The 57,483-nt window shown below is 71.9% G+C and carries 43 protein-coding genes and 2 pseudogenes (2 of these 45 cut by a window edge); 20 read left to right on the top strand and 25 right to left on the bottom strand.

Annotation, left to right across the window (positions count from 1 at the left end):
• Positions 1-401: the start of an HlyD family efflux transporter periplasmic adaptor subunit gene (locus ASG40_RS21990; protein WP_055880253.1), read on the bottom strand. It extends 1,084 nt beyond the left edge of the window; only the first 401 of its 1,485 coding nucleotides appear in the window; the start codon lies at positions 399-401; its stop codon lies off the left edge, out of view.
• A gap of 350 nt (positions 402-751) precedes the next feature.
• Between ASG40_RS21990 and ASG40_RS03085 the strand changes: the two genes are divergently transcribed.
• The 4 genes from ASG40_RS03085 (at position 752) to ASG40_RS03070 (ending at position 7,811) form a co-directional block, all read left to right on the top strand.
• The gene (locus ASG40_RS03085; RefSeq protein WP_082523858.1) at positions 752-2,527 is read left to right on the top strand and encodes a caspase family protein; all 1,776 of its coding nucleotides are present in this window, start codon (positions 752-754) and stop codon (positions 2,525-2,527) included.
• A 409-nt stretch (positions 2,528-2,936) separates the two neighbouring features.
• Complete coding sequence (locus ASG40_RS03080) at positions 2,937-3,569, top strand: OmpA family protein (protein WP_055880248.1); 633 nt, start codon at positions 2,937-2,939, stop codon at positions 3,567-3,569.
• An 87-nt stretch (positions 3,570-3,656) separates the two neighbouring features.
• Positions 3,657-4,685, top strand: coding sequence for an efflux RND transporter periplasmic adaptor subunit (locus ASG40_RS03075; RefSeq protein WP_055880245.1), 1,029 nt, complete (start codon positions 3,657-3,659; stop codon positions 4,683-4,685).
• Entirely contained in the window at positions 4,686-7,811 is a 3,126-nt protein-coding gene (locus ASG40_RS03070; RefSeq protein WP_055880242.1) for an efflux RND transporter permease subunit, read from the top strand.
• A gap of 123 nt (positions 7,812-7,934) precedes the next feature.
• Here ASG40_RS03070 and ASG40_RS03065 read toward each other — a convergent pair whose 3' ends face one another.
• Both ASG40_RS03065 and ASG40_RS03060 read right to left on the bottom strand, forming a co-directional pair.
• Complete coding sequence (locus ASG40_RS03065) at positions 7,935-8,858, bottom strand: efflux RND transporter periplasmic adaptor subunit (RefSeq protein ID WP_156387522.1); 924 nt, start codon at positions 8,856-8,858, stop codon at positions 7,935-7,937.
• A 34-nt stretch (positions 8,859-8,892) separates the two neighbouring features.
• Positions 8,893-10,659: an AsmA family protein gene (locus ASG40_RS03060; RefSeq protein ID WP_055880237.1), complete on the bottom strand. Its 1,767-nt coding sequence runs from the start codon at positions 10,657-10,659 to the stop codon at positions 8,893-8,895.
• Positions 10,660-10,941: 282 nt separating this feature from the next.
• On the opposite strand from ASG40_RS03060, the gene ASG40_RS21585 reads away from it, so the two are divergent.
• Together ASG40_RS21585 and ASG40_RS22310 are read left to right on the top strand one after the other, a co-directional pair.
• Positions 10,942-13,968, top strand: a complete 3,027-nt coding sequence (locus ASG40_RS21585; RefSeq protein ID WP_055880234.1) for a caspase family protein — start codon at positions 10,942-10,944, stop codon at positions 13,966-13,968.
• Positions 13,969-14,539: 571 nt separating this feature from the next.
• Entirely contained in the window at positions 14,540-17,863 is a 3,324-nt protein-coding gene (locus ASG40_RS22310; protein ID WP_055880232.1) for an autotransporter outer membrane beta-barrel domain-containing protein, read from the top strand.
• Between the two features lie 96 nt (positions 17,864-17,959).
• Here ASG40_RS22310 and ASG40_RS03045 read toward each other — a convergent pair whose 3' ends face one another.
• Entirely contained in the window at positions 17,960-19,069 is a 1,110-nt protein-coding gene (locus ASG40_RS03045) for a DUF3616 domain-containing protein (RefSeq protein ID WP_055880228.1), read from the bottom strand.
• Positions 19,070-19,187: 118 nt separating this feature from the next.
• Positions 19,188-20,300: a GTP cyclohydrolase II RibA gene (gene ribA, locus ASG40_RS03040; RefSeq protein ID WP_055880227.1), complete on the bottom strand. Its 1,113-nt coding sequence runs from the start codon at positions 20,298-20,300 to the stop codon at positions 19,188-19,190.
• A gap of 142 nt (positions 20,301-20,442) precedes the next feature.
• Between ribA and ASG40_RS03035 the strand changes: the two genes are divergently transcribed.
• Both ASG40_RS03035 and ASG40_RS03030 read left to right on the top strand, forming a co-directional pair.
• Entirely contained in the window at positions 20,443-21,144 is a 702-nt protein-coding gene (locus tag ASG40_RS03035) for a RibD family protein (RefSeq protein ID WP_055880225.1), read from the top strand.
• Complete coding sequence (locus tag ASG40_RS03030) at positions 21,141-21,704, top strand: cytochrome b (RefSeq protein WP_055880223.1); 564 nt, start codon at positions 21,141-21,143, stop codon at positions 21,702-21,704. Before ASG40_RS03035 ends, ASG40_RS03030 begins: the two co-directional genes overlap by 4 nt.
• 30 nt (positions 21,705-21,734) lie before the next feature.
• Here the strand turns inward: ASG40_RS03030 and ASG40_RS03025 are convergent, their stop codons facing one another.
• Genes ASG40_RS03025 through ASG40_RS03010 form a run of 4 tightly spaced genes read right to left on the bottom strand, consistent with a single transcriptional unit; the run spans position 21,735 to position 25,208 of the window.
• The gene (locus ASG40_RS03025) at positions 21,735-22,652 is read right to left on the bottom strand and encodes a hypothetical protein (protein WP_055880220.1); all 918 of its coding nucleotides are present in this window, start codon (positions 22,650-22,652) and stop codon (positions 21,735-21,737) included.
• Between the two features lie 58 nt (positions 22,653-22,710).
• Positions 22,711-23,763 carry a glycosyltransferase family 4 protein gene (locus tag ASG40_RS03020; protein WP_055880217.1) on the bottom strand — a complete coding sequence of 351 codons (1,053 nt, stop codon included), beginning with the start codon at positions 23,761-23,763 and terminating at the stop codon, positions 22,711-22,713.
• On the bottom strand, positions 23,760-24,164 hold the full coding sequence (locus ASG40_RS03015) for a 6-pyruvoyl trahydropterin synthase family protein (RefSeq protein WP_055880214.1): 405 nt from the start codon (positions 24,162-24,164) through the stop codon (positions 23,760-23,762). Before ASG40_RS03015 ends, ASG40_RS03020 begins: the two co-directional genes overlap by 4 nt.
• A 30-nt stretch (positions 24,165-24,194) precedes the next feature.
• Positions 24,195-25,208 carry a zinc-dependent alcohol dehydrogenase gene (locus ASG40_RS03010; protein ID WP_443136573.1) on the bottom strand — a complete coding sequence of 338 codons (1,014 nt, stop codon included), beginning with the start codon at positions 25,206-25,208 and terminating at the stop codon, positions 24,195-24,197.
• Between ASG40_RS03010 and mdoH the strand changes: the two genes are divergently transcribed.
• Positions 25,200-26,990, top strand: coding sequence for a glucans biosynthesis glucosyltransferase MdoH (gene mdoH, locus ASG40_RS03005; RefSeq protein ID WP_055880211.1), 1,791 nt, complete (start codon positions 25,200-25,202; stop codon positions 26,988-26,990). The genes ASG40_RS03010 and mdoH overlap by 9 nt on opposite strands.
• Here the strand turns inward: mdoH and ASG40_RS03000 are convergent.
• The 7 genes from ASG40_RS03000 to ASG40_RS02970 all read right to left on the bottom strand — a co-directional run bounded on the left by ASG40_RS03000 (position 26,969) and on the right by ASG40_RS02970 (position 35,663).
• Positions 26,969-27,694, bottom strand: coding sequence for a Crp/Fnr family transcriptional regulator (locus tag ASG40_RS03000; RefSeq protein ID WP_055881213.1), 726 nt, complete (start codon positions 27,692-27,694; stop codon positions 26,969-26,971). The genes mdoH and ASG40_RS03000 overlap by 22 nt on opposite strands.
• Before the next feature lie 285 nt (positions 27,695-27,979).
• Complete coding sequence (locus ASG40_RS02995; protein ID WP_055880207.1) at positions 27,980-29,158, bottom strand: SMP-30/gluconolactonase/LRE family protein; 1,179 nt, start codon at positions 29,156-29,158, stop codon at positions 27,980-27,982.
• A 26-nt stretch (positions 29,159-29,184) separates the two neighbouring features.
• The gene (locus tag ASG40_RS02990) at positions 29,185-30,153 is read right to left on the bottom strand and encodes an SMP-30/gluconolactonase/LRE family protein (protein WP_244480504.1); all 969 of its coding nucleotides are present in this window, start codon (positions 30,151-30,153) and stop codon (positions 29,185-29,187) included.
• Between the two features lie 24 nt (positions 30,154-30,177).
• Complete coding sequence (locus tag ASG40_RS02985; RefSeq protein WP_244472274.1) at positions 30,178-31,389, bottom strand: SMP-30/gluconolactonase/LRE family protein; 1,212 nt, start codon at positions 31,387-31,389, stop codon at positions 30,178-30,180.
• A 138-nt stretch (positions 31,390-31,527) separates the two neighbouring features.
• Positions 31,528-32,622: a catalase family protein gene (locus ASG40_RS02980; RefSeq protein ID WP_055880199.1), complete on the bottom strand. Its 1,095-nt coding sequence runs from the start codon at positions 32,620-32,622 to the stop codon at positions 31,528-31,530.
• Positions 32,623-32,718: 96 nt separating this feature from the next.
• A complete protein-coding gene (locus tag ASG40_RS02975) occupies positions 32,719-34,263 on the bottom strand; it encodes a GMC family oxidoreductase (RefSeq protein ID WP_055880195.1) in 1,545 nt (514 codons plus the stop codon).
• Complete coding sequence (locus tag ASG40_RS02970; protein WP_055881200.1) at positions 34,260-35,663, bottom strand: alpha/beta hydrolase; 1,404 nt, start codon at positions 35,661-35,663, stop codon at positions 34,260-34,262. The genes ASG40_RS02975 and ASG40_RS02970 overlap by 4 nt, the downstream gene beginning before the upstream one ends.
• A 177-nt stretch (positions 35,664-35,840) precedes the next feature.
• Between ASG40_RS02970 and ASG40_RS02965 the strand changes: the two genes are divergently transcribed.
• The 3 genes from ASG40_RS02965 to ASG40_RS02955 all read left to right on the top strand — a co-directional run bounded on the left by ASG40_RS02965 (position 35,841) and on the right by ASG40_RS02955 (position 38,468).
• Positions 35,841-37,010, top strand: coding sequence for a dimethylmenaquinone methyltransferase (locus ASG40_RS02965; RefSeq protein ID WP_055880192.1), 1,170 nt, complete (start codon positions 35,841-35,843; stop codon positions 37,008-37,010).
• A 165-nt stretch (positions 37,011-37,175) separates the two neighbouring features.
• Positions 37,176-37,364 (top strand): DUF2934 domain-containing protein, encoded by a 189-nt coding sequence (locus tag ASG40_RS02960; protein ID WP_055880189.1) that lies wholly within the window; start codon positions 37,176-37,178, stop codon positions 37,362-37,364.
• A 228-nt stretch (positions 37,365-37,592) separates the two neighbouring features.
• A complete protein-coding gene (locus tag ASG40_RS02955) occupies positions 37,593-38,468 on the top strand; it encodes a cobalamin B12-binding domain-containing protein (RefSeq protein WP_055880187.1) in 876 nt (291 codons plus the stop codon).
• A gap of 171 nt (positions 38,469-38,639) precedes the next feature.
• Here the strand turns inward: ASG40_RS02955 and ASG40_RS02950 are convergent, their stop codons facing one another.
• The gene (locus tag ASG40_RS02950; RefSeq protein ID WP_055880185.1) at positions 38,640-39,167 is read right to left on the bottom strand and encodes a MucR family transcriptional regulator; all 528 of its coding nucleotides are present in this window, start codon (positions 39,165-39,167) and stop codon (positions 38,640-38,642) included.
• A gap of 1,050 nt (positions 39,168-40,217) precedes the next feature.
• Between ASG40_RS02950 and ASG40_RS02945 the strand changes: the two genes are divergently transcribed.
• On the top strand, positions 40,218-43,226 hold the full coding sequence (locus tag ASG40_RS02945; protein ID WP_055880182.1) for a bifunctional diguanylate cyclase/phosphodiesterase: 3,009 nt from the start codon (positions 40,218-40,220) through the stop codon (positions 43,224-43,226).
• Positions 43,227-43,244: 18 nt separating this feature from the next.
• Here ASG40_RS02945 and ASG40_RS02940 read toward each other — a convergent pair whose 3' ends face one another.
• The 5 genes from ASG40_RS02940 to ASG40_RS02920 are packed head-to-tail and all read right to left on the bottom strand — an operon-like array spanning position 43,245 to position 47,571.
• On the bottom strand, positions 43,245-44,078 hold the full coding sequence (locus tag ASG40_RS02940; protein WP_055880179.1) for an alpha/beta hydrolase: 834 nt from the start codon (positions 44,076-44,078) through the stop codon (positions 43,245-43,247).
• A complete protein-coding gene (locus tag ASG40_RS02935; protein WP_055880177.1) occupies positions 44,071-44,976 on the bottom strand; it encodes a polysaccharide deacetylase family protein in 906 nt (301 codons plus the stop codon). The genes ASG40_RS02940 and ASG40_RS02935 overlap by 8 nt, the downstream gene beginning before the upstream one ends.
• Positions 44,973-45,752 carry an ABC transporter ATP-binding protein gene (locus tag ASG40_RS02930; RefSeq protein WP_055880174.1) on the bottom strand — a complete coding sequence of 260 codons (780 nt, stop codon included), beginning with the start codon at positions 45,750-45,752 and terminating at the stop codon, positions 44,973-44,975. Before ASG40_RS02930 ends, ASG40_RS02935 begins: the two co-directional genes overlap by 4 nt.
• Positions 45,753-45,775: 23 nt before the next feature.
• Positions 45,776-46,627 carry an ABC transporter permease gene (locus tag ASG40_RS02925; RefSeq protein ID WP_055880170.1) on the bottom strand — a complete coding sequence of 284 codons (852 nt, stop codon included), beginning with the start codon at positions 46,625-46,627 and terminating at the stop codon, positions 45,776-45,778.
• On the bottom strand, positions 46,624-47,571 hold the full coding sequence (locus ASG40_RS02920; protein WP_055880168.1) for an ABC transporter substrate-binding protein: 948 nt from the start codon (positions 47,569-47,571) through the stop codon (positions 46,624-46,626). Before ASG40_RS02920 ends, ASG40_RS02925 begins: the two co-directional genes overlap by 4 nt.
• A gap of 131 nt (positions 47,572-47,702) precedes the next feature.
• Between ASG40_RS02920 and ASG40_RS02915 the strand changes: the two genes are divergently transcribed.
• Both ASG40_RS02915 and ASG40_RS02910 read left to right on the top strand, forming a co-directional pair.
• On the top strand, positions 47,703-48,614 hold the full coding sequence (locus ASG40_RS02915; protein WP_055880166.1) for a LysR family transcriptional regulator: 912 nt from the start codon (positions 47,703-47,705) through the stop codon (positions 48,612-48,614).
• A gap of 273 nt (positions 48,615-48,887) precedes the next feature.
• Positions 48,888-49,571 carry a winged helix-turn-helix domain-containing protein gene (locus tag ASG40_RS02910; RefSeq protein ID WP_055880159.1) on the top strand — a complete coding sequence of 228 codons (684 nt, stop codon included), beginning with the start codon at positions 48,888-48,890 and terminating at the stop codon, positions 49,569-49,571.
• 106 nt (positions 49,572-49,677) lie between these two features.
• Here ASG40_RS02910 and ASG40_RS21970 read toward each other — a convergent pair.
• The 3 genes and pseudogenes from ASG40_RS21970 to ASG40_RS02900 all read right to left on the bottom strand — a co-directional run.
• A pseudogene (locus ASG40_RS21970) lies at positions 49,678-50,593 on the bottom strand (flagellin); the annotation flags it as partial.
• A gap of 131 nt (positions 50,594-50,724) precedes the next feature.
• Positions 50,725-51,387, bottom strand: a pseudogene (locus ASG40_RS21965) (flagellin N-terminal helical domain-containing protein); the annotation flags it as partial.
• 351 nt (positions 51,388-51,738) lie between these two features.
• Positions 51,739-52,041: a PilZ domain-containing protein gene (locus ASG40_RS02900; RefSeq protein WP_055880151.1), complete on the bottom strand. Its 303-nt coding sequence runs from the start codon at positions 52,039-52,041 to the stop codon at positions 51,739-51,741.
• 247 nt (positions 52,042-52,288) lie between these two features.
• On the opposite strand from ASG40_RS02900, the gene ASG40_RS02895 reads away from it, so the two are divergent.
• The 5 genes from ASG40_RS02895 to ASG40_RS02875 all read left to right on the top strand — a co-directional run.
• Positions 52,289-52,861 (top strand): hypothetical protein, encoded by a 573-nt coding sequence (locus ASG40_RS02895; protein ID WP_082494303.1) that lies wholly within the window; start codon positions 52,289-52,291, stop codon positions 52,859-52,861.
• A 118-nt stretch (positions 52,862-52,979) separates the two neighbouring features.
• Positions 52,980-54,209 carry a DUF1217 domain-containing protein gene (locus ASG40_RS02890; protein WP_055880143.1) on the top strand — a complete coding sequence of 410 codons (1,230 nt, stop codon included), beginning with the start codon at positions 52,980-52,982 and terminating at the stop codon, positions 54,207-54,209.
• 5 nt (positions 54,210-54,214) lie between these two features.
• Complete coding sequence (flgF, locus tag ASG40_RS02885; RefSeq protein ID WP_055880139.1) at positions 54,215-54,952, top strand: flagellar basal-body rod protein FlgF; 738 nt, start codon at positions 54,215-54,217, stop codon at positions 54,950-54,952.
• 4 nt (positions 54,953-54,956) lie between these two features.
• Positions 54,957-56,294 carry a flagellar protein export ATPase FliI gene (fliI, locus tag ASG40_RS02880; RefSeq protein WP_055880136.1) on the top strand — a complete coding sequence of 446 codons (1,338 nt, stop codon included), beginning with the start codon at positions 54,957-54,959 and terminating at the stop codon, positions 56,292-56,294.
• A 136-nt stretch (positions 56,295-56,430) separates the two neighbouring features.
• Positions 56,431-57,483, top strand: partial view of a flagellar hook protein FlgE gene (locus ASG40_RS02875; protein ID WP_055880133.1) — the 5' portion only. Its footprint extends 180 nt past the window's final position; 1,053 of the gene's 1,233 nt are visible here — the first part of the coding sequence; the start codon lies at positions 56,431-56,433; the stop codon falls past the right edge of the window.

The following is a 57,483-nucleotide window of genomic DNA, read 5'->3' as shown; positions in this document are numbered from 1 at the left end:
GAGGCGGACAGGCAGATGCCGCCGGGCTCGGCGATGCCCTCGAGGCGCGCGGCGACGTTGACGCCGTCGCCGAGGAGGTCGCCCTCCACCGCCACCACGTCGCCGATGGTCAGCCCCATGCGGAAGGCCAGCCGCCGCTCGGGGGGAAGCGCGTCGTTGCGGCGGCCGAGCTCCCGCTGGATCGCGATGGCGGCGCGCAGGGCCTCCACGGCGCTGGGGAACTCGGCGAGGATGGCGTCGCCCGCGGTGTTGAAGACCCGGCCGCCGAATTCGGACACCTGCCCCCGGTAGAGGGCGGTGTGGTCGGCCAGGCGCCGGAGGGTGTCCTCCTCGTCCTGCGCGATCAGCCGGGAATACCCCGCGACGTCGGCGGCCAGGATCGCCGCGATGGTGCGCTTCATCGCTCCGGCCCCGCGCCCCGCAGCCCCGCGCCCCGCAGCCCCACACCTCGCAGCCCCGCACCCCGCATGCTCCCGGCCTTTCGCTGCGCAACGGGGTCCGAGGCCGAGACCGGGATGGCCCATGCGTCTGGCGCCACGCACGCTTTCGGGCGGCCCGTGTCAAGGCCCCGGCTCAAGTGAAGAGCGAGGTTTGCGCAGGTTTGGGGCCGGTCCGGCGCCCGGTTTTGCCGCCGGGGATTCGCGAGGATTGCTCAGTTCGCCGGGACGGCGTGTGGACGGACTGCGACGCTATTGCGAAATCCCCGTTTCGATGCGTATCAGGACGGGCAGGCTTTTGAGCAGAGCACCGCATGTTTGGACGTCTACTCGTTGCGGCGACACGCGTTCTGGCGACCGGACTGATCGTGGTGCCGGGATTGGTGCCGGGATTCTTGGCATCGGTGTCGCTGACCTCGACTCCGGCCACGGCCGGCGGCGTGTCCCGCCAGCGCCAGGCCCTGCTCGTCGCCAACGCCGTCTATCCGGACAGCGACGCGGCCCTTGCGACGCCGCCGGGCGACCTGCGCCTCCTCGCCGAGGAGCTCAAGCGCAAGGGGTTCGCCGTCGAGACGGGCGAGAACCTCGACAAGGCCGCCCTCCAGGCCGCCATCGACCGGTTCGTGCGCAAGGTCGAGACCGGCGCGGTGGCCCTGGTCTACTTCGCCGGCTACGGCATCCAGGCCGGGCGCAGGAACTACCTCGTTCCCGTGGACGCGCGGATCTGGAGCGAGCCCGACGTGCAGCGCGACGGCATCGCCCTCGACACGGTCCTGGCCGACCTCGACAGGCGCGGGGCCGGCGCCCGGATCCTGATCCTCGACGCCGCCCGCCGCAACCCGTTCGAGCGGCGCTTCCGCAGCTTCTCGGCCGGGCTGGCCGAGCCGAAGCCGGGCCCGCGCACCCTCGAACTGCAGTCGGCGGCCCCCGGCAGCGTCCTCGTGGAGACGCGCGCGGCCACGAGCCCGTTCGCCACCGAACTGGTGCGCCAGATCGCCGTGCCGGAGGCGAGCGCCGAACAGGCGCTGGCGGCCACGGCCGAGGCGGTGGCCCGCGCGAGCCGCAACCAGCAGAAGCCCGCCCTGATCGCGGGAACGACCGAGCCGTTCGGGTTCGATCCGGCCTGGGTGAGGCCGGCCGCCCCCATGGCCAAGGTCGAGGACAGGCCCGCACCGGCGGCCCGTCCTCCCGAGGTGCAACCCAAGGAGGGAGCCGCCAAAGAGGGGTCGTCCAAGGAACCCCCGGCGAAGGACAAGGCCGCCAAGCCGACCGCGACCCTGCAGGACAAGGACATCGACGCCATGGTGGCGGCGGAGGAGGAGACCGCGCGCGAGTTCAATGCCGCCATGGCCAAGGGCACCAAGGGCGCGCTGGAAGGTTTCCTCAAGCGCCATCCCTCGGGGCCCCTCGCCAAGACCGCACGGGCGGAACTGGCCAGGGTCGAAGGCACCGCCCGCCCGCCGCGCGAGCCCGAGAAGCCGGTGGCCGCCGCGCCGCCCCCGCCACCTGCTCCTGCGCCCGCGGCCGAGCCCGCACCGTCGGTGCCATCACCGCCGGTACCCTGGCGCTCGCCCCCCAAGACCTATTCGATGGCCGAACTGCAGCGGAAGGCCTCCCTCGACGCGCGCATCACCCGCAACCCGCGCGATGCCACCGCCTTCTACGAGCGCGGCCAGTTCCACGCCCAGCGCGACGACTATCCCGCGGCCATCGCGGATTTCGATCAGGCCATCCGCCTGGAGCCCTCCAGTCCCGAGGCCCTCAACAACCGCTGCTGGGTGCGGGCCATCAACAACGACCTGCGCAAGGCCCTGTCCGACTGCAACGACGCCCTCAAGCTCAAGCCCGGCTTCGTCGACGCCCTCGACAGCCGCGGCTTCGTCAACCTCAAGGCCGATGCCCTCCAGGCGGCGATCCAGGACTACGACGCGGCCCTGCGGCTGGCGCCGACCCACAGTTCGTCCCTCTACGGACGCGGCATCGCCCGCTCCCGCCTCGGCCAGTCTGCCCAGGCCAACGACGACCTGACCCGGGCGCTGGCGCTCAACCCGATGATCGACAAGGACTTCGCGCAATACGGGCTGCGCTGAACGTCCCTCGCGAAACGCCCGCTGCGCCGTCGCGGCCGGCCCCGGCCGTCGCCGGTCGACCGCGATGGCCGTGCGGCCCAGCATGGTGTCCTCACGAAATCTGCTTTGGCGATCGCGAAACCTGATTCGCGCGGTCGGATCGTCCGGCGACCCGAATCACCAAGGCCCGATCCGCAGCAGATCGGCCGGCCGCCGGGGGCGGGAATGATGAGGACCGGCGATGCGCCGGCGCACATGACTCGCGATGACATGGCCTACGAGGCGTCTCCTCTGTGCAAGCCTGCACATTTCCCTCGCCGAGGGCGCGGAAGGTCTGAGAAAACCGGGCGAATGCTGTTGATCGCTGCCTGGGGGCGTGGGAAGAACACGGTGTTGCACGTCCATCGACAGCGCGACTTCGGAGGCTGAGATGACCACTTTCTCGAAACTCTCCCATGGTGTGATCGGGTTGATGGCCGTCGCCTTCCTGGCCTCGGTGGCGCCCGTCCAGGCGCAGCAGGTCACGGAGGACGAGATCCTCAAGGCCCTGTCGCCGCCCAAGACCCGCAGCCTGTCCATCGGCGCCCCGACCCGGGTCGCGCCGAGCGGCGACGAGGTCTTCGTCGATACCCTGCGCAACAAGAGCAGCCGCGACCTGAGCGCGAGCGCGCGGGAGAAGCTCAAGACCGTGGCCGCCGACAAGCCGGCCATCGACCTCGTGATGGAGTTCGACTTCCGGTCCGACGCGCTGCGCGGCGAGGCCCTCCGGAACGCCGACGCCCTCGGCAAGGCGCTCTCGAAGCCGGAACTCGCCAACCAGACCTTCGTGATCGCCGGCCACACCGACGCCAAGGGCTCTGACGCGGCCAACCAGACGCTCTCCGAGCGCCGGGCCGAGGCGGTCAAGCGCTACCTCGTGGCGACCTACAAGCTGCCGGCCGAGAACCTGATCGCGGTCGGCTACGGCAAGACCAAGCTCAAGAACCAGGCCGCGCCCTTCGCCATGGAGAACCGGCGCGTCCAGGCCGTGAACCTGCTCCAGGTGAAGACCGCGGCCCGCTAGGACACCCGCGTCCCGACCCCGCGGGCAGGCGCCCGCGGGGTCGGCGGGCGCCCTCACCCCAGTCGTCGCATAAGGCCGGACCCAACCGTGCAATCCTCCAGCGTCGCGTGTCGTCCCGGGCGGGGCGGGAGTGTCCCGGGCCCTGGCGGAGGGGTCGCGCGAATCGCGCTCGGGCTCTGCCTGTTCGCCCTGGCGACGTCGGCCGCCCGTGCCGAGAGCACGCCCGAGGGCACCACCGTCATCGGCATCCGTGCCGGCCAGGCCTGCATTCAGGAGCAGATCCGGATCACCGGGTTCGCGCTGGCCCGCGAGGAGAGCGGCACCAGCCTCGCGCTGGACGGCTACCGCATCACCCAGGTCCTCGTCGCCGAGGGCGACAGGGTGACGAGCGGTCAGGAGGTTCTGCGCGCCTCCCTCCTCGGCGCGGAGGAGGGCGGTGCGTCGCAGGGACGCCCGGCCGGCGTCAGCGCCCGCGCGCCCATCGCCGGCACCGTCACCCGCGTCACCGCCCGCGTCGGCATGGCCACGAGCGCGGCGATGCCCACCGGCCCCGGCGGCGTGCCCGAGCCGCAGGTGCGCATCACCGGCGAGGGCGGCATCGACCTGCTCGTGGACGTGCCGAGCCCCTATGCCACCAAGATCCGCACCGGCACGGTGGCCCGCATCGTCTACGGCCCCGGCCTGGAGGCCAAGGGCACCGTCCGCGTGCCGGTGAGCGAGGTCGACCCCGCCTCGCAGCTCGGCCGCGCCCGCCTCACGATCGAGCCGGCCTCGGCCCTGCGCCCGGGCCAGTTCGCCAGCGCCGTCCTCGAGACCGCGCGTGACTGCGGCCTGTCGGTGCCGCGCTCGGCGGTGGTCTACCAGAACGGCGTCACCAGCGTGCAGATCCTCAACGGCACCAAGGTCGAGCGCCGCCGGGTCCGCACCGGCCTGTCCGACGAGACCACCATCCAGATCCGCGACGGCCTCGCCGAGGGGGAGCTCGTGGTGGTCGATGCCGGCACCGCCGTGCGGCCGGGCGACCGCGTCACGCCGGTCGTGAGCCGGGACGACGGCAAGAACGCGGGCAGTCACACCGGCAAGAACGACGGCAAGAACGACGGTAGGAACCGCTGAATGTCGCTCAACGTCTCCTCGCTGGCGATCAAGCGGCCGCTGCCGTCCATCGTGTTCTCGATCATCCTGCTGGCGCTGGGCTGGGCGAGTTTCGTCCGGCTGCCGATCACGCGCCTGCCGAGCGCCGACATCCCGCTGATCTCGGTGGTGGTGACGCAGTTCGGCGCGGCCCCCGCCGAGATCGAGACGCAGGTCACCAAGGTCGTCGAGAACGGCGTCTCCGGCGTCGAAGGCGTGCGCCACATCGCCTCCTCGATCACCGACGGCCTCTCGGTCACCACCATCGCCTTCCGGCTCGAGACCAACACCGACCGGGCCCTCAACGACGTCAAGGACGCGATCACCCGCATCCGCTCCGACCTGCCCCAGAGCGTGCAGGAGCCGCTGATCCAGCGGGTCGACGTGGTCGGCCTGCCGATCGTCACCTATGCGGCGCGTGCGCCGGGCAAGAGCCCGGAGCAGATCTCCTGGTTCATGGAGAACACCGTCAAGTCCTCGCTGCAGGACGTGAAGGGGGTGGCGCAGGTCGAGATCATCGGCGGCGTCTCGCGCGAGGTGCTGGTCTCCCTCGATCCCGACCGGCTCCAGGCCTTCGGCCTCTCGGCGGTGGACGTGAGCCGGCGCCTGCGCGGCACCAACGTCACCGTCACCGGCGGCCGGGCCGAGATCGGCGGCCGCGACCAGGCGATCCGCACGCTGGCGGCGGCCAAGACCATCGACGAGCTCTCGGGCGTGATGATCGCCCTGCCCACCGGCGGCGAGGTCCGGCTCATCGATCTCGGCATCGTCACCGACACCATCGCCGACCGGCGCACCTTCGCCCGCCTCAACGGCGAGCCGGTGGTGGCGGTGGGCATCAAGCGGGCCAAGGGCGCCAGCGACGTGGTGGTGGCGAAAGCCGTGCAGACCCGCGTCGACACCCTGCGGGCCGAGAACCCGGAGTTCGACCTCACGCTCATCGATTCCTCGGTGGAGTTCACCCTCGGCAACTACGACGCGGCGATCCACACCCTGTTCGAAGGGGCGATCCTGGCCGTCATCATCGTGTTCCTGTTCCTGCGGGACCTGCGCGCCACGGTGATCGTCGCGGTCTCGCTGCCGCTGTCGATCTTCCCCGCCTTCTGGGCGATGGACATGCTCGGGTTCTCGCTCAACCTCGTGAGCTTCCTCGCCATCACTCTCTCCACGGGCATCCTCGTCGACGATTCCATCGTCGAGATCGAGAACATCGTGCGCCACATGCGCATGGGTAAACCCGCCCTGCAGGCGGCCTCCGAGGCCGCCGACGAGATCGGGCTCGCGGTCATCGCCATCAGCCTCACCATCATCGCGATCTTCGCGCCGGCGAGCTTCATGTCCGGCATCGCCGGGCAGTTCTTCAAGCAGTTCGGCATCACGGTGGCGGTGCAGGTGCTGTTCTCGCTGCTGGCGGCGCGATTCGTGACGCCGATGCTGGCGGCCTACCTCATGAAGCCGCACACCAAGCCAGAGAAGCCGCCGGGCCCGATCCTGCGCGCCTACACCCGCCTCGTCACCCTCTCGGTGCGCTGGTCGCTGGTGACGGTGCTGATCGGCTTTTGCTTCTTTGCCGCCTCCATCGCCAGCCTCGGCCTGCTCTCCCAGGGCTTCCTGCCGGCGCAGGATACCTCGCGCTCGGTGATGGCGCTCGAACTGCCGCCGGGCTCGCAGCTCACCGACACGGAGGCGACCACCGAGGAGATCGTCACCGCCATCCGCGCCCTGCCGCAGGTGCGCAGCGTGTTCGTGGACGGCGGCCGCGTGCCCAGGGAGCCCACCGAGTTCCGGCGCGCCTCGCTCATCGTCAACTACACGCCCAAGGCCGACCGCTCGATCACCCAGCGCGAGCTGGAGCAGGAGATCGGCAAGCGCCTGCGCCAGGTGCCCGACATCCGCTACTACTTCGTGGACGAGAACGGCCTGCGCGCCATCGCACTGGTGGTGCGCGGGTTCGATCCGCGCATCGTCGCCAACGTCGCCAACGAGCTCGCCGGCCAGATGCGCCGCATCCCCGGCGTCGCCAACGTGATCTCGGGCACCACCCTCGACCGGCCCGAGCTGCAGATCAGGCCCCGCCTCGATCTGGCCGCCCGCCTCGGGGTGACCCCCGAGCTCCTGGCCGAGACCATCCGCGTGGCCACCATCGGCGACGTCGGGCCGGCGCTGGCCAAGTTCGACGCCGGTGACCGGCTCATCCCGATCCGGGTCCAGCTCGACGACCGCGCCCGGCTCAACCGCAACGTCCTCGAACAGCTGCGGGTGCCGATGGGGCGGGGCGGCAGCATCCCCCTCTCGGCGGTGGCCGACCTCGACTTCCAGCAGGGGCCCACCAACATCAGCCGCTACGACCGCCAGCGCCAGGCCAGCGTCGAGGCCGACCTCCTCGGCTCGGCGGCGCTGGGCGACACCCTCAAGAGCATCGACGCGCTGCCGGTGATGAAGTCCCTGCCCAAGGGGGTGACCATCAGCCAGTCGGGCGACGCCGAGAGCCTCAACGAACTCTCGGAAGGGTTCGCCCAGGCGATCAGCGGTGGCCTGATGATGGTCTACGCGGTGCTGGTGCTGCTGTTCGGGTCGTTCCTGCAGCCGCTGACCATCCTGTTCTCGCTGCCCCTGTCGCTGGGCGGGGCCGTCATCGCCCTGATGATCAGCGGCAAGCAGCTCACGACCCCGGTGTGGATCGGCATCCTGATGCTGATGGGCATCGTGACGAAGAACGCGATCATGCTCATCGACTTCGCCGTGGAATCGATCCGCCACGGCATGCCGCGGGACGAGGCGATCATCGATGCCGGCCGCAAGCGGGCGCGGCCGATCGTCATGACCACCATCGCCATGGTCGCCGGCATGCTGCCCTCGGCCCTGGCCTTCGGCATCGGCGGCGAGTTCCGCTCGCCCATGGCCATCGCCATCATCGGCGGCCTGATCTTCTCGACGCTGCTGTCGCTGATCTTCGTGCCGGCGATGTTCGTCGTGGTCGCCCGGGTCGGCGACCTCTTCACCCGCCTCGGCCGGAGGATCGCGGGGCTGGTCGACCGGCCGCACAAGACCGCCGCCGGGACCGAGGCGCATGCCCCGGCGCCCGGCGGGCCGGGGGCGGGCGCCTGATGCCAGACCCCCAATGAGCCCGACCCAGCGAGGTCTGCCCGCGCGACTGCGCGGCGGCGGGCGTCCGCCGAACCGCGATGAGTTCGACCGATAGGTCGGTCTCATCGCGATTGGGTATGAGGCTCAGCGCGGCCCGGAACCGCCGGCCGCCTCGCGCCGCAGGATCGGGTTGACCCTGTCGCCGTCGCGCAGGAAGGCGCCGGCCCGCACCACCACCGTGTCCGATTCGGTGAGCCCCGTCAGGATCTCGACGTCGGTGCCCGACAGCAGGCCGGTGGTCACCTGGCGGGTCACCACCCGGTCGTCCTCGACGGTGTGGACGATGGTGCCGTCGGCTTCGTACTGGATCGCGGAATAGGGCACGCCGATGCCGCAGCGCTCGGCCAGCACGATCACCCCGCGGGCGAAGGTGCCGACCCGCAGGGCGGCGTCGGTGGCGGCCAGGGCGATGCGGGCCCGCCCGAGCTGGCTCGCCGGATCGATGCCGCGGTCGACCCGGCGGACCCGGCCGGCGACGTCGGCAAGGCCCAGGGGCGCGATCGTCACCGCCTGCCCGGCCGCGAGCTTGGGCAGGTCGGCCAGGGCCACGTCCGCCTGCAGGTCGACCTCGCCGCCGGCCATGATGCGGAACAGGGGCTCCTGGCGCGGCGACACCGGCGATCCGACGCGGGCCTCGCTGCGCAGGACGGTGCCGGCGACCCCCGAGCGCACCGTCGTCCCGGTGCCGGGCACCCCTTCCATCGGGCCGAGGTTGGCCAGGGACTGGCCGGCGGCGACCTTCTCGAGGGGCTCGACCAGCACCTGCGTCACCTTCAGGCCCTCGCGCTCGGGGCCGACGTCGACCTCCTGGCGCGCCACCAGCACGCCGGTGACCTCGACCCGGTCGGAAAAGCAGACGCCGCGGGCGGCGCGCACGCTCACCGACAGGCCCGAGGGCGCCTTGGTCTCTTGAGCGCCTGTCTCCTGCACAATGCCGGCGGGGAGGCCGAGCAGGAGGCCCGCGACGGCGGCGAGGCGGGTGCGACCCGGGGACCGGGGATGAGGCATCGTCATGATCCTGGAGATCTCGATCGTGAAGGTTTCAGCGTCGCCGCGGGACGGGGGCGTCCGGGCGCGACCTTGGGAGGATGGCGTCGAGGAAGCCGCCGAGTTCGCCGCCGGTGGCGCCTTGGCCGCCGCCGGTGGCACTTTTGCCTCCGGTGGCACTTGGGCCGCCCAACAGCCCGGTCCCGAGGTCCTGCAACGCCTCCATCGCGCCGGCCGGATCGTCGAGCAGCCCCGCCATGTCGGCGGAGACCGCGGGGTCCCGCCAGGGCCCCGTCACCCGCACCGGGACGGAGAGCCCGCGGCCGGGCCGGCGCCCGCGCTGGGGCGTGACCCTGGGCTGGAAGGTGAGGTCCAGGGTCTGGCCCACGAGATCGAGGCTGCCGCTGCCGCCGGCTTCGATCAGCGGCGAGCGCAGGGACAGCCCCTCGGTGACGCCGGTTCCCTGCGCGATGCGCAGGCGCCCGCCGAGATAGCTGAAGCGGGTGGCCGCGCTCCCCCGCTCCTGCCCGAGGGAGGCGAGGACGGCGAGGAGCTCCGAGCCCTCCAGGGTGCCGTCGGTGACGCTCATGTCCGCCGAGCCGGTGGCCGCGCGCAGGACGTCCTCGGGGCGGGCGGCCACGGCCTCGATGTCGAGGCTCGCGGTCAGGCGCCCGTCGATGGCGGCGATCCCGAGGAGGTCGCCGAGCAGGGGGCGGACCTGCCCCTGCGTCAGGGTGAGGCCGAGGCGGTGACGGCCCGCGGTTCCGGCCGGTGCCAGGGCGTAGCGGACCTTCAGCGTCCCCTCGTAGGCCCGGGCCGCCGCGAGCCCGGCCTCGAGGACGCCCGCGCCCACCTTGGCGGTGACGGCGACGCCCTCGATCCGGGCCGGCCCGAGGACGAGGCGCCCGAGCGCGATGCGGCCCTCCCCCTCCACGGCCGCGAACCAGCGCGGATCGGGCAGGATGCCGACCGGGACGGGCACGGTGAGGCCGGCGGGCACCCGGGTGGAGGATCCTTCCGGCGCCAGGGCGAGGGCGTCGAGGCGCAGGTCCGCCGCGATCCGCGGTTTGGCGGAGGCGCCCGCCGGCAGGTCGCAGAGCAGGTCGCCCGAGAGAGCCGCACCGTCGAGGGTGCCCGTGAGGCGGTCGAGGGCGACCCGGCGGCCCTCGAGGCGCAGGCTGCCCGCGATCGTGCCACGGCGGCCGGAGGGGCCGCCCGGTTCGAGGGTGAGGCGCAGCGGCCGGCCCGATCCGGCGGGGGGATCGAGGGCCAGTGCCAGGCGATGGCCGCCGGCGTCGAGATCGAGCCGGTAGGTCGCCCCCGCCGGCACCGGGCCTGAATCGAGATCGAGGGTGAGGTCGGCGGCCGGTACCGTCACCGACAGGCTGCGCCCGTCCGCGGACAGGTCGAAGGCCTCGATCCTGGCGCCGCCGGCGAGGGCCGAGAGCCCCGGCTGCCCCTCGCCGCCCGCCCTGGGCGTGGCCGGCTCCCCGTCGAGGGGCAGCCGCAGGCGGGCTTCCTCGACGCGCACCCGCAGCGCCCCGGCCCCGCCCATGACGAGGGCGAACGGCCCGGAGAGATGCACCTTGCGGACGTCGAGCCCGAGGCCGGCGCCCGCCCGCCCGGCGCCGACGTCGGACAGCACGAGGCTCGGGCCCGCTCCGAGCGCGACGGACCCGATCCGCCAGTCCAGCCCCGTCTCACGGGCCAGCCGGTCCCGGACATGCCCCGCCAGGACGCCCGTCAGGAGCGGCCACGCCGCGGCCGCGGCTACGGCCCCGGCGAGGCCGGAGGCGGCGATCCAGGCGGGGCGGATCGTCATCGGACTACGACCACGGGTCTTCGACCATGCGTCTTCCCCAACCTCGTCGATGCGGAGCGCATGCGAATCACGCAACAGATTCCACCACCGCCGCGCTTTCGCCAAGCCGATCTTATGATGTGTTGGGCGGCGCCGTTGCAACGATCACCCCGGTTTGGCGGCCGATCCTCCGCGGCAATTCAATGTTCGGGTGACTCGGCGCCGGCGCGGGCCGCGGAAATCTCTTGGCGGTGCGCCCGGTCACTTGATCGGCGTGCGACCCGGCGTGTACTGATGAGGCCCATGAAGAAGGTGCTGCCAGCGCTGTTCGTCCTCCTGCTCACGATGTGGGCATCGGCGGCGGTTGCGCAGACCCAGACCGGCAAGCGCGTCGCCCTGATCATCGGCAATGCCGCCTACGCCAGCTTCGGCAAGCTCGACAACCCGAGTAACGACGCCGAAGACATCGCCGCCGTCCTCCGGCAGATCGGCTTCACGGTCATCGAGGGCCGCGACCTCAGCAAGCGCGACATGGACCGGCGGCTGGCGCAGTTCTCCCGCGCGGCCAGCGACGCCGAGACGGCGGTGGTCTACTACGCCGGCCACGGCCTGCAGTACCAGAACCAGAACTTCCTGGTGCCGACGGACGCGCAGCTGAAGGACGGTTTCGACATCCCGTTCGAGACGATCTCCGTCGACAGCGTCATCGGCGCCCTCGACAACTCCCGCGGCGCGCGGATCATGATCCTCGACGCCTGCCGCAACCTGCCGCTCACCGAGGGCGTCAAGCGCGGCAGCGGCACCGGGCTCGCCCGGGTGGTGGGCCGCGACGGCCTGATCATCGCCTACGCCACGCAGTCCAACCAGGTCGCCTTCGACGGCCAGGGCCGCAACAGCCCCTATGCCGAGGCGCTGGCCAAGTCCCTGGCCGAATCCGGCCTCGAGGTCGGGCAGGTGTTCCAGCGGGTGGCGGTGGCGGTGAAGAAGGCGACGCAGGGCAAGCAGCTGCCCGAGTTCTCGCGCTCCTACGCCGACGAGGTGTTCCTCAACCGGGCCGAGACCGACTCCCAGGCCTGGAGCCGCCTGCGCAACAGCAACGTGGTGGCCGACCTCTCCGCCTTCATCGAGAAGTTCCCGGCGAGCTTCCTCGCCGATGCGGCGCGCATCCGCATCCAGCTCCTGGAGAACCAGGCCCGCTACGCCGAGCAGGAGGCCGAGAACCGCCGCCAGGAGGAGCGCCGCGCCCATGAGCGGCAGCTCTGGGCCCGCCGCGAGGAGGAGCAGAACCACCGCGAGCAGGCCCGCCTCAGCATGGAGAAGTCGCGCCGCGAGGAGGAGCAGAATCAGGCCGAGCTCGCCCGCCTGATGGCCCAGCGGCAGGACGAGGAGGCCCGCCGCGAGGCGATCCGGCGCGAGGAGCGCGCCCGGCAGGAGCAGGCCCGCCTGGACGCCGAGAAGGCCGCCCGCCTCGCCGCCGCCGAGATCCTGCGCCGGGAAGAGGCCGCGCGCCTCGCCCGCCAGGAACAGGCCAAAGCGGAGGCGGAGAAAGCGGCGCGTCTGGCCGCCGCCGAGCAGAAGCGCCGGGACGAAGCCGCCCGCGTCGAACAGGCCAGGATCGAGGCCGAGAAGGCCGCCCAATTCGCCGCCGCCGAGCAGGCGCGCCGCGACGAGGCTGCCCGCGTGGAGCTGGCGCGGCAGGAACAGGCCCGGATCGACCAGGCCCGCGCGGATGCCGAGAAGGCCGCCCGCCTGGCTGCCCTGGAGCAGAAGCGCCGCGACGAGGCCGCGCGCATCGAACAGGTCAAGATCGAACAGGCCCGTGTCGAGGCCGAGAAGGCCGCCCGCCTCGCCGCCCTCGAGCAGGCGCGTCGCGACGAGATCGCCCGGCAGGAGCAGGCCAAGGCCGAGAAGGCCGCACAGGTCGCCGCCGCACAGGTCGCCGCCGCCGAGCGCCAGCGCCGCGAGGACGCGGCCCGCCTGGATCAGGTGAAGGCCGAAGCCGCGCGCGTGGCCGCCGCCGAACAGCAGCGCCGCGACGAGGCCGCCCGGCAGGAACAGGCGAGAGCCGAGCAGGCCAGAATCGAGCAATCCAAGGCCGAACAGGCCAGAATCGAACAGGCCAGGGCGGACGCCGAGAGGGCCGCCCGGCTGGCGGCGATCGAACAGACGCGCCGCGAGGAGGCCGCACGGGTCGCCGCCGCCGAGCAGTCGCGCCGGGAAGAGACCGCCCGCGCCGATCAACTGCGCATCGCCTCCGAGGCGGCGGCTCAGGTCGCCGCGGTTCGGCAAGAACAGGTCCGGCAAGAGCAGGCTCGTCTGGCGGCGGACGCCGAGGTGGTCCGCATGGCGGCCGTGGTGGATTCCAGGATCGCGGCGGTCGAGCCGGTCGCCGCCGCCGGGGGCTTTGCCCTGTCCATGGACGCGGCCAAGGCCGTGGTCGCCCCCTCCGACCGGGCGCCCGCCGACCGGGCGCCCGCCTCCCAGGCCGACACCGCCAAGTTGCCCCACACCGCCTATGCCAGCCTCGACCTCAAGGAGATCGGCGACGTCAAGGCGACGGTTCCGGGCAACCCGGGCGAGGTCCAGCGCGCGGTCCAGCGCCGCCTGACCGAACTCGGCTGCTACACCGAGCCGCCGGAGGCCTCGTGGGGCCGGCACTCGATGGCGGCCCTCGACCGGTTCTACGCCGCCGCCAAGCGCGCCGATCGGGCCAAGACGGATCAGGCCAAGACGGATCAGGCCAAGACGGACCAAGCCAAGACGGATCAGGCCAAGGCCGAGCTGACCGGCAACGGCCCCAACCGCTCCATCCGCATCGCCTCGACCCTGCCCGACCAGCTCACCCTGGACGATCTCAACGGCTACAGCGGCCGGATCTGCCCGATGATCTGCCCCACCGGCAGCGAGCAGCAGGGCGAGGTCTGCGTGAAGGTGACCTGCCCGAACGGTACCGTGCTCAGCGACAGCGTCTGCCTGCCGCGCAAGGCGGCCCCGGTGGCGGTCGACCCGGCCCCGCGCATCCGCAAGGCGGCGCGCCCGGCGGAGATCGAAGAGGATGTCCGGCCGGCTCGCAAGGTCGTCGCGCCGCCGGTGGAGCGGGAGGTCCGCCGCCCCGCTCCGCGCGAGGTCGTGCGCCCGGCTCCGCGCGAGGCCGCCCGTCCGGCTCCCAGGCCCACCTACAAGATCGTGGCGCCGGTGCGCGCCGCCCCGAAGGTGCCGGCCCTGTCCACCTACACCCGCTCGGCCCCGGTGCGCGCCACCGCCTCCTCGGCCCCGAGCGTCACGCCCGCCGAGATCGGCGCGGTCCGCGCCATGAGCCGGATGCCCTGATACGGCCAGCGCTCGATGACCGCGGTGGCCGGACCGGCCCGCCCGCGCGGCGCCCGGACGAAGCCCATTTCCGTATCACCGAGCCCGCGCAGCGCCTGAGCGAAGCCCATTTCCGCATCACGAAGTGATCACCCGGAAATGGTACGAGTGATCCATCGGAAATGGCACGACGCACCGGAGACGGTCGGTCGGCGTTCGCGCCGGAATTGCCCGCGTCCCCGAATCGCCGATTGCGAATCATCCCGCGGCCCTCAGGGTCTCGGCACCGCACGGCTGGCGTCGGCGTGGTGTTCGCCGGTCTTCGCGCGCAACCCTCCGCCGGAACGACTGCGTTGGAATTTCCGGGGCCGGCTCAAGTTCTGTCTTCGCCCGGCGAGACAGCGTTTGTGGCGCCATGGCAACATGTCTTGGAAATTCAAGGTGGTTTAGAATCGTTAAGGCGTTTCGTCACCAAAATCCGGATACCTGGCTGTACAGTCTTGGCGAGGTCAAAGGGCACCAGACGATGCATTCTCACGCCATTACCGCACCGGGCGGACGCGCCGACCGATCGGCCTCGCGTCGGAGCGCCTTGCGGGCCAGCCTTCTCGCAGGCGTATCCCTGGCGGTCCTGCCCTTGGCGATGGCGCTGGTGACGGCATCCGAGGCCACCGCGCAGGGCATCGCGCCGGGCTTCGACCAGACCCAGGTCCCGCGCGGGGACGACAATTCCAGCGGTCCGGTGACGCTGCCCTTCACGGCCAACTTCTTCGGCGGCAACTACACGCAGATCTACGTCAACAACAACGGCAACGTGACCTTCGGCCGGCCGCTCAGCGATTACACGCCCACCGGACTCGACGCCGATTATCGCGGCGCCCCCATCATCGCGCCGTTCTTCGCCGACATCGACACCACCAATGCCGCCAGCGGCGTCACCGCCTACGGCACCGGCACCTATGCCGGCCGCACCGCCTTCGGCGCGACCTGGCCGGCCGTGGGCTATTTCGCGTCGAAGGCCGACAAGCTCAACACCTTCCAGGTGGTGCTGACGGAGCGCTCCGACACGGGCGCCGGCAATTTCGACATCACTTACAACTACCGCAGCATCCAGTTCGAGACCGGCGACGCCTCGGGCGGCACCAACGGCCTGGGCGGCACCTCCGCGGCCGTGGGCTATTCGGCCGGCACCGGCGTCGACGGCACCTACTACCAGCTGCCGGGCGCGCTGGTGCCGGGCTACTACCTCGACGGCAGCCCCTTCGCCCTCGCCACCGCGTCGAACGGCGGCGCCCCGGGCCAGTTCCTGTTCCCCGTCCGCAACGGCGGCGTCCTGTTCGCCCGGCTCTGCTCGGCCGGCGACAACGCCTCGACCACGACGCTGGCCAACTGCGGTCCGCGCGGGGTCTACGGCGGCGGCATCTTCTATACGCCGACCGGGGCGCTCACCCTCAACGTCCTGCAGAACACCACCATCACCGCCGCGGCCGGGCAGGACGCGCTGCTGGTGATGGCGGCGACGGCCGGCGGTTCGCAGGGCGGCAACGTCGCCGTCACCGTCGATTCGAGCGCCCGCATCGTATCGGCGGCGGGCGCCGGTATCCGGGTCGAGACCCAGGGCGGCGCCGGCTCGGCCACCGTCGCCAACGCGGGCACCATCGAGGCCGGCACCGCCGCCATCGTGGCGCGGGCCGGGACCGGCTCGGTCGAGGTCGCCAACGCCGGCACCCTCACGGCGCCCATCGGCATCGCCGCCGGCTCCACCCGCGGCAACGCGGTGGCGACGAACGACGGGGTGATCCAGGGTGCGACGGTGGGCATCGCCGCCGGTTCCCGCGCGGGCGTCGGGGTGGCCAACTCCGGGCAGGTGACCTTCGGCAAGCTCGGTCTCGCCGCCGGCGGGCTGTTCGGCCCCGTCACGATCACGAACCGCGGCACCCTCACCCAGGACGCGACCCTGCCGACGCAGGTCAACACGGCGCAGTTGGCGACGCTGCCGAGCGACTTCGCGCGCTTCGTGCCCGCAGGCACGGCCGGCATCTACGCCCGCACCGTCGGCGGTGCCGTCACGGTCGTGAACGCGGGCACCGTCACCGCGTCGGTCGGCATCGACGCGGCCGTCCTCGACGCCACCGCCCAGGGGCTGGTCCCCCCGGCGGTCGGTGCCCTGACCGTCTACAACTCCGGCCTCGTCGACGCCGCCCTGGCGATCGACACCACGGCCAGCCGCGGCGCGACGCAGGTCGTCAACGCCGGCACGATCGCCGGCCGCGTCGCCCTCTCGGCCGGGTCGAGCTTCGGCAACGACACCTCGGGGATCTTCAACCCGCTCGGCACCAGCACCTTCGGCGGCGGCAGCCTCACCAACGCCGGCATCGTCAACCTCGGTCCGGACGTGACCCTGGCCGGCCTGTCGAGCTTCACCAACGCCTCGGGCGTGGTACGGGCGAGCGGCGCCTCCGCCGTTTCGGCGGCGACCTTCACCAACGCGGGCACGATCGACCTGCAGAACGGCCGGGCCGGCGACAGCCTCACCATCAACGGCAACTACGTCGGCCAGAACGGCCGGGTGAACCTCGACGTCTCGACCCAGACCAGTTCCTCGGACCGCCTGGTGATCACCGGAAGCGCCGGCGGCACCACCGGCCTCAACCTCCTCAACCTCACGCCGGGGCAGGCCTTCACCACCTCGCCGGTGCTCGTGCAGGTCAACGGGGCGGTGAGCCCCGGCGCCTTCGGCATCGCCAACGTCCAGAGCTTCGGCGCCCTCGACGTGGCGCTGCTCACCGGCGCCCTCGGCACGGAAGGCGGCAGCACCGTCTCCCTCGTCACGGTGCCCAGCGCGGTGGGCCAATCCGGCACCACGGCGGTCCTGGCCGCCCAGAGCATCGCCTTCCAGGGCGGCACCGCCATCCTCGACCGCGTCACCCAGATCCGCGGCGACGCGCAGCGCGCCGCCGCCGGCTCGGCCCCGGCCCTGCCGCAGATGACGCAATACGCGCCGCTCGGCCAATACGCGGCCCTGGTGAGCAAGGACCCGATCGCCCCCAGGATCGTGGCGCCGGCCCCGCCCAGCAACGTGAAGCCCGCCGTCTGGGCGCGCGCCTTCGGCGACATGGAGCGCCGCACCGGCTTCAGCACCCTCACCTTCGGGGGCGCCAACTTCGGGCGCGACCTCGGCTACAGCCAGGCCACCGGCGGCCTGCTGGCGGGCGCCGACGTGGTCATCAGCGGCGTCACCGCGCCGGACGACGGCCTGATCCTCGGCGTCATGGGCGGCTACACCACCGCCAACGTCCGCCTCAACCAGCAGGCGGGCCGCCAGGATTACGACGGCGGCACGGTGGGCGCCTACGCCACCTACCTGAAGGGCGGCTTCTTCGCCGACACGCTGTTCAAGACCGACCTGCTCGGCCTCGACATCACCGCGCCGGGCGTGCGCCAGTCGACCGGCCTGCAGAACTACAACGTGCTGGGCAACATCGGCTACCGGTTCGACCTGCCCAACGCCCTCTACATCGAGCCGACGGCGGGCCTCGAATACGTGTCGACGGTGTTCGACCGCACGCCGGTGCTCGCCGCCAACGCGGTGCCGCTGCAGGACGGCGACGCCTTCCGCGGCCGCATCGGCGCCCGGCTCGGAACCGAGTTCGTGCAGGACAACATCCGGGTCGAGCCGAGCATCACCGGCCTCGTCTACAACGTCTTCACCGAGTCCGGCACCACCGCCACCTTCGGCGGCGGCACCCGCCTCACGGGCCTCACCAACGTCAACAAGGCGCGGGGCGAGATCCAGGCCTCGATCAATTTCCTCAACCTCACCACCGGCCTGTCCGGCTTCCTGAGGGCCGACTACCGCATCGGCGAGGACCTGCTCGGCGGCGGCGGCCGGGCCGGCATCCGCTACCAGTGGTAGGCCATGGCTGATCCCTCCCGGGGGATCGCGCGACCGGGGCGGCCGGATCGGTATCGGTCCTGCCGCCCTTCGTCCTCTCCCCGCCGGGCAGGATCGTCAGGGGGCGTCGACCTCGACGACGCGCGGGCCCCCCTCGTCGGGGCCGTCGAACAGGACCAGGAGCCGCAGCCGGCCGTCGGCCTCGCCGAGGGGCAGGAGCGCCTCCGGCTTCACCTTGGGGCCAAGGGAGGGAACGGCGCCGAGGCTCTTGGTACGTCCCGCCCCGTCCCACCACGTGACCGCGTAATCCCCGTCGGCGACGCTGCCGTCGGCCGGGTCCTGCACCGGGCCGGCGAGGACGAGGAAGCCGTCGCCGAAGGTGACGAGGTCACGCACCCCGCGTGCGCCACCGAGGTCGACGGTCGTCACCTCGGCCTTGCCGATTTCGCCCTCGAACAGGACGCCGAGGGGCACGGACAGGATCGCCGCCCTGCCGCCGACGAGGGGGCCACGGAACCCGGCATAGAGCCGGCCGCCCTTCACCGCCGCGCCTTCGATGTTGAGGCCGTCCTTCTTGAGGGGCTGGTCGAACAGGAGCGCCCGCTCCGCGGCCAGGAGGCCGGGCAGGGCGGTGGAGGCCGTGACCGCCACCGGTCCCGTCAACCGTCCCCTGGCGTCGACCGCGGCCGGGTCGATCCGCAGGCGGAACAGCTTTCGCGATGCCGCCGCCCTGGCGTTGCTGCTCGGGTCGTCGGGGCCGCCGTCGGTGTGCCGCGGCCGGCCGTGCGAGCCGACGACGTAGAACAGGCCGTCGGCGTAGGCGACGGCCTCCGCATCGAGGTCGAGGGCCCTGTCGCCATGGGTCTCGTCGGTCAGGCGGATGAAGTCGCCGGCCAGGAGCCGGCCGTCCTCGAGGATGACGATCTGCACGCCCTGGGCCTGATCGTCGGCGATCAGGCAGGTGCGCGGAAAGCCGACCGTGGTGGCGCAGGCGAGGCCGCTCACGTCGGTGGACTTCTTGACGTCGTCCTTGTCGACCCGGCCCGGCTTGGCCCTGTCCTTCTTCGGCTCCCCGAACAGCTTGCCCTCGACCGCCCAGGTCGCGCTGCCGGCCGCGGCCGGCAGCACCCAGGTCTCGCCGCCGGCCGCGGCCGGCAGCACCCGGGAGGGGATGGCGATGCAGGCGATCGCCGCCAGGGCGAGGGTCGCATCACGTCGCAGGATCATCGCCGGTCTCCGTCGTCGCCGCTCGCGAAGGCCCGGGCCGGGCCTCGACGCGCGCGGCGGGCCCCGCCCTATGGCCGCCTGCGCGAGGGCTGGAAAGCGGCACCGGCGGGCCAGGCCCTCACGTCACCGTGGCCTCCAGGCGCTCGGCGATGTCGCGGCCGAGCGCGTGGCCGGTGCGGTCGCGCTTGACCGTGAGGTAGGTGAGGTTCTGCGCGGTGACGCGGCCGAGGCTGCGCTGCGAGCCGACCACGTCGAGCCCGGCCGCGGCCAGGGCCGCGATCTTGGCGGGGTTGTTGCTCACCACCTGCACCCGGTTCACCCCGAGGCCGCGCAGCATCGCGGCGGCGAAATCGTAGCGGCGCTGGTCGACCCCGTAGCCGAGCGCCTCGTCGGCCTCGTAGGTGTCGAAGCCGCAGGCCTGGAGGTCGTAGGCGCGGATCTTGTTGGCGAGTCCGTTCCCGCGGCCCTCCTGGTCGAGATAGAGGAGGATGCCGCCGCCGGTCTCGGACATGCGGTGGATGGTGCCGCGCAGCTGGTCGCCGCAATCGCACTTGAGCGAGCCGAACAGGTCTCCGGTGAGGCAGGCCGAATGCAGCCGCACCGCCACCGGCGCGGACAGGTCGGGCCGCCCGACCACGATCGCCACCTGGTCGCGCAGGCCGTCGCCGCCGCGAAACACCACGAACTCGCTGTCGAGGGCGCCCTCCAGGGGCACCGGGGCGCGGCTGACGATGCGCACGCCGACACCGCGGTAGGCGGCGATCGCCGCCTCGTCGAGGGTGAGGAGATGGGCCGGCACGGCCGCCGCATCCGCGAGCGGCACCACCACCACGGCGGGCAGCATCAGGGCGGCGCGGGCGAGGTCGAGGGCGCTCTCGTCGAAGGGGGTGGCCGGGGCCACGGGGGCGTCGATGCGGGCATCCACCCGCAACGCCAGCCGGGCGATCCGCTCGGGCTCGACGGCGGTGAGGTGGACGATGCCGGCGCCGGCACGCTCGGGCAGCCCGAGCCGGCGCAGGCGCGGGGCCGGCAGCACCAGGTGCACCGGCGCATCCAGCCCGGAGAGGAAGGCGGCCAGGGCCGCGTCCACCGTTTCGGCGCAGGCGACGAGGGCGGGCCTCGCCCCGAGGACGGCGACCGGACGGCCGGCGCGCAATTCCGCGATCGCGCGCTCGACGGCCACCTGTTCGGAAGCGTCCCTGCGATCTACATCCTGGCACGTCGTGGGCATCGATGACCTCTGGTTCCACGGCCCGACGACGAACGACGACGGGACACGAGTGATGGCGAGTGTGACGAGTCCGGACGGTGTTTGCGATCCGTCCCGTCCGCCCTCGGCTGCGCCTGATGTATTGCGCGCCGACGCCGATGACATGGGTGCGGCGTCATGGACCCTCTTCGCGCCGTTCGCGGCGGGAACATCGCAGCGTCCTTTCGTCTTGGCGCAACTCGGCCAATCGCTGGACGGGCGCATCGCGACGCCCTCGGGCGATTCGAAGTACATCAACCTGTGCCCGGCCCTCGACCATCTCCACCGGGTCCGCGCCCGGGTCGATGCGGTGGTGGTGGGCATCGGCACCGTGCTGGCCGACGATCCGCTCCTCACCGTGCGCCGCGTCGCGGGGGCGAGCCCGGCCCGGGTGGTGATCGACCCCTCCGGCCGGATGCCGTCCACGGCCCGCTGCCTGGCGGAGGACGGCGCGCGCCGGGTCGTCGTCTGCCGGCCGGGTGCGGCGGTTCCTCCGGGGGTCGAGGCCGTGCGGATGGAAGACGAAGCGGCGTTCTGTCCACTGGCCATCGTCGCCCGCCTCGGGAGACTCGGGTTCGCGCGAATCCTCGTCGAGGGCGGTGCGCGCACCGTCTCGGCCTTCATCGACGCGGGCGCGATCGACCGGCTCCACCTGATGGTGGCGCCGATGCTGATGGGGTCGGGCCGCAACGGCCTCGACCTTCGGCCCATCGTCGCCCTGAACGAGGCGATGCGGCCGGCGACCACGAGCTATCGCCTGGGCGGGGGCGAGGTTCTGTTCGACTGCGACCTGCGCCGCCGCGCCGAAGGAGAACCCGCCCCATGACGGCATCCACGACCCGACCCGAGACGACCCGACCCGCGACCTATTCCACGAGCCAGAAGGCGCTGCACTGGGGCATCGCGCTGCTCATCCTCGTCCAGGTGCCGCTCGCGCTGGCGATGACCAACGTCGGCGAGGGGGCGCTGCAGAACCAGCTCTACGAGTGGCACAAGTCCTTCGGCCTCGTGGCCCTGGCCCTGGTGGCGGCCCGCGTCCTGGTTCGCCTGTCGCGGGGCGCACCCGGCGCCGAGGCGGGGCTGCCGACCTGGCAGAGGCGGGCGGCCGGCGTGTCGCACGCCGCCCTCTACGGGCTGATCGTGCTGGTGCCGCTGCTCGGCTGGGCCGGCACCTCGGCCTGCTGCGCCCCCGTGAACCTGTTCTGGTCGGTGCCGCTGACCCTGCCGATCTCAGGGGGCATGCCGGTGGGCGAGCGCATCCTCGGCGTCCACACCGTGGCGGCCTTCGCCCTCGTGGCCCTGGTCGCCCTCCACACGGCGGCCGCCCTGCACCACCACCTCGTGCGCCGCGACGGCACCCTGCGGCGTATGCTGGCGAGCCGGTAGGGACCGGCGCGGCGGCCCGACACCGCCGCCCTACCGGGGCGGGATCGCCAACAGATCGGCGTGGCCGATGCGCGCCGTGGTCTCCGGGCGGCCGCGGGCGGCGGTCCAGTCGGCGAGGGCGTCCGCACCGACACGGCCGGTCTGGGCCACCGCCGCGGCCTTGCCGTCCTTGAGCATGCGGACCAGGGCGCCCTGGCCGGGGCCGAGGTCCCAGGGGCTCGACGCGGTGGCGACGCCGTAGCCGTGGCGGCCGAACTCCTGCGCCAGCGCCGCCGTGGCGCCCGGCCCCAGGGCCGCCCCGAAACCCTTGTCGATCCCCTGGTGTGCCAGGAAGGCGGCATGGACGGCGGCGTCGGCCGCGTGCGGCGGCGCCCAGGTCTCGGTGCCGTCGTAGCTGAGGGCGGTGTAGAAGACCGCCCCGGTCTGCGCGACGGCCTCGACGAACCCGGCGACCCACACCGCCGAGACGAGGTCGAACAGGGCCGCGGCCGTGACGAGATCCGGGGCGGGATCGAGGGCTGCGCCAAGACCGGATCCAAGACCTGATCCGAGACCTGCTCCGAGACCTGCTCCGAGACCTGCTCCGAGATTTGACCCGAGCCCGGCGGCGAGGTCGAGGGCCGCGAAGGTCACCCGCAGGCGGGCGGCGCCCTTCTCCAGGACGAGGGTCTCGCCGTCGGTCGCGGCCCGGTCGGCCCAGGCGAGGAGGGCGGTGCGGGCGGCCGCCAGCAGCGCCGGGTCGTGGTCGACGAGCCGCCACGACTGGCGCGGTCCCAGGTGAGGACTGAGCCCGCGCAGGTTCGAGCCGGTGCCGCAGCCCAGATCGACGATTCCGATCTCCCGGTCGGCTGGCAGCGCCCGCCCCAGGTCGGCCACGAGGCCGGCGTCGCGGGCGGCGTGGTCGGCGGGCTCGCGCAGGGCGAGCCATTCGCTGCTGAAGCCGGTCATGCGGGATCTCCCGGGGGTCGCACGATGGGTCCGGAAAACCGGATGTCGGTGTTGCGCATCAGGCTCGGGCCTCCCTCAGGGTCGCGGCGACGATGGCCGCCGTGTCGGGCCAGCGGGTCAGGTCCTCGCCGGCGGCCCAGGCGGCCTCCGCCGCCGCCCGGCGCCGGGCGGGATCGGCGATCATCGCCCGGAGGGCGTCGGCGAGGGCGGCGACGTCGCCCGGCGCCACCTTCAGCCCGGCGGCATCCGGCACTGTCTCGGCGGCGGCCCCGCCGGTGGACGCCACCACCGGCAGGCCGCGGGCGAGGGCCTCGGCCAGCGCCATGCCGAAGCCCTCGAACAGGGAGGGCGAGACCACGAGGTCGGCCTGCGCGTAGAGCGCGTCGAGGCGGGCCGCCGAGACCGTGCCGGCCAGCGTGATCCGCGCCTCCAGCCCGGCGGCGGCGATGGCCCGGCGAACGTCGGCGACATGCCCGGGCGCCCGGTCGCAGGCCCCGGCGATGGTGAGGTGCCAGTCGAGGCCGGCCAGGCCCGCCAGGGCGGCGACCAGATGCTCGAAGCCCTTGCGCGGGGTCACCGCGCCGATGGCGAGGAGCTGCACGGTTCGCGTCCCGCCGCCGGGCGCGCGGGGCGCCGGGTCGGTGCCGGGCTCGGCCACCGCGATGCGCGCGGCCGGCACCCCGAAATCGGAGACCAGCAGGGCGCGGGTGAAGCGGCTCGTCACCACCACGCCGGCGGCCAGCGCCAGGGCGGCGCGCTCGACCGCGACGAGGCGGGCGGCCGCCTCGGCGCTCAGCCCCGCCTCGAGGCCGAGGGGATGGTGGACGAGGGCCACGACCGGGCGCGTCCCCGCCAGGGCGAGGACGGCCGGCGGCAGGGCGCCGTAGGCGAGACCGTCGACGAGCAGCACGCTGCCGCGCGGCGTCGCCGCCAGGACCTGGGCGGTGAGGGCGAGGTCGGCCTCGCTCGGGTGCGGGAACGACCCCGGCAGCGAGACGGCCATGACCTCCACCCCCTGCGCCGGCAGATGGGCGAGGAGCCGCCGGGCATAGGCGTAGCCGCCGGTGGGGGTGGCCAGATCCCCGGGGACGAGGAAGGAGACCGCGGTCACGGCGCCACCGGGCCCTCGAACCAGGCCCGGGCGATGTGGGATTCGTGCAGGGTCACGCGCAGGCGCTCGACGCCCTCGCCGCCGGGGCCGAGGTCGCCGGCCCGCGCCGCCGCCGCCATCGCCCCGTGGATGTGCCCGCACAGGAACTCGGTGGTGGTGTTGATGCCGGCGAACTGCGGCAGCGTATCGAGGTTCGTGTAGTTGATCGGCGCCAGGATGCGCTTGAGCGCCTCGCCGGCCCGGCCGATGTCCACCACCACCCCGTCCTCGGTGAGGCTGGTGCGGTAGAAGGCGACGTCCACGACGAAGGTGGCGCCGTGGAGCGCCTGGGCCGGCCCGAACAGGTCGCCGCAAAAGCTGTGGGCGATCATGACGTGCTCGCGGACTTCGATGGCGTACATGCAGGGTGTCCTCGGGGTTGGTGACGGTGCTCAGAGGGCGTAGCGCACCACGGTGCAGAGGCCCGGCGCGCCGGCGGCCAGCAGGCGCGGCAGGGATTCGGGCAGGTCGGCGAAGGCGACTTCGCCGGTGATGAGCGCGTCGAGGCGCGGATCGGCCAGGAGGCCCATGGCCTTGTGCATCCGGCGGGCGTAGCTCCAGCGCGGCCGGCGCGAGGCCGAGACCCGGCCGACCTGGCTCGAGACCAGGCTGAGGCGCCGCACGTGGAAATCGAGGCCCAGCGGTGCGGCGACGCTGCGCGCGCCGTACCAGCTCAGCTCCACCACCCGGGCCTCGTCGCCGGCGAGCGTCAGGGCCAGGGCGAGCCCGTCCTGGCTGGCGCTGGCGTGGAACACCACGTCGGCCTCGCCGGGCCGGGCGTCGGCGGGACGCGCGAAGGCGGCGCCGAGCCGTTCGGCGACGGCGGCCCGTTCGGGCAGCACGTCGATCACCGTGACCTCGCAGCCGACGATGCCGGCCGCGAGATAGGCCACGAGCAGGCCGACCACGCCGGCGCCGACGACGGCGATGCGGTCGCCGGGGCCGGCGCCCGAATCCCAGACCGCGTTGAGGGCGGTCTCCATGTTGGCGCCCAGCACCGCCCGGCGCGGCGGCACCCCGGCGGGGATCGGGCACAGGTCGGCGGCCTGCGCGAAGAACCGGTCCTGGTGCGGCTGCAGCGCGAAGACGAGGCCGGTGCCGGCCGCGTCAGGGGCCGCGATCCGCCCGACGGCGCAGTAGCCGTACTTGACGGGGAAGGGGAACTGCCCCTCCTGGGCCGGGGCACGCATGCGGTCGTACAGGGTCTCGGGCACGAGTCCCTCGAAGACGAGGCGTTCCGTACCGCGGCTGATGCCGCTCCACAGGGTCTCGACGGGAACCGCGCCGGGCTCAGGCGCAGCCGGAACCTCGTGTCGCAGCTCGGCTTGTCCGACGGCGGTATACCAGAGCGCCGTCAGCCCTTCCGCTTCCCGAACCGCTGCGCCGGATGTCTCCCGATGATTCACGTCGACTCCTTGCAGCCCCGGTGCACGGAGGCGGACGGTGGCGCTCCTCTCACGACGCCCGCGGGCCTACAACCCCGCAAAACCCTGCGCTGGCGCCGCATGCTGGTGCTCGCCCTCAACCTCGCGAGCAGCCTCGTCCTCCTCGGGCTGACGGCGGTCGTGCTCGGGGCGGGCGGCTGGAGCCTCGTCGATCTGGCGCTGCTGGCCTGCTGCGCCCTCTCCCTGCCCTGGACGGTGCTGGGGTTCTGGAACGCGGCGATCGGCCTCTGGCTGATGCGCCGGGGTGCGGAGGGCCTCGCGGCGGCCGCCCCCTTCGCGATCACCGGCCAGGAGCCGATCCGCATCGCCACCGCCGTGGTGATGACCCTGCGCAATGAGGACCCGGCCCGGGCGCTGGCGCGGTTCGAGCGGGTCAAGGCCAGCCTCGACGCCACCGGCTGGGGCCGGGCCTTCGCCTATCACGTGCTCAGCGACAGCGACGACCCTTCGGTGGCGGCGGCCGAGGAGCGGGCGGTGGCCGACTGGCGCGCCCGCAGCCCGCTCGCGGAGCGTCACCGCATCGCCTACCGGCGCCGGGCGCACAACACCGGCTTCAAGGCCGGCAACCTCCAGGATTTCTGCCGCGCCCACGGCGGGACCTGCGACCTGATGCTGCCGCTGGACGCCGACAGCCTGATGGACGGGGCCTGCATCCTGCGCCTCGTGCGGATCATGCAGGCGTACCCCGGCATCGGCATCCTGCAGAGCCTCGTGGTCGGGGCGCCCTCGGCCAGCCCCTTCGCCCGCATCTTCCAGTTCGGGATGCGCCAGGGCATGCGCCCCTACACGATGGGGTCGGCGTGGTGGACGGGCGATTGCGGCCCGTTCTGGGGGCACAACGCCCTGGTGCGCATCCGCCCGTTCGCCAGCCACTGCCGCATGCCGGTGCTGCCCGATGGGATCTTCGGCGGCCCGATCCTGTCCCACGACCAGATCGAAGCGGTGCTGATGCGCCGGGCCGGCTACGAGGTGCGGGTGCTGCCGGTGGAGGGCGGCAGCTTCGAGGACAACCCGCCGACGCTGTTCGACCACGTCGACCGCGAGGTTCGCTGGTGCTTCGGCAACCTGCAGTACCTGCGCCTGATGCGGATGCCGGGCCTGCACCCGGTCAGCCGGTTCCAGCTCGCCGCGGCGGTGATGATGTTCCTGACCGCGCCCGCACTGACCCTGGCCCTCGTCCTGGTGCCCTTCAAGCTGATGCAGGTGGAGGAGGGCTTTCCCGTGGCCCTGGCCGCGGGGCTCTACCTGGCGTGGCTGGCCGCCTCGATGGCGCCCAAGCTCGCCGGCTACCTCGACGTGCTCACGTCCCGCCGCGCGACCCGCGCCCACGGCGGGCTGGCGCGGGTGACGGCCGGTGCCCTCCTGGAACTGGCGTTCTCCTTCGTGCTCCTGGCCGTGAGCAGCTTCCGGCTCACGCTGTTCATGGGCCAGCGCCTCGTCAGTCCCCGGCACGCCTGGGGCCGGCAGAACCGCGACGCGCAAGGGGTGCGGTGGACGACGGCCCTGCGCCGCCTGTGGCCCTGCCTCGCCTTCGGGCTCGGCCTCGGCCTCGCGCTCCTCGCGCTCGGCCCCGCCGCCTTCGTCTGGAGCCTGCCGCTGACGCTGGGCTACCTCCTCGGCATTCCCTTCGCGGTGGCCACCGCCTCGCCCGGCGTCGGCCGGGCGATGGTCCGCCTCGGCCTCTGCGCCACCCCGGAAGAGATCGCGCGGGAGACCGATCTTCAGTCGTCGAAGTGGAGATAGAGCGGGTCGAATTCCGCCGCCTCGGTCAGGCCGTGCCAATCCTCGATCACCAGGGTGCGTCCGCCCAGCGCGATCAGCTTCTGGCTGCGAAGGTCCTGCAGCACGCGGTTGACGTGGACGTTGGAGAGGCCCAGCGCATCGGCGATGTCGACCTGGGTGATCGGCCATTCGCAGCGATAGCCCTCCGCCAGCCCGAGGGCGTTCAGCTTGACGTACATCTCGCAGAACAGGTGGGCGATGCGCCCGCTGGCCGAGCGGCGCCCGAGGCCGGTCATCCACTCGCGGAAGATCGAGGCGTCGACGAGGGTGTCGCGCCACAGGGCGCCCGTGATGCCCGGGAAGCGGCGGGTGATGTCGAGGACCGCCTCGTGCGGGATGAAGGCCACCGTGCAGGGCGTCACCGTTGCGAGGTTGTGGTCCATCACCCGCAGGTGCAGGCTCTGCAGGTCGGGGATGTCGCCGGGGATGTGGAACGACATGATCTGCCGCTTGCCCTCGGTGAGGATCTTGTAGCGGCAGGCCCACCCGTCGAGGATCAGGCAGCATTGGGTCGGCCGGTCCTTCTCGCGGACGATGTCGTGGCCGCTGTCGAGGCGCCGCTTGGTGAAGGGCAGGGTTTCGACGGCCCGCTTCTCCTCATCGGAGATGTGTTCGATGCTCGAGAGCTTGCGGACCAGGAGCTTGAGGTCTTCGGGCGATATCATGGTCACCGGCGGCGGTCCTGTCTCGGCCAGGCTACCCTGGGTAGAGACGATCGACAGAGGAAAGGGTACGGGACGACGTGGCGTGCGCGACGGATTGTCGGTCGAGCGCGAAGACGACAGATGTTCGCGGGTCCGCATTAGCATATGTTGCCCGGAGGGCGCGCGATAGCGGGTCGCGTGACCTGTCGGCCGGGGCCTGCACCTGCGGCGGATCGGCTCGCGGCGCGGCGCTGCTCCGGGAAGGGGCCGTGTCCCGTGACGGGGTGAGCCGCACCCCGCCCGATGTCAGGCCGGGTCGGCGTCGATTCGCATCCGCAGGATCGCGTAGGGCGTCACCCGCCGGTCCTGGCCGCGGTTGTACTCGGGGCGGCGGTTGACCTGGGCCGCGGTGATGTAGAGCCAGCGGTCGGCGGTGATCGCGAAGGTGTCGGCCCAGATCAGGCGCGGGTCGGTGGCCAGGATCGAGACCGTGCCGTCGGGGTCGCGCCGCCCCACGGCGTTGTGCTCCTGCAGGGCGAGGTAGACCCGGTCCCGCGCGTCGGTGGCGAGGCCGCCGGTCATGCCCTTCTCGCCGAGGTCCTCGACGCCGGCCGCCACCGCGGCGTCGGAGGCTTGGCGGTCGAGGAGGGAGGCGGTGTCCACCGCATACAGCCGCCGGCCCATCAGGGGCGCGTAGTACAGGCGCTTGCGGTCGGCGCTCAGCGCGATGCCGTTGGCGCCGCCCTGGACGGGGCGGGGCGGGCCCTCGCCCTTGCGCTGCATCACCGCCTCGCCCTCCACGAGCTTGAGGAGACCCTTCTGCGACCGGGTGCTGGCGTGGCCCGCCAGGCGCCGCACCACCCGGCCGTCGGTGAGGTCCACGGCGAGGATCGCCCCCTCGCCGTCCTGGCCCTGGTCGGTGACGTAGGCGCGTGCCCGGCCGGGTCCGATGTCGAGGCGCAGGTCGTTGAGGGAGGAGGTCGGCACGACGCCCGCCTCGAGGGGGACCACCCGGCGGATCGAGGCCGCCGCGATGTCGATCCGCACGAGCTTGGGCCCCCCCGGCACCGGCGGCCCCGCGCCGTCCGGCAGGCCGGCATCGAGCACCCAGAGGTGGTCCTCGTCGTCGAACACGCCGTTGGGCACGTGGAACAGCCGGGCCTGCGGCTGTGCCGGGTCGATGGCGTTGGTGGCGAGGTCCGGGAACGGCCGGACCTGCCCGTCGGGCATCACCTCGCCCAGGGTGAAGGGGACCGCGGCCTCGAAGCGGGGCATCATGACGAAGAACCGGCCGCCCCGCGAGATGGCGAGCCCGGTGGGGTTCGACGGGGCATGGGCGACCCGGGCGAGCTCCATCGGTCCGTTCGTGCGATCACGCGCCACGCCGTCCTCGGGAGCGGCCCCGTCCCGGCTCGCCGCCGGCGTGGTCAGGGCCAGTGCGGCGGCTCCGGTCGCGGTCATCAGGTGGCGGCGGTCGAGGGTCATGCGGGCTCCGGTCGAGAGGGCGAAAATCAGGCGAAGCGGGCGCCGCGGACCTCGAGGTCGATCGCGTGGACGGCTGGGCCGGCGCAGACGAACAGGCGGCGTCCGTCCGGCCCGCCGAAGGCGAGGTTGGCCGCCGCCGTCGCGGTGGCGATGCGCCCGAGCGGGGCGCCGCTGGACCCGAACACCCGCACGCCGTCGACGCAGGCGGCATAGACCCGGCCCGCCTCGTCGACGGCGAGCCCGTCGGCCACGCCCGCCTCCAGGGTGGCGAATACCCGTGGCGCCGGCAAAGGACCGGCCGTCACGGCGAAGGCGTAGATCGCCCGGGCACCCTCGGGGTTCTTGAGGGCGGCGCCGGTGTCGCTCACGTAGAGGGTGCGGCCGTCGGGCGAGAAGGCGATGCCGTTGGGCTGGTCGAGCGCCTCGGTCATCGCCGCGATCCCGCCCGAGGGCGCGATCCGGTAGACCCGCCGCGCGGACTGGGCCGGCTCGGCCATGATGCCCTCGTCCGGCACCGTGATGCCGTAGATCGGGTCGGTGAACCAGATCGCCCCGTCCGGGCCGAGGGCCGCGTCGTTGGGCGAGTTCAGCGGTTTGCCGGCGTAGGAATCGGCCAGCACCGTCAGGCCGCCGTCCGCCTCGCGCCGCACCACCCGGCGCCCGCGGTGCTCGCAGGTGACGAGGCGCCCCTGCGCGTCGAGGGTGTTGCCGTTGGCGTTGTTCGACGGATCACGGAACGTTCGCGCCTCGCCGTCCTCGCCCAGCACGAGCATCCGGTTGGAGCGTACGTCGCTGAACACGAGGCCGCCCAACGCCGGGGCGAAGCACGGCCCCTCGCACCAGCGCCCACCGGAATAGAGTGTCCGCAGCTGCGCGCCGGGATCGACCACCGCCGAGAAGCCGGCGTCGTCGGCGCGCAGGATCGGGCCGGCGGCGACCGGAGCGGTCGTCAGCCCCGCGGCGGCGGCCGCCAGGACGTCGCGTCGTGACATCATCGTTCCGTCTCGCGTCCGGGCGGTTCAGCGGGCGGGCGGCACGGCCGACCCGGTGGCCTCGGCCGCGTTCGGCTTGAAGCTCCACAGGTCGGTGGGGAGGGCGGCCGGAGCGTCGGGCTTGTAGAAAGCCGAATCCTGGATGCGCGAGGTGGTGACGTAGAGCGTCCCGTCCGGACCCTCGCCGAAGGTGTCGGGCCAGCGCAGGCGTTTGTCCTGGATCAGGGTCGCGAGGGGCGAATCCTTGGCCGACAGGTCGCGGACCTTGATGGCGTCGTCCTGCGGCGAGGTCACGTAGAGGCGTCCGTCGCGCCGCGAGACGATGAGCCCGTCGGCCGGCCCGTTGTCGCCGACCCGCTCGATCTTGGAGGCCGGATCGCCGGCGAGCGCCGTCGGCAGCAGCGCCGTGGCGAGGCCGCCGGCCAGGGCCTCGGTGGGAATGGAATACAGCGTCCGGCCCTTGATCGCCTGCCAGTACAGCGTCTTGCCGTCGGCCGACAGTGCGATCCCGTCGGCGGCGAATTCGACCCCGCGGCCGTCGGGGCGGCGCAGGGGCCTACCGTCGTAGGTCACCGTCACGGCCGGATCGGCCTGCGTGCTCGGATGGCCGTCGAGCACGCGTCGGGCCTTGCCGCTCTCGACGTCGAGGACGATCAGGGCGCCCCTGGCCCCGGAATCGGTCAGATAGGCGGTCCTGCCGTCGGGCGAGAAGCGGACGTCGTTGAGGTAGGACCCCTGCGGTGCCACGGTCTCGTCGAAGGCGATGGTGCGGGTGGGCGTGTTGGTCTTCAGGTCGATCGCCACGAGCTTAGGGCCGCCCTTGACGATGGCGCCCATGGCGGGGGCGGCCGGATCGAGCACCCAGAGGTTGCCCTGGCGGTCGGCGACGACGCTCTGGACGCAGACCCAGTGGTCGCCGGCCGAGACCTCGTCCCTGCGCGCGTTGCGCCAGCCGTTCCAGCCCTCGTCGGGGAAGGGGACGAGCCTGCCGTCCTTCACCTCCGCGACCGAGACCGCGCTGTCCTCGGTCCAGCGCGGGAAATTCACGAAGATGCGCCCCTCCGGCGAGACGGTGACGCCGGTGACCTGATGTTCGAAGCTCGCGACCTTGGTCAGCACCGGCCCGGTTCCGGACGGCGCCTGGGCCATGGCGGGAAGGGCGGCCAGCATCGTCGTGGCGACGAGAAGTGCGAGAGGGCGCACGCGGCGGATCGGGTTCATCATAAGCGCTTGTTCCATCGGGTCTCGTCTCATGGCGACGTGGTCCGTCGGTGTCGGGAATGGCCCACCGGCGACCGACGCGGGTCTCGGGCGACCGCGGCAGATCGACGAGGGGTCAGGGGGGTCGAGGAGGTCCATCCGGCCACGATCGCCCCGCTAGCCCCTTATCCCCGACAGGTCGCGCGGGTCGTGGATGGGGCAGCCGTTGCGGGTCGCGCGGAAGTCGGCCGAGCGCGGATAGGCGGCGCGGCGCGCCCGCATGATCGAGCCGAGCGGCCGGTGTGCAGCGAGCCCGTTCCAGGGACTGAAGGCGAAGCCGTCGTCGATCGCCTTGATCCGCCCCTCGTCCCAGGAGGATTGGCGCGGCACCGTGATCGTGGCCACCGCGACATAGGGGCTCTCGTGCTCAGGCCACGGCACCGAGGCGTCCTCGATCGGCATGGTCCGCGCGTTCGTGCGCAGCTGCACCCGTAGCTCCCACACCGCCTCGTGAGCCGAGAAGTAGGCGAGGACCGCCTCGCGCAGGCCGTTGGGCTTGCCGTTGACGTTGAGGGCCGCGCCGGTGAGCGCGGTCAGCTCCGGCGACACCGGCGCCACCGCCACCTTGGCGACGTAGTCGCCCCATCGCAGCGGCACCTGGCTGTAGAAGGTCTCGCCGAGGAGATGGGTCTCGGGGTGGCCGCCCAGGGCGATCAGGGTCGGACTCTTGCCCCCGAGGCTCTCGATCACGCCCTCGATCCCGCGCAGCGTCGCGGAGAACACCTTCTTGAAGATCTGCGGCGTGTCCGTGGTGGCGGCCAGGAGCTTGAGGCTCCCGAGGAAGGCCTTGGCGTCCGGCGCCACGAACGCGGGGGCGTTCGCCAGCACGAAATCCTGGCTCGTGCCGGGAGAGTCGGGCAGCCGTGCGCCCTCCACGCCTACGACCTTGACGGCGAGGCCGCGCGGCGTCGAGACGCTGTCGTCGAGGATGTCGCCTGGGTTGGTGGAGAGCCGCAGCGCCACCTCGTAGGAGCCGGGGGTCGCGACCAGCCCCTGCGCCAGGGCCGGGGCCAGCCCGTCGCGGACCTCGAGGCGGCCCTTCAGGAGCCCATGGCTCTTGGCATGGACCCCGCGCACCGCGTGGCCGTAGTGGCCGGACGTCGTCTCCTGGATCGTCGCGAAGGTGGCGATCATCTCCTCATGGACTGCCGCCTCGCCCGGATCGGGGCTCTCGGCATCGTCGTCGTAGGGGATGGGATCGTGCAGCGGCATCGGCCTCTCCGGTGCGACGGCCGCCCGCGCGGCAGCGACCTTATCGAGGGGTCAACCGCCCTGTCCGGGCGGACGTTCCGAGCCCGTCGGCGGCCCTCATCGGCCGAGGAACCGCTCGGCGCTGCGCAGGCTGAGGGCCATGATGGTCAGGGCCGGGTTGGCGGCGAGCGAACTCGGGAAGGTCGAGCCGTCGCAGATCCACAGGTTGGGGACCTCGAAGCTGCGCCCGAAGGGATCGACCACGGCGGTCTTCCCGTCGTGGCCCATCCGGCAGGTGCCGAGGGTATGCGCGACCCGCTTGAGCGCCCAGATGTCCTGCGCCCCCGCCTCCTGCCACAGGCGGGTCATGAACCGGGTGGCATGGGCGTCGAGGCGCTCCTCGTTCGCGCCGTAGCCGAAGTCGATGCGCGCCTTGCGCATCCCGAGGTCGTCGGTCTCGTCGCCGAGGGTGAGGCGGTTCTGCTCGGAAGGCAGGGTCTCGCCGTTGATGCCGAGCCCGGCGACGTGGTTGTAGCGGGCGAGGTAGTCGACGAGGTCGCGTCCCCACAGGCCGCGCCCGCGCGCCACCGAATTGGCGAAGGTCAGCGGCACCACGCCGAGGCTCTGGACGAGGTAGCCGCCGACGAAGTCGGCGTCGTCCGGGCGCACCATGTCCTCGGTGATGAGGGAGGAGGGGTAGCCCTTGTTGGGCCGGGTCTCGGCCGCGAACGTCCCCCACACCTGGGTGGCCACATGGCCCATGTAGTTGCGCCCGACCTGCCCGCTGCCGTTGGCGAGGTCGAGATGCAGGAGGAGGCGGGGCGTCTCCACCGCGCCGGCGCAGAGGAACAGGGCGGCGCAGGCCTGGCGCACGTCCCGTCCCTCGTGCCGGTAGACCACCGCCACGACCCGGCCGTCCCGGTCGCGCTCGATCCCGTGGACCGTGCAATCGGGCCGGATCTCGGCGCCGTGGGCCACCGCCAGGGGCAGGTAGGTGACGTCCATGCTGGTCTTGGCGCCGGTGCGGCAGCCCTGGTGGCAGTAGCCGCAGCCGATGCAGCCCGGCCGCTCGTCGGCGCCGGCGGCCGCGAAGGCCCGCGAGACCACCGCCGCGGGCGCGTCGGTGGCGCGCACGCCGAGCCGCGCGCAGGCCGCGGCCATGATCTCGGCCGAGGCGTTGCGCGCCACCGGCGGCAGCGGGTAGCGCCGGCTCGCGTCCCACGGATAGGCCTGCGCCCCCGAGACGCCGATGAAGGCCTCCACGCGTTCGTAGAACGGCAGCAGGTCGTCGTAGTCGAGGGGCCAGTCGGCACCCTGTCCGCTCTCGGACCGGAGCTTGAGGTCGCGCCGGTCGGCCCGCGGCACGAAGGCACCCCAGTGCAGGGTGGAGCCGCCGACACCGGTGCCGCTGTTGTTGGCCCCGAACGCCTCGGGCGTGGCGCCGCCGCTCAGACGTTCCTTCGTCCAGTAGATCTCGTCGGCCAGCGTCTCGTCGAAGGCGAAGGTCTTGGGGTCGAAGTTCGGCCCCGCCTCCAGGGCGACGACCTTGAGGCCCGCCGCGGCCAGCCTCGCCAGGAGCGGCGCGCCGCCGGCTCCGGTGCCGACGACGACGGCATCGACCACGTCCGAGGGCGCATGGCGCCGCATGCCATCGAGGTTCATCGCGTCTCCTCCCCGGCCGCTGCCGGTTCCCAGGGCTCGCGCCCGTCGACGCCCACGCGCGCAAACCCGGCCGGTGCGGTATCGCCCCCGGCCCCGATGCCGCCGAACCCGATCCGCGCCAGGGCGGCGGGGTGGGCGAGGTAGGTCCGCACCACATCCGATCGCAGGTCCTCGAACCACAGCGTCATCTGCGCCGCGTCGAGGCCGGTGCCGTCGAGCCGGCCCTCGGCCGCCGTCGTGAGGATCGCGTCCTGGGCGGTCCCGTCGAGGGCGAGGAAGCGCAGGTGGGCCCGCGCGCAGGCCTCGCCGTCGAGGCTGCGGATCGCGGCGCGATAGGCCTGGCTGTCGGGCGGCAGGTCGGCGAAGCGCCAGCCGTCGCCTTCGCCGCGCCCGAGCCGGGCGTCGATGCGCGCGGCGATATCGATGCGCGCGCTCCCCTTCTGCGGCAGCACCCGGTCGACCACGGCGCGCAGGATCGCCAGTTCCACCGGGTCGAGGACGGCGGGCCGGTAGGCGGGGTCGTCGGGCGCCGCGCGGTCGTCGAGCGCCGCGCGCAGGCGGCCGTTCACCCGCGGCGAGGCGATCAACGCGCGGTACTCCGCCGGGATCGCGGGCGCGACCGGGGCGGGCGGCGGGGCGAAGGCCTCGCCCTCGATCAGGGCGGCCAGCACCTCGGGCCGCTCCATCGGCAGGAGGTGGCCGGCGCCCTCCAGCACCACGAGGCGATGGTGCGCCAGATGCGGTGCCATGAGGCAGGCCTGGGCGGTGGCGCCGAGGTCGGCGTCCTGCCCGCCCGCCACCACGAGGGCGGGGGTCGCCAGCACGCCGATGCGGGCGCACCAGTCCTCCCGCGCCCCGCCCTCGAGCCAGGCGGTCCAGGCGGCGGGGGAGGCCTCCAGCACGTCCTCCACCGCCTGCCCGGCCAGGGCCTCCGGCAGCGGTGCCCCGACGTTGGCGGCGATGAAGCCCTGCGCCTCCCTGCGCCGCGTCTCGGCATCGGCGCCGATCCAGGCGATCATCGCGGCGCGGCGCTCCTCCTGCATCGGTTCGGGACTCGGGGGCGAACCCGCCAGCAGGACGAGCCCGCACAGGCCGGCAAGGCCGTCCTCGCCGTCCTCCGCGCGCCGGGCCACCGCCAACGCCACCTTGGCGCCCATGCTGTGGCCCGCGAGCATCCAGCGGCGCGGCGCCTGCGCCCGGATGCGGGCGATCACGTGGTCCGCCATCTCGGCGACGGCAAAGCCGGGCACGTCCTGGGCCGACCCGAAGCCGGGCAGGTCGAGGGGCAGGCAGGCCACGGTGCCATCGAGGCGGGCGGCGATCGGCGCCCATTCCCGCGCGCTGCCGCCGAGGAAATGCAGGCAGACGAGGGTCGGCGGGGGCGTTGCTGGATCGGGCATCGGCTCCATCTCGCGCCCGGAGCGCGGCAATCAAGCGCGACCGGTTGCGGCGTCTGGCAGCATTCCGGGGCGGGAACGATCGTCCCGGTGCCCGAAGCGGTCGTTGCACCGCACCCGCAAGGCCGCCATAGCAGTCCGGACCTGGTGGCGAGGGCCGCCGCGCCGAGGATTCCCGCCGTGAACGCCACGCAGATCACCCACAACGATCTCGACGGCTATGCCGCCTCCACCGTGGTCGGCGCCTTCCTGCCGGTGTCGCGGATCGTCCACGTGGCGCGCTATTCCGACATCGGCCCGGTGGTGGACGTCGAGCTCAAGCGCCTCACCGCGGCGCGCACGCCCGAACTCCTGATCGTCACCGACCTCGGGCTGGAGGCCCCGGCGGTAAACTTCCTCAAGGCCTTCGCGGCGATGAACGCCAAGCGTGCGCCCGAGCAGGCCCACCGCCTCGTCGTCCTCGACCACCACGCCTCGTCCCTCGACCAGCTGCGCGAGCAGGGCATCGTCCCCCTGCCCCCGCAGGCCGAGGGGGAGACCCTCAGGCGGTTCGATCTCGGCGACCCCGCCATCGTCCTGCTCATCGACGAGGGGTGCTGCGCCACCCGCATGGCCTTCGCGCACCGCGCCCTCTACGCGACGCAGGAGCCCGACGAGGCCCAGGGCCTCGACCTCGCCACCCTGGTGGAGGCGGTGGACGCCCTCGACCTGTGGAAGAAGGAGCGGCCGACCTTCCTGGGCGGGCACGTCCTCGACGAGGTGTTCTGGGACAACGTCTCCAACCTCGTGCCGCTGGGCCATCCCTGGCACGACCGCTTCGTCGGCGAGCTTTTCCGCGGGGCGGCCGGCTTCCTGCGCCAGGGCCTGCCGCCGGCGCGGATCGAGACCGAGGTCGGGGCCCTGCGCGCCCGCGTCCTCGATCGCCTCCTCGAGGGCGAGCCCGACGACGACCGCTCGCTCACCACCCGCATGCGCATCGCCCGCATCCTCGCCCGCTCCGAGACGCTGTTCCGGCCGCTTTCCGACGGGACGCTGCTCTCGTTCGGGCTCGATTCGGGCATGTTCCAGCGGGTGTCGGACCGGATCATGGAGAGCGGCCGGGCCCGGCGCGTGGTCAACGTCCAGCGCACCGGCTCGCTCTCGTTCCGCTCCAACGACGAGACCGCCCTCGACGGCGCCCGCAGGTTCCGCGGCGGCGGCCACAAGGACGCGGCCGGCGGCCGCCTGCCCAACAACGGCTCGGCCTTCTCGATCGCCGACGCCCTGTCTCAGGTGGAGCCGGTCCTCAACCCGCCCGCCCCCGATCCCTCGGCCAGCCCCTTCGGCGCCCTGAAGAACTGGAAGGGATAGGGCGAGGGGGACCGAACATCGCTTCGCGCGGGCGGTTGAACTCTCGTCGAGCGGGGTCGTCCGTCGCCGGAGGGTCGCCCGAGGAGGGATCGCCCGCCGGCCTCGGGCGTCTTCCCCAGGGACGATCGGTCGGCCACGGCGCCCGATCCGCACGGAGAGCGGCACATGGATGGCAAGGCCAGGATCAGCTTCGACGACATTCGCGAACGCGCCTACGAATTGTGGGAGCGTCACCACCGGCCGGAAGGCTTCGAGATCGAGTTCTGGCTCCTGGCCGAGCGGGAGTTGCGCAACGAGCGCGCCCGGCGCTCCCGGGCGGACGAACGCGTCGCGTTGGGGGCGGACCAGGACTGACCTTTAGCAACCGGACTTCGGGGAAAGCGTGACTGGAACGTGCGGTTTCCTCTGGAATACCGGCGCGTTGCCGAAAAGAATCCCACAGTTGCCGGATTGCACGGACACGGCGAAAGCTTGGCCTGATTCAAGCTTTCACGCTGCCCCCTAGACGGGTCACGGTTTCGAGGTCTACCTTGAGGACGAGTCGGGTGCCAAACCCGCGACGCCACGTTCGGGGGAATCGACATGCCGGCTCAGGACACCGCGTTCTCGACGCCTCCGCCGCAGCACACCGCGATGGACGCGCACTTCGTCGCCCCCGACATCATCCGTCGTTCCGACGTGTTCGCGCGGCGCGCCAAGCTCCTGCGGATCGTCTCCGCGGACGTCATTCCCCGCCTGACCCTGCACCACCGCGCCGAGGCCCAGGCGGCCACCGCGACGCTCGCGCGCGACAACGAGATCCAGAGCCTGGCGCACCTGGTGCTCGGCACCGACCTGCAGGCGGCGATCGACTTCGTGACCGGACTGCGCGACCGCGGCGTCTCGATGGATACGCTGTTCGTCGACGTGCTGGAGCCGGCCGCCCGTTACCTCGGGCACCTGTGGGACGAGGACATCTGCGATTTCATCGACGTGACCCTGGCGGTGGGTCGGCTCCAGCATCTCCTGGCGGTCTTCAACGACACCGACGGTCTGCCGGCGATCAACAAGAAGCGCCTCGTCCTCATGACGACGATGCCCGACGAGCAGCATGTGTTCGGCGCGGCGATGGTGGAGAAGTTCCTCAGCGCCGGCGGCTGGAACGTCCAGTCGGAACCGGCGGCTCCTCGGGAGACCATCGCCTCGCTGGTGGAGCGGCGGTGGTTCGCGGTGGTCGGGCTGACCAAGAGTTGCGACCGCGGCCTCGACGAGCTCGCGGCCTTCATCGCGACGATCCGGGCGAGGTCGTGCAACCGGGCCGTCGGCATCATGGTGGGCGGTCCGGTCTTCACGGCCGACCCCGGTCTCGCCGTCCGCCTCGGCGCGGATGCCACCGCCCTCAACGCGCCCGCCGCCGTAGTGCTGGCGCAGAAGCTGTTCGACAAGGGTGCCAAGACCGGCTGGCAGGAAGGCGCCTGACACGGCTTCCGCTTGATTCAGGCGGGAACCGTATCACCGAGCCCGCGCGTCGCCCGAGCGAAGCCCGTTTCTCGCTGGCCCTGGAACCGAATACTCCCCGCAGCCGGAGTCGGCATGCGGGGACGAAGGCTGGACGGAGGCGTGCCGGTCCGAATGGACCGGTCCGTACCTTCACTCGGCCGCAGCGACCTTGCGCGGACGGCCGACGCGCCGGGGCTTCTCGGCCTCGGCCTGCTCGGTGGCCGGCTCGGAGGACTCGCTCGCCTTGGCGTCGCCCGGGGCACGGCGCTGCTGGCCGAGACCGAGGCTCTTGGCCAGGGCCGACCGCTGCTCGGAGTACGAGGGCGCCGTCATCGGGTAATCGCTGGGCAGGCCGTAGCGCTGACGATACGAGGCCGGATCGAGGCCCGCGCCGGTCAGGTGGCGCTTGAGCGTCTTGTAGGTCTTGCCGTCCACGAAGCTCACGAGGCCATCGTGGGTGATGGACTTGCGGATCTGTGCCGGCGTCGGCTTTTCGACCGGCTCTTCCTTGGGAGCGGCGGCGGAGCCGCCGGCGATGCCGCTGAGCGCCGCGTGGACGCTGCTGAGCAGATTGCCTAATTCTCCCACCGGAACCGAATTGTTCGAGACGTAGGCGGAAACGATATCGGCAGCGAGTTCGACATAGTCAGCCTGGATGGTCTGATCTGTGTCTTCCATGTCTATGACCCTTCTCTCTCTTTTGCATTTTTATCCACCGCGCCGCCCCTTCGGCGGCAGCGGTCGTCGTCGTGTCGAAACCGTCCCGGGACGTCGCGTCCCGGACCACGGTCGCCGATACCTCGCCCTGAGATTCTGTAGGGAAACCTTCTCTCGTGGCCCTCATGTACTAAAGCCACAAAGCGACATGCCTCCATGCCGCTATCGAACGATCCAACCGCAACGTTTCACACGTCGAAGGATGTGGAAACACGCAATACCGAGCAAAGTTTCATCTGGCACCCATAGAGCGGTCATTTTCCACCGCCAATTGGTATGTGGTTCCCAATAGCGCGTCACCGATCACTTCGCTGCCACGTATCACCATCCATCGTCCACCGTTGAGTCACGATGTGATGATCAAAGCGACCGTCGCTGCTTCGAACGGGCGGCCCGAGCATCGACTCCGTGGCGGATTCGATGGCGACGGTGCCGGATTCGCGCGGACGATTCTTGTCGTTGTTCTCATGGGGCCCGCGACGGAGTCGAAACGCCGACAGGGACGGCGACCGTCCCGTGCCGCGCCTCGGCCCGCATGCGATGTGCCGAGCCGGAATGCATCGTGATGCAGACTAGTCGGGCCACCGGACGATGTTGACCTCGTCCTGTCGGCGACATGGGTGGCGCCATTGCCAAGAACAAGTCTCCCCCGACAGGAAAAATCGCCTTTCGTGACGCATCGGATGCCGATTCGTTTTTCCAACCCTGCAGATTGGACTGTCTCTTGGGTGAGGCGGCGTCTCCGGAACCTGCCGTCGGCGTGGGAGCGCTACTCCGATGCTGGCGAAGTCGCAAGCCGGTGCCTGCCCTAGCCTTCCGGTACGGCGCATTTTCGACGTTCGACGCCGGCGTCGGCGGTCTTCGTCGCACGGACCGTCGCGGAATCTGCCGGGCGGTCCCGGCACCGGCGCGGGCACTCCGAACGCGCAACGACAACACCGATGGCGGGAGGTATTCGTCAAGACATTTCGCTTAATCCCGACGGCGAAGCGGGAGAATGCAGGGAACGGGATGTCCTCTCCGGTGATCGAAGCCGAGCGTCTGGCCGCTCTGCATGCTCTCGACCTGATCGGAACCGCGGCCGAGCGTCATTTCGATGCCGTATGCCGGACCGCCCGCGACCTGTTCAGCGTCCCCATCGCGCTGGTCACCCTCGTCGACTCGGATCGCGTCTGGACCAAGGCCCGCTGCGGGATCGAGGACGCGTTCGTGTCCCGCGACATCGCCTTCTGCGCCCAGACGATCGAGTCGGACGCACCCCTCGTCATCGAGGACGCCGCCGCCGACCCGGCCTATCGGGACAATCCCCTCGTCCAGGGCGACCTTCGCATCCGGTTCTATGCCGGCATCCCCCTGGTCCTGCGCAACGGCATCCGCCTCGGCACCCTGTGCGTCATGGACACGCGGCCGCGCCGTCTGTCGCCGTCCGAGATCGGGCAGCTGCACGACCTGTCCGAAATCGTCCTGGCGCACCTGCGCCTGCACGACACCCTGCGGGCCAAGACCCGCGCCGACCTCGCCCTGAGCGACAGCGAGGCCCGATACCACTCCCTCACCGAGTCCCTGCCGCAGATGGTCTGGGTGCTGGCCGGCGAGGAGCGTCGCACCACCTACCGCAACGCCTGCTTCCGGAGCTACTACGGCGAGGATGGCGCCCCGCGCGACATCCGCCACAGCCGCAACCACCCCGACGACGTCGCCCGCATGAGCCGCGTCTGGATGGAGGCGGTGGCCGCCGGCCGCACCTTCGAGGTGGAGGGCCGCCTGCGGCGCCACGACGGCGTCTATCGGTGGCACAAGCTCGTGATGATCCCGGTCCACCGGGACGGGCGTGTGGCCGAATGGATCGGCACCGCCCTCGACATCGACGACATCATCGTCGCCCGCGACCGGCTCTCGCAGACGTCGGACCTGCTCCAGCTCGCCCAGCAGGCCGCCGGTGCGGCGGTGTGGGAATGGGACCTGGCGCACGGCGTCCTGCGCCATTCGCCCGAGAGCGCGCGCATGATCGGGCTCGACGTCCCGCCCGGGGCGACGACGGTGACGGTCGACGCGAACCACCGCACCGCACCGATCCATCCCGACGACCGCGCCGCGGTGGAGGCGGCGGACCACGACGCCATCCGGACCGGGGCTGCGAATTTCGGGGTCGAGTTCCGGGTGCTGCCGCGCGCCGGCGCCGGCGCCGGCTCAGGTTCCTGCCGCTGGCTGATGAGCTTCGGCCGGATCATCCGCGACGAGGCCACCGGCGTGCCCTCGCGCATCGTCGGGCTCAACCTCGACGTCACCGAACTGCGCATGACGCGCGAGGCCCTCGTGGAGAGCGAGGGGCGGCTGCGCGTCAGCGAGGAGCGCCTGGCGCTGGCCCTCGACAGCGGCAGCGACGGGCTGTGGGACCTCGACGTCGCCAGCGGGGCGTACTGGCTGTCCGACCGCTGCTACACGATGCTCGGCTACGCGGTCGGGGCGTTCCCCGGCACCGTCCGCACCTGGGCCGAGATGGTGCATCCCGACGACCGGGCGCAGGCCCTTCGGACGTTCGAGGACCATCTCGCCGGCACCAGCGCGGCCTACGAATGCGAGCACCGGGTCGAGACGGCGGAGGGACGCTACGCCTGGATCCTGTCGCGCGGGCGTGTCGTGACGCGCGACGGCGAGGGGCGACCGCTGCGGATGGTGGGCACCCATATCGACGTGACCGCCCGCAAGGAGGCCGAGCGCCGGGTCAACCACATGGCCCATCACGACGCGCTCACCGACCTCCCCAACCGCATCCTGTTCCACGAGCACCTCGACCGGCACCTCGCCGAGGTGAAGGCGGGCCGCGGGCGCCTCGCCCTGCTCTTCCTGGACCTCGACCGCTTCAAGACCGTCAACGACACCCTCGGCCACCTTGCCGGCGACGCTCTGCTCGCCACCATCGCGGGGCGCCTGCGGGCCGCGGTGGGCGAGGCCGGCACGGTGGCGCGCCTGGGCGGCGACGAGTTCGCCGTCATCGCCCCCGCCGCTTCCGGGACGCAGGAGACGGCCGCCCTGGCCCAGCGCATCATCGATGCGGTCGGCGAGCCGGTGGACCTCGGCGGCCGCATGGTGACGATCGGCGCCAGCGTCGGCATCACCCTGGCGCCGGACGACGGCCTGACCGCCGGCGTCCTCCTCAAGAACGCCGACATCTCCCTCTACCGGTCGAAGGCGGCCGGGCGGAACACCTACCACTTCCACGAGACCGGGATGGACGCGGCCATCGCCGACCGCAACCGCCTCGAGTTCGACCTGCGCGAGGCGGTGATCGGCGGCGCGCTCGGCCTCGCCTACCAGCCGGTCATGACCATCGCCGACGGCACGGTGTGCGGCTTCGAGGCGCTGATGCGCTGGCGCCACCCCAGCCGCGGCATGGTCTCGCCGGAGCAGTTCATCCCGCTGGCGGAGGAAACGGGGCTGATCGTGCCCCTCGGCATCTGGGCGCTGCGCGAGGCCTGCCGCGAGGCCGCCTCCTGGCCCGGCGACCTGCGGATCGCCGTCAACGTCTCGACCCTGCAGTTCCAGCAGCCGGGCCTGGAGGAAAGCGTGGTCGCCGCCCTGGCCGCCTCGGGGCTGGCGCCGCAGCGGCTCGAACTCGAGATCACCGAGAGCGTGCTGATGCACGAGGCCGATTCGGTGATCGCCTGCCTCACCCGCCTGCGGGCGCTGGGGGTGCGCATCGCGCTCGACGACTTCGGCACCGGCTACTCCTCGCTGAGCTACCTGCGCCGCTTCCCCTTCGACAAGATCAAGATCGACCGCTCCTTCATCTGGGACATCGCCGATCCGGATGCGGCCGCCGTGGTCCGCGCCGTGGTGGGGCTCGGCATGCGCCGGGGCACCACCATCACCGCCGAGGGGGTCGAGACGCAGGAGCAGTTCGAGAGCGTGCGCCGGGAGGGCTGCACCGAGGTGCAGGGCTATCTCTTCAGCCGGCCGCTTCCGGCCGAGGAGGCGCGGGCCTTCGTCCGCGAGCGCCCCCGCAGGGTCGCGGCCTGACCCCTGACCCCTGACCCCTCACCCCCGCGCCAGCGCCAGGGCGGCCTGGGCCAGGGCGCCGTCCGGCGCGATCATCGCGTCGAGGATCGAGAAGTGGTCGTGGGCCGCCAGCGGCAGCAGGCCGCCGGGCTCGCCGGAGGCCTGCCGCAGGGCGGCGTAGTCGCGCGACTGCCGCTGCAGTTCGGGCAGCTCGCACAGGCCGTAGGCGACCGTCACCGGCACGCCCCGCCGGCCGCCCAGGCGCATCGGCGAGAGGGTGGCGACCTCGTCCTCGGTGAGGCGCAGGGCCTCGTTGAGACCCGTGCGCCGGATCGGCGCGAGGTCGTAGATCCCGCTGATGCACAGGGCCGCGTCGACCTCCGGCCACTGGCAGGACAGGGCCGCCAGGTGCCCGCCCGCCGACCAGCCCGACGCCACCAGCCGCCGCCGGGGCCGGCCGGCGGCCTCGTCCCGCGCCCGCAGGAGCCGCAGGGCGGCGCCGATCTCGTCCGCGATCTCGCTCAAGGTCGCCTCGGGCGCCAGGGTGTAGCCGATCAGCGCCACGTCGAGCCCGAGCGCCAGAGGTCCCAGCGCCATGCAGCCGAAATCCTCGCGCGCGTTGCGCTGCCAGTAGCCGCCGTGGACGAAGGCCAGGAGCGGGGCGTTCCCGCCGTCCCCCTCGAAGAGGTCGATGCGGTTGCGCGGGCGAGGGCCGTAGGGGATGTCCAGGGTGCCGGGGCGCTCGGCTCGCAGGACCGCGCTGCGGGCGCGCCAGCCGGCGAGGCGAGACGCGCTGTCGGCCACCGCGCCCCGGTTGTCGTAGGCCCGGTCGAGGGCGTCGGCGTCGAGGGTCCGCCAGTCGGCATCAGGCATCGTCGCCGCTCTCCAGATACCAGTCGACGAGGTCGCCGCCCTGCAGGAACACCACGTCCGGCCGGGCCAGGAGCGCGTCGAGCAGGCGCTCCAGCAGGCCGATCCGGTGCGGTACGCCGGTGATGTAGGGGTGGATCGCGAACCCCATCGCCTTGGCGCCCCCGAGCGGTCCCCCGCCCGCGGCCTCCGCGGCGAGGCGGTCGGCCTGGGCGAGGGCGCGCTCCACGAACTCGTCGGCGCGGTGATGCTGGATCGCCAGGAGCGGGATGTCGTTGAGCTCCACCGAATAGGGCAGGGTCACCAGCGGCCCGTGCGCGGTGGACAGCCGGCAGGGCCGGTCGTCGGCCACCCAGTCGCCGACGTACTCGATCCCCGCCGCCCTGAGGTGGTCCGGCGTGTCGAGGGTCTCGGTGAGTCCCGGCCCGAGCCAGCCGCGGGGCGCCGCGCCGGTGACGGTGCGGATCGCCCGGATGGTGCGGGCGATGGCCGCCGGCTCGTCGCCGACCCGGTGGGTCGGCACCTGGTGGAAGCCGTGGCCCATGAACTCCCAGCCGGCGGCGTGTGCGGCCCGAGCGATCCGGGGATAGGCCTCGCAGACCGAGCCGTTGATCGACAGGGTCGGGCGGATGCCGCGGGTCTCGAACGCCGCGAGCAGGCGCCAGAACCCCACCCGCATCCCGTACTCGTGCCAGGCCCAGTTGGGGATGTCGGGCAGGAGCGCGGCACCGGTCGGCGCCACCAGGATCTGGCGCGGCATCGGATGGTCGATGAGCCAGTGCTCGACGTTGACCACCGGCCAGACCGCGAGGTGTTTGCCTCCGGGCAGGGCGATCCTGGGACGGTCGACGGCCGCGCGGTAGGCGAGGCGGTGCTCGGGGCGGCGGAGATCGGCCGTCATGCCGCCGTGCGGGCGTGGTGGCTGTGGAGCTGGGCCGAGAGCATGCGACGCACGTCGTTGAAGGCGGGGCTCGACACGTCGCGGCGCCGGGCGAGGTCGATGGTGTGGATCGCGTCGATGCGGCCCGGGCTCGGCGACATCACCACCACCCGGTCGGCGAGGAAGATCGCCTCCTCGATGGCGTGGGTGACGAACAGGACCGTCAGCCCGGTGCGGCTCCACAGGTCCAGGAGCTCGTCCTGCAGGCGCTCGCGGGTCATGGCGTCGAGCGCCCCGAACGGCTCGTCCATCAGGACGACCTCGGCCTCGTTGGCGAGCACCCGCGCGATGGCGACCCGCTGCTTCATGCCCCCCGAGAGCTGGTGCGGATAGGCGTCGGCGAAGCGCTGCAGCCCGACCACGTCGATGTAGCGGGAGACCGTGTCGCGGATCTCGGCCGCCGGCCGGCCGCGGGATTTCGGCCCGAAGCCGATGTTGTCGCGCACCGAGAGCCAGGGGAACAGGCCGTAGTCCTGGAACACCATGCCCCGGCTCGGGGCGGGGCCGTCGATGGGACGGTCCCACATCAGCGGCTCGCCGGCGGTGGCCGTCTCGAAGCCGGCCACGATCCGCAGCAGGGTGGACTTGCCGCAGCCCGAGGCGCCGAGCAGGCAGATGAACTCGCCCCGGTTCACGGTGAGGTTGGCGCCTTTCAGCGCCTCGACGGTGCGGCCGTTCACGCTGAAGGACTTCGAGACGTTGCGCACGTCGAGGATGGGGACGGTGGCATCAGCCATTGGCTTGGTTATCCCTGTCTCGGTCATCCATGGGAGGGGCTCCACGCGAGCAGGCGGCGGCCGATCAGCATGACGATGCGGTCGGAGAGGAAGCCGGCGATGCCGATCACGATCATGCCGCAGATCACGATCTCTGTGCGCGAGAGCTGGCGCGCCTCCATGATGATCGCCCCGAGCCCCGTCTGCACCCCGGTCATCTCGCCGACCACGATGACGACCCAGGCGAAGCCGAGGCCGAGGCGCAGGCCCGTGAAGATCGACGGCAGGGCCGCCGGCAGCACCACCCGGGCGAACTGGGCCGAGCCCCGGCAGCCGAGCATCGCGGCCGCCTCGAACAGGCGCGGCTCCACCGAGCGCACGCCGAAGATGGTGTTGACGAGGATCGGGTAGAACGCGCCCAGGAAGACGAGGAAGTAGGCCGAGCGCGGCCCGAGCCCGAACAGGATCATGGCCAGGGGCAGCCAGGCGGTGACCGGCACCGGCCGCAGGATCTGGAACATCGGGTCGAGGAGCTGGCGCATCAGGGGCACGCGGCCGATGAGGAGCCCGATCGGCAGGGCGGTGAGTACGGCCAGCGCGAAGCCCCCGAACACCCGCGACAGCGAGGCCCCCAGGTGCGTGAGCAGGGTCGCGCTGAAGGCGTCGTCGTTGATGCCGCCCACCGCCAGGTCGACCAGCGCCGTCCAGACCTCGGCCGGCGGCGGGATCAGGCTGTAGGGCCGCCCCGTCGTCGTCAGGTGCCAGATCAGGGCGAGCACCGCCGGGATCGCCAGGGCGAGGAGCCCTTCGCGCAGGCGCCCGAGCCGCCAGGGCGCGCGCGGCGTCGCCGGCGGCGCCGTCACGGCGGCCGGGCCGGCCAGCGGGGCGGCACTCATGCGTCCCTCATCGCGTCGACGAAGCGGGTGTCGATGAAGGTCGAGAAGTCGGGCAGGCGCTTGATCTGCTTCAGGGCGAGCATGCGGTCGGCATAGATCCTGGCCTGGCCGATCTCGGTGGGGCCGAGCTTCCACTTGAGCTCGACGTTGGGAGCGGAGATCTCCAGCGCCTCGCGCTTCTGGCCGAGCTTCTGCACCGCCATGGCGATCATCGCCTCGCGGTTGTTGGCGGCGAAGTCGGTGCCCTTGCGGTGGATGTCGAGCATGGTGCGCACCACGTCGGGCCGCTCGGCGATGGTGTCGCGGTGGGCGCCGAACACCATGTTGAGGGCACCCATCTCGGTGCCGTAGGGGTATTCGACGAGGCTGCCGACCCCGGTCGAGAGGCTGACGCCGGGGGCGGGCTCGGCGCCGACGTAGGCGTCGATGTCGCCGCGCGCCAGCGCGATGTGCATCTCGCTGAACGAGATCCGCACCGGCGTGATGTCCTTCACGCTCATCCCCTCCATGCGCATCCGCTCGAGGGCGAACACCTCCTGGGTCGAGCCGGGCCAGAGCGCCACGCGCTTGCCCTTGAGATCCTGGATGGTGGCGATGCCGGCATCCTTCTTGGCGATGATCGCCATGCCGCGGTTGCAGGTGGAGGCGACGATCACCAGCGGCTCGCCGGCGGCCGCCCCCAGGGTGCCGGCGGCGATGCCGAAGGTGCCGAAATCCACCGACTTCGTCACGACGGCGTTCTTGCACTCGGTCGGGCTCTCGAAGGGGATCACCTCGACGGTGACGCCGGCCGGCGTGAACTGCGCGTAGAAATGCGGGGCGATCGAATGGATCAGCTTGAGCGAGCCCATCCGGATCACGCTCGAGCCCTGCGCCCGCACCACGGCGGGGGCGGCGACGAGTCCGGCGCCGAGGCCGGCCAGGAAGGTGCGACGGCGAATCATGGCGGTATCCGGTTCCAGCGACAGTGTCCGGCCCAGGCTATGAGCAGGCCCTGTTGCATGCGAGTGCTGTTTGCTGACCGAGGCGTTGCCGAAAACGCAACGCTCCCTCGCCGTGCACCGGATCCCCGTCGATGAAGCACCTGCGCGTCCTCACCTATGTCTCGGAGATCGCGCGGCACGGGTCGATCCGGCGGGCGGCCGAGCGGCTCAACCTCACGCCCTCGGCCCTGACCCGGCAGATCCAGGACCTCGAATACGAGCTCGGCACCCCGATCTTCGAGCGGTTCGCCAAGGGCATGCGCCTCAACGCCGCCGGCGAGCTGCTGGTGCGCCACATCCGCGACCAGGTCTCGGACCTGGAGCGCGTGCGCTCGCAGATCGCCGACCTCTCCGGGGTGCGCCGGGGCCACGTCAAGCTCGCCTGCAGCCAGGCCTTCGTGAACCATGTCGTCCCCGACGAGGTCGAGGCCTACCGGGCGCCGTTCCCGCTGGTGACCTTCACGGTGCTGGTGCGCGACCACCTCCAGGCGATCGCCTCCCTCGCCCAGTTCGAATCCGACCTCGCCCTCGTGTTGCAGCCGCCGCCCTCGGCCGACCTTCAGGTGCTGTTCTCTTGCAGCCAGCCCCTCTACGCCCTGATGCGGGCCGGCCATCCGCTCTCCCGGGACGAGGGGCCGGTGCGCCTGCGCGAGTGCCTGATGCACCCGATGGCGCTGCCGGACCGGTCGCTGGCCATCCGCCACCACCTCGACGACGCGCTGGCCCGCAAGGGGGCGCCGCTGCGCCCGGCGATCGAATCGAGCTCCCTGGAATTCCTGCGCAACCTCGTCCTGCGCGAGGACGCCGTGAGCCTGCAGGTGCCCAGCGGCATCCCCGACGACCCGCGCCTGTGCCGCCGGCCCATCGACGCGCGCGACCTCGAGCCGATGTCGCTGATCCTCGGACAATTGCGCGGGCGCACCCTGCCTGTGGCCACCGCGAAGTTCGCCGACCGCTTCGCCAACAGCCTCAACCACCGCTACGGCCCGCCCGCCGGAGCCTGATGCGCAGGCGCCACAGGTGCCGGGACGGGACAGGGACGATCCGGCAGCGGAAGAATTTCGTTAACGCCACTTAATCGAAAATTAACCATTCCCCGACGACAACGGTGTCAACACGAAATCTTGAGTTGACCCAGTCGAAGAGATCGGAAGCGAAGCAACGGCAAGTCGTTTTGCCGATGCCGCGCCGAAATCGCCTCGATCTTCGCTCGAGACGACTGCCGTGGCGACGATCTTATCGTCCCACTCCCGGTTTCAGTGGGGCAATGCGCGACAATGTACATCGTGGTCGATGAGCGGTCTTCCGTAGCCACCGAGTACCTCGCCGGTTTCGACGCGCAGGGCGTGCGCGCCCTCGGCCTTCGGGCCGAGGAGTTCCAGGCCTGGCTCGGCACCACCGGATCGGACGACCTGCAGGCGGTGGAAGGCTTCGTGCTCGGCGAGAACCAGGAGCGGACCCGCTTCACGGCCGCCATCCGCAGCCTGACCCACGCCCCGATCATCGCGCTCAACGAGACCCGTTCCCTCGAGCAGACCCTCGACCTCTTCACCGCCGGCATCGACGACGTCGTGCGCCGCCCGGTCCATGTCCGCGAGATCCTGGCCCGGGCCGCCGCCATCCGCCGCCGGGCCAACCGCAGCGAGGGCGTGGCCGCCCCGGCCCAGGACAAGGCCGGCCGCCTCACGGTCCATGCCGACGGCCGCGACCCGGAGATCGACGGGCAGAGCCTGATGCTGCCGCGCCGCGAGCGTCACATCCTGGAGTATTTCGCGCGCAACCGCGGCCGCCAGCTCAGCCGGCTGCAGATCTTCAACGCGGTCTATGCCGAGCACGACACCGACGTCGAGGAGAGCGTGGTCGAGGGCCACATCAGCAAGCTGCGCAAGAAGCTGCGCATGCGGCTGGGCTACGACCCGATCGAGGCCAAGCGCCTGGCCGGGTACACCTTCGTCGGCTGACGACGCGGGAGCGACCGACGACGAAGGCCACGCTTCCGGCGGGAAGCGTGGCCTTTTTCCGTTTCGGTTCCGCCCCCGGCGCGGCCGGGGGCGAAGGCAGGAGATCTTACCGGAACAGCGACAGGATGCTCTGGCTCGACGAGTTGGCGATGCTGAGCGACTGCACGGCGAGCTGCTGCTGCGTCTGCAGGGCCTTCAGCTTGGTCGACTCCTCCTCGATGTCGGCGTCCACCAGGATGCCGATGGTGCGGTCGTTGGCCTTCATCAGGGTGTCGACGAAGGTCTTCTGGCCGTCGATCTGGGTCTTGTTGGCGCCGAGCTTGGTGCCGGCGTTGGTGACGGCCGAGATCGCCTTGTCGACCTGGGTGATGATCGCCTTCAGGCTGGCATCGCCGGCGGTGCCGGTGAGGGCGCTGATGTCGATGCTGTCGACCGAGAAGGTGCCCGACACGGTGTCGAGGATGCCGCGGGCGGTGGTGGTGCCGGCGGCGGTGCCGGCACCCGAGCGGGTGTCGGTGCCCGCCGTACCGGTGCCGAAGCCGACGTCGACCAGCGTGTTGCCGGCCGTGACGGTCCCGTTGGCGACGGAGACGGTCTCGGTGGCGCCGGCGCCGGTGGTGGTGAACGACAGGCGGCCCGAGGTGTCGAGGGCGGCGGTGACGGTGCCGGCGATGTTGGAGGAGGCGGCGATCTGGTTGTTGATCGCCGAGATGAACTCCTCGGTGGTGACGGCGGCCAGGTTCACGGCGGCGGAGGCGAGGGTGGAGGCGTTGAGGGTGATGTCGTTGGCGCCGGCCGAGGTGGTCAGCGTGATCTTGACCTCGTTGGTGCCGCTGAAGTTGGCGGTGCCGGTGCCCGAGCCGAAGCCGGCGGTGCCGGTGAGCGAGGTGGTGCCGGTGACCTGGGCGGCGGTGGCGGCGGTCTGAACGCTGGCCGAGTTGGTGTCGTAGAGCTTGATCGCGTTCACATCGACGGTGATCTCGGAGAAGTTGATGGTGCCGTCCGGAAGTTGATGGTGCCGTNCGCCGGGCCGTAGCCGAGCGCCCGGACGACGGTATCGGTGAGCGCGCAGGATCAAACTCTCAAGTTGAAGAGTTGATCTAGGCTGGCCGGCGGTGACCCGGGCGGCGGTGGCGGCGGTCTGAACGCTGGCCGAGTTGGTGTCGTAGAGCTTGATCGCGTTCACATCGACGGTGATCTCGGAGAAGTTGATGGTGCCGTCCGTGGCGCGGGCGAAGCCGGCGATGACCTTCGGGGCGGCCTGGTAGGCGGGGTTGGTGCCGGTGTCGGAGTTCACCGAGAGCCAGTTCTGGCCGCTGGAGTTCGACGAGTTGGCGGTGGCCTTCATCTTCTCCTGGATRGCGTCGATCTCGGTCTGGACCTTGGCGCGGTCGACGCCGGGCTGCAGGGCGGTCTGCAGCTTGGCGCGCATGTTCTGCAGGTCGCCGATGATGCTGTTGAGGCCCTCCTGGATGGCGTCGATCTCGGTCTGGACCTTGGCGCGGTCGACGCCGGGCTGCAGGGCGGTCTGCAGCTTGGCGCGCATGTTCTGCAGGTCGCCGATGATGCTGTTGAGGCCRTTGTAGGCGGTGTCGACGGCCGAGGAGCCGAGGCCGAGGGAGTCCTTCACGGCGCCCAGCGAGGCGTTGTCGGTGCGSACSGTGGTGGCGATCGACCAGTAGGCGGCGTTGTCGGAGGCGGTGGAGACGCGCTGGCCCGTGGAGACCCGGTTGCTCGTCATGTCGAGCGACTGGTTGATCGACTTCAGGGTCGTCAGGGCGGTCATCGCCGCATTGTTGGTGAGCAGGCTGGTCATGGTGGGGGTTTTTCCGGGAGCGTGAAATTTGCGGGAAGGGCGCGGAATTCGGGCCTACACGAGCGCAGCCGTCCCGTTCGACACCGGAACGGTGTCGGCGCAGTCGAGGGCGGGCGCTTGACATCCCGGATTTTCACCGGACCAGTGGAACGACATCATGTCTTAGGTCTCGTCGACCTATCCACTGCGAAGTCACCGGCGTGATCTTGTCTATAGCCAACAGGACCGGCCGCCGATGTGTTCACATTGGCGTGTCCGCGTTAGCAACGGGTTAAGCCGGGCGACATCGCCTCCGAAAGGGCGCCGCGACCGCCGCGTCCATCCACAGGGCGGCGGGGGGGCGGTATCGCGTCAGGCCCCCGCGCCGAGGCGGCGCAGGAAGGCGACGCCGGCGAACTCGCCGCGCTGCCAGCGCAGCTCCACCTCGAAGACCCGCAGGTCGTGGGCGGCGATCATCAGCTCGAACGTCGCCGGCAGGGCGACCGGCCGCACGAGGCGGATCTTGGCGCCGTCCCGCGAGAGGTCGCGCACCACGCAGAAGGCCAGGGTCTCGCGCCCGAACAGGACGCGGGCCTGCTGCATCACCCGCTGGCGCCGGGGCCCGCGCTCGACGAGCGCCCTGTGCTGCCCCGCTCCGTCACGGTCGTCCGTCATCGCCCGTCTTTCCGTTCCCGCCCCAGGAGGCGCGCCTTACAGCAGGCGGCGCGAAAGGGGAATCCCGCGGCGCGAAAACATCATGCGGCGACAAGGGGATAGGGTCCGCGGTAGGCGCGCCGGCGCCGGCCGGCCGGCACGCACAGGGCCACGACGCCGGATGGGCTGCGGGGCCTCCTCTTAACGGGCCATTAACCATGAGACCGTTAATCATATGATCGGAAATACCACAGGGACGTCGACCGCGATGGCCTTCTCACCAGGATTGCGCAAGGGCGCCGCCGCTCACCTCGCCACGACGGCGAGGGAGGCCGCGGTGCGCCGCCCCTCGGCCAGCGCCACCATCCTGCGCCGGGCCCGCGACGCGGCCCTGGAGCGCACCGCCATCGGCGGCTGCCTCGTCCTGGCCGCGGTCTGCGGCGGATGGGCCGCCGTCTCCATCGCCGGAAGCCCCAACGGCTACGACGTCCGCGAGATCGTGCCGCCGATCGCCAACGGGTTCGCCTGGAAGAAGAGTGTCTCGCCCGTCCGAACGGCGGCGGTGGACCTCGACCCCCTCACCACCGGCTCGCTGCCCGACCGCGCCGTCCCGGCCGCGGCGGAGGCGGGCGCGACGCCCCTGGCCGCCGTGTCCGGGCGCCCCTACGTCCTGCGCCGCGTCGGCGACGGCACTGCCCTCGTGGAGGGTCCCAGCGGCCTCCGGCAGATCGTCCCGGGCGCCGTCCTGCCCGGCGCCGGCCGCGTGATCTCGATCCGCCAGACCGGCGCGGGCTGGGTGGTGGTGACCTCCGAGACCATCATCGGCCCGACCCCGCTGTGAGCCCTTCCCCGACACGGCCGTTCCCCCATCATACCGTCGGCGTTGCCGCCAACCCGGATCGCACCATGGCCCTCCACCACCCCGACGCCGGCGCGTCCGCGTCCGCGGGGGCCGGCCCATGCTGAACACCTCCTTCAGCTACCGCCTGATCGCCCGGGACCTCGACCTCTCCCTGGCGCGCAAGGCCGCCACCACCGACGTCGCCCGCGAGACCGCCTACTTCGAGGCCAACATCGGCAAGGTGAAATCCGTCGACGACCTGTTCGGCGACCAGCGCCTCTATGCCTACGCCATGAAGGCGATGGGGCTCGAGGAGATGACCTACGCCAAGGCGCTGATGCGCAAGGTGGTGACCGAGGGCGTGACCAGCGCCACCAGCTTCGCCAATCGCCTCAACGACAGCCGCTACAAGGCGTTCGCCAGCGCCTTCGACTTCGCGCAGGGCGCCAAGGCCAGCGGCCTCGCCACCACGCCGGCGCAGCTGAGCGGCGCCCTCGACATCTCCGACGTGTTCGACTTCTCCGGCAGCAAGGAGGCCAGCTTCTCGCTCACCAGCCAGCTCGACGCGTCGACCACCCGCTCGATCACGATCGTCCTCAACAAGGACACCCTGGCCAAGCCGGGCCTCGACCTGGCATCCGTCTCGGGCGCGCAGATCGTCGAGGCCATCAACGCCCGGATCGAGGCGTCCGGCGACGCCGGGCTGAAGGGCAAGGTCAAGGCCGGCCTGGGCGTGCGCAACAACCTGTTCTTCGAGACCACGGCCTACAACAGCCTGTCCGCCAACGATCTCTCGGGGGCGGCCTACGTCAGCTACCCCGCCGGCGCCAACCGGACGGTGGCGGTGGCCAACGTGGCGCTCTCGGGCCCCGGCCGGACCGCCTTCGACCTCGGCTTCGGCACCGCGCTGCCCCTCGACGCCAAGGCCAAGAGCGTCACCGACGCCTACCTGCGCCAGAGCCTCGAGGTCGACGCGGGCGCCGAGGACGCCGGCGTGCGCCTCGCCCTCTATTTCTCGCGCATCGCGCCGACCGTGAGCAGCGGCTTCGGCATCCTGGGCGACGACGCCCTCTCGCAAGTGGTCAAGACCGTGCTCGGCCTGCCCGACGGCGGCTCGGCCGAGGCCATCGCCCGCCAGGCGGCGATCATCGAGGAGAAGGTCGACGTCGCGAGCTTCAAGGACCCGGTCAAGCTCGACCGCTTCATCCAAACGTTCACCGCGATCTGGGACGCGCAGAACAACACCGCCGGCGATCCCATCCTGGCCCTCTTCGACGGCAGCAGCGCCTCGCAGGGGCTCGATGCCGACCTGCTCCTGAGCGCGCTCCAGAACCGGTCGCGGGGCTGAGCGCGGTGCAGAACGGACTCTACGTCGCGCTCTCGGCCCAGGTGAACCTGGAAAAACGCCTCAACGCCGTGGCCAACAACGTGGCCAACCTCTCCACCGCCGGCTACCGGGCGGAGGACACCCATTTCGAGGCCCTGCTCGCCCAGGCGAGCAAGGGCCCCATCGCCTTCACGAGTGCCGGCGACACCTTCATCTCGCGCCGGGCCGGCCCGGTCAGCAAGACCGACTCGCCCCTCGACGTGGCGATCCAGGGCGACGCCTGGCTCAGCGTCGGCGGCACCAAGGGCCCCGTCTACACCCGCGACGGGCGCATGAAGATGGATGCCAACGGCCAGCTGCGGAACATGTCCGGCCAGCCCGTGCTCGATCCGGGCGGCGGCCCGCTGCTGCTCGATCCGCAGGCCGGCCCGCCCAAGATCGGCCGCGACGGCAGCATCTACCAGGGCGAGAGTCCCAACATCAATCAGGTCGGCGCGCTCGGCCTGTTCACCATCGACCCGAGGGCCAGGCTCACCCGCGCCGAGGCCAACGCGGTGTCGCCGAGCGTGCCGGCCGAGCGGGTCCAGGACTTCACCCGGATGGGCGTGATCCAGGGCCATATCGAGGGCGCCAACGTCAATCCGGTCATGGAGATGACCAAGCTCATCACCATCCAGCGGGCCTTCGAGAGCGCGGCGACGCTGACCTCGGAGACCGAGAACTCCTTCGCGGGAGCGATCCGCTCCCTCAGCCCGCAGGGTTAGGCCGATGCAAGGCGATGCCATCGACCGCCTCGGGGCGGCCCTGGAGAGCGGGCGCGAGGCCCTGCCGCTGGTGCGCATCGGCGGCACGATCCAGGAGGTCACCGCCAGCTCCGCGCGGGTGGCGGGCGTGGGCGCCTTCGTCAGGCTCGGCGACCGGATGGGCTTTTCGGCCGGCGGCCGCGAGGAGGTGGCCGAGGTGGTGCGGGTGGATGCCGGCGGCGTCACGCTCAAGCCGTTCGCCTCGCGCATCGAGGCCGGCATCGGCACCCCCGCCTTCCGCCTCGGCGACCCGGTGCTGCGGCCCGACCAGAGCTGGAAGGGCCGGGTCATCGACGCGCTGGGCCGCCCCGTCGACGGCGGCGGCGCGCTCGCCCCCGGCCCGGTGGCGGTGCCGTTGGACGCCTCGCCGCCCCCGGCGATGGAGCGGGCGCGGGTGCGGGACGCCCTGCGCACCGGGGTCCGCGCCTTCGACCTGTTCACGCCGCTGTGCTTCGGCCAGCGCATCGGCGTCTTCGCCGGCTCGGGCGTCGGCAAGTCGACCCTGCTCGCGATGTTGGCGCGGGCGCAGGGGTTCGACAGCGTCGTGGTCGCCCTGGTGGGCGAGCGCGGCCGCGAGGTCCGCGAGTTCCTCGACGGCGCCATGGCCGCCAGCCGCGACCGCGCCGTCATCGTGGTCTCCACCGGCGACGAGAGCCCGATGATGCGCCGCCAGGCGCCCAAGGTCGCCATGGCCATCGCCGAATCGTTCCGCGACCGGGGCGAGGCGGTGCTGCTCATCGTCGATTCGGTGACCCGCTACGCCCATGCCGCCCGCGACGTGGCGCTGGCTGCCGGCGAGCCGGCGGTGGCGCGCGGCTATCCGCCGAGCGTGTTCTCGGACCTGCCGCGCCTCCTCGAACGGGCGGGGCCGGGCCTCGACCGGCCCGGGGCGAGCGGGAGCATCACCGGCATCTTCGCCGTCCTCGTGGACGGGGACGACCACAACGATCCCGTGGCCGACAGCATCCGCGGCACGCTCGACGGGCACGTGGTCCTCGACCGGGGCATCGCCGAGCAGGGCCGCTATCCGGCGATCGATCTCCTCGGCTCGATCTCGCGCCTGGCCGGCGAGGTCTGGACGCCCGAGCAGCGCGAACTCGTGCGCCGGCTCAAGGCGATGATGGCCCGCTTCGAGGAGACCCGCGATCTGCGCCTGATGGGCGGCTACCGCGCCGGGGAGGACCCCGAGCTCGATCAGGCGATCCTGCTGGTGCCCCGGATCTACGAGGGCCTGCGCCAGGAGCCGCACATGGCCCCGAGCGAGGACGCCTTCCTCGAGCTCGCCCAGTCGCTGCGCGGCTGAAGAACCGCGCGCGATGCCCCGAACCCCGTCTCCAAGACGCCCAAGGCCAGTCCCCGCCAAGCCCCGCCAAGCCCCGCGCAAGCGAATCTCCCTCTAGTGCCCGCCAAGCGGCCGAACGATTTCAAGAGGTAACCCCATGAGCCTGATCTCCGTCCTGCGAACCGGCGTGTCCGGCATGAACGCCCAGTCCAACCGCATCTCCACGGTGGCCGAGAACATCCAGAACTCGAGCACGACGGGCTACAAGCGCACGTCGGCCGAGTTCTCCTCGCTGCTCATCGAGGGCAACTCGGCGACCAACTACAACTCCGGCGCGGTCCAGACCACGATCCGCAACGAGATCAGCAAGGAAGGCCCGATCTCCTTCACCACCTCGAAGAGCGACCTCGCCATCCAGGGCAACGGCTTCTTCGTGGTGCAGGACGACAACGCGGTGGTCGCGCTGACCCGCGCGGGCAACTTCGTGATGGACGGCGAGACCAAGAACTTCGTCAATTCCGCCGGCTTCACCCTGATGGGCTACAGCCTGGCCAACGGCGAGCCCAACCCCGCGCTCAACAGCACCGAGGGGATGGTGCCGGTGAACCTCACCTCGTTCAGCGCCAAGGCCACCCCGACCACCGAGGGCAGCTTCTCGGGCAACCTGCCCGTCGACGGGGCCGTGCTCGCGGCGCCGCAGGTGGCCACGCCCGCCGGCAGCGACTACTCCAAGAAGACCTCGCTCGTGACCTTCGACAACGTCGGGCGCAAGGTCACCCTCGACATCTACCTCGCCAAGACCGGGGCCAACACCTGGTCGGCCAGCGTCTACGATGCCGCCGCCCCGGCGAGCTTCCCCGGCACGCCGCTCGACACCACGACCCTGACCTTCGGCGCCAACGGCCGGATCGCCGGCCCGGCGGCGGCCTCCTTCACGATCCCGAACGGCGGGCCGTTCACCCTCGACATGTCCACCGTGACCCAGCTCGGCTCCCCCTACGACGTCAAGGGGCAGGCCGACGGCCAGGCGCCGTCCGCGGTGACGGGCTCGGAATTCGGTGCCGACGGCACCGTCTTCGCGCTCTACGAGGACGGCAGCAAGGTCGCCGCCTTCAAGGTTCCGCTGGCCAACGTGGCGAGCCCCGACGAGCTCGAGCCGCGGGCCGGCAACATCTTCCGGCCCACCAACGAGTCCGGCAACCTCCAGATC

This window comes from Methylobacterium sp. Leaf399, from assembly GCF_001424525.1.
Taxonomy (GTDB): Bacteria; Pseudomonadota; Alphaproteobacteria; order Rhizobiales; family Beijerinckiaceae; genus Methylobacterium.
The sequence above is the reverse complement of the archived record's forward strand: the minus strand, read 5'-3'. Positions and strand labels throughout refer to the sequence as shown.

What these genes read in the sequence shown, in the direction of transcription:
- ASG40_RS03035 (WP_055880225.1), top strand. Translation starts at nt 20,443, where the DNA reads ATGGGTGCGGCGTCATGGACCCTCTTCGCGCCGTTCGCGGCGGGAACA.
- ASG40_RS03065 (WP_156387522.1), bottom strand. Translation starts at nt 8,858, where the DNA reads ATGCCTCATCCCCGGTCCCCGGGTCGCACCCGCCTCGCCGCCGTCGCG.
- ASG40_RS02970 (WP_055881200.1), bottom strand. Translation starts at nt 35,663, where the DNA reads ATGCCCGATCCAGCAACGCCCCCGCCGACCCTCGTCTGCCTGCATTTC.
- ASG40_RS03030 (WP_055880223.1), top strand. Translation starts at nt 21,141, where the DNA reads ATGACGGCATCCACGACCCGACCCGAGACGACCCGACCCGCGACCTAT.
- ASG40_RS02895 (WP_082494303.1), top strand. Translation starts at nt 52,289, where the DNA reads ATGGCCTTCTCACCAGGATTGCGCAAGGGCGCCGCCGCTCACCTCGCC.
- ASG40_RS03000 (WP_055881213.1), bottom strand. Translation starts at nt 27,694, where the DNA reads ATGATATCGCCCGAAGACCTCAAGCTCCTGGTCCGCAAGCTCTCGAGC.
- ASG40_RS02990 (WP_244480504.1), bottom strand. Translation starts at nt 30,153, where the DNA reads ATGATGTCACGACGCGACGTCCTGGCGGCCGCCGCCGCGGGGCTGACG.
- ASG40_RS02915 (WP_055880166.1), top strand. Translation starts at nt 47,703, where the DNA reads ATGAAGCACCTGCGCGTCCTCACCTATGTCTCGGAGATCGCGCGGCAC.
- mdoH (WP_055880211.1), top strand. Translation starts at nt 25,200, where the DNA reads ATGATTCACGTCGACTCCTTGCAGCCCCGGTGCACGGAGGCGGACGGT.
- ASG40_RS02940 (WP_055880179.1), bottom strand. Translation starts at nt 44,078, where the DNA reads ATGCCTGATGCCGACTGGCGGACCCTCGACGCCGACGCCCTCGACCGG.
- ASG40_RS02980 (WP_055880199.1), bottom strand. Translation starts at nt 32,622, where the DNA reads ATGCCGCTGCACGATCCCATCCCCTACGACGACGATGCCGAGAGCCCC.
- ASG40_RS02995 (WP_055880207.1), bottom strand. Translation starts at nt 29,158, where the DNA reads ATGACCCTCGACCGCCGCCACCTGATGACCGCGACCGGAGCCGCCGCA.
- ASG40_RS02975 (WP_055880195.1), bottom strand. Translation starts at nt 34,263, where the DNA reads ATGAACCTCGATGGCATGCGGCGCCATGCGCCCTCGGACGTGGTCGAT.
- ASG40_RS21585 (WP_055880234.1), top strand. Translation starts at nt 10,942, where the DNA reads ATGAAGAAGGTGCTGCCAGCGCTGTTCGTCCTCCTGCTCACGATGTGG.
- ASG40_RS02930 (WP_055880174.1), bottom strand. Translation starts at nt 45,752, where the DNA reads ATGGCTGATGCCACCGTCCCCATCCTCGACGTGCGCAACGTCTCGAAG.
- ASG40_RS03045 (WP_055880228.1), bottom strand. Translation starts at nt 19,069, where the DNA reads ATGATCCTGCGACGTGATGCGACCCTCGCCCTGGCGGCGATCGCCTGC.
- ASG40_RS02950 (WP_055880185.1), bottom strand. Translation starts at nt 39,167, where the DNA reads ATGGAAGACACAGATCAGACCATCCAGGCTGACTATGTCGAACTCGCT.
- ASG40_RS02900 (WP_055880151.1), bottom strand. Translation starts at nt 52,041, where the DNA reads ATGACGGACGACCGTGACGGAGCGGGGCAGCACAGGGCGCTCGTCGAG.
- ribA (WP_055880227.1), bottom strand. Translation starts at nt 20,300, where the DNA reads ATGCCCACGACGTGCCAGGATGTAGATCGCAGGGACGCTTCCGAACAG.
- ASG40_RS02960 (WP_055880189.1), top strand. Translation starts at nt 37,176, where the DNA reads ATGGATGGCAAGGCCAGGATCAGCTTCGACGACATTCGCGAACGCGCC.
- ASG40_RS02920 (WP_055880168.1), bottom strand. Translation starts at nt 47,571, where the DNA reads ATGATTCGCCGTCGCACCTTCCTGGCCGGCCTCGGCGCCGGACTCGTC.
- ASG40_RS02935 (WP_055880177.1), bottom strand. Translation starts at nt 44,976, where the DNA reads ATGACGGCCGATCTCCGCCGCCCCGAGCACCGCCTCGCCTACCGCGCG.
- fliI (WP_055880136.1), top strand. Translation starts at nt 54,957, where the DNA reads ATGCAAGGCGATGCCATCGACCGCCTCGGGGCGGCCCTGGAGAGCGGG.
- ASG40_RS02910 (WP_055880159.1), top strand. Translation starts at nt 48,888, where the DNA reads ATGTACATCGTGGTCGATGAGCGGTCTTCCGTAGCCACCGAGTACCTC.
- ASG40_RS02955 (WP_055880187.1), top strand. Translation starts at nt 37,593, where the DNA reads ATGCCGGCTCAGGACACCGCGTTCTCGACGCCTCCGCCGCAGCACACC.
- ASG40_RS02890 (WP_055880143.1), top strand. Translation starts at nt 52,980, where the DNA reads ATGCTGAACACCTCCTTCAGCTACCGCCTGATCGCCCGGGACCTCGAC.
- ASG40_RS03060 (WP_055880237.1), bottom strand. Translation starts at nt 10,659, where the DNA reads ATGACGATCCGCCCCGCCTGGATCGCCGCCTCCGGCCTCGCCGGGGCC.
- ASG40_RS03025 (WP_055880220.1), bottom strand. Translation starts at nt 22,652, where the DNA reads ATGACCGGCTTCAGCAGCGAATGGCTCGCCCTGCGCGAGCCCGCCGAC.
- ASG40_RS03015 (WP_055880214.1), bottom strand. Translation starts at nt 24,164, where the DNA reads ATGTACGCCATCGAAGTCCGCGAGCACGTCATGATCGCCCACAGCTTT.
- ASG40_RS02945 (WP_055880182.1), top strand. Translation starts at nt 40,218, where the DNA reads ATGTCCTCTCCGGTGATCGAAGCCGAGCGTCTGGCCGCTCTGCATGCT.
- ASG40_RS03085 (WP_082523858.1), top strand. Translation starts at nt 752, where the DNA reads ATGTTTGGACGTCTACTCGTTGCGGCGACACGCGTTCTGGCGACCGGA.
- ASG40_RS02925 (WP_055880170.1), bottom strand. Translation starts at nt 46,627, where the DNA reads ATGAGTGCCGCCCCGCTGGCCGGCCCGGCCGCCGTGACGGCGCCGCCG.
- ASG40_RS02985 (WP_244472274.1), bottom strand. Translation starts at nt 31,389, where the DNA reads ATGGAACAAGCGCTTATGATGAACCCGATCCGCCGCGTGCGCCCTCTC.
- ASG40_RS03070 (WP_055880242.1), top strand. Translation starts at nt 4,686, where the DNA reads ATGTCGCTCAACGTCTCCTCGCTGGCGATCAAGCGGCCGCTGCCGTCC.
- ASG40_RS03080 (WP_055880248.1), top strand. Translation starts at nt 2,937, where the DNA reads ATGACCACTTTCTCGAAACTCTCCCATGGTGTGATCGGGTTGATGGCC.